Genomic DNA, 54612 nt, shown 5'->3' with positions numbered 1-54612 from the left:
GGTTCGGGCACGGGGACAAGACTGCCTTATCGGGACGGGCCCGTGCGTCGCCGGGTCGGGGACGAGGTCTACGGTGGTGCCCGTGATCGACGTACGGCGCGCCGCCGAGCGCTACCGCGGAGGGGACCCCGGGGCCGGGATCGACACCCGGCACGCCTTCTCCTTCGGCCCGCACTACGACCCGGACAACCTCCGCTTCGGCGCGATGATCGCCTGCAACGAGGAGCGGCTCGCCCCCGGTGCAGGTTTCGGCGAACACCCGCACAGCCACACGGAGATCGTGACCTGGGTCGTGGAGGGCGAGCTGACCCACCGCGACTCGGCCGGCCACGAGACGCGGGTCCGCCCCGGGGACGTCCAGCACCTCAGCGCGGCGGCGGGCGTCCGGCACGTGGAACGCAACGACGGGGACGTGCCGCTGACCTTCCTCCAGATGTGGCTGACGCCACGCGAGCCCGGCGGCGACCCCGCCTACGCCCTGGTCCCGGGCGCCGCCGGCGCGACGCCGTACGCGGTGCCGGCGGCGGGGGCGGTACTGCACGTACGGCGCCTCGGAGCCGGGGAGCGCGGTGTGGTCCCGGACGCCGCGTACCTGTACGTCCACGTGGTGCGCGGCGAGGTCCGGCTGGCCGCGGAGCGCCTCGGCCCCGGGGACGCGGCGCGGATCACCGGGGCCGAGGGGCTGGAAGCGGTGGCGGTGACCCGGGCGGAGCTGCTGCTGTGGGAGATGGCGCCGTAGTCCCGGAGTTCCAGCCGTAGCACCGGCCGCCGTGCGGCCGCGGGCCGGCCGCGCCGTTTCCCGCGGGCCGCCGCGGGGCGTTCCGCCTCAGCCCCGGACCTCCGCCAGCACCGCGTCCGTGAGGGCCGGCCACGCCTCGACCGCCCACGGGCCGAACGCGCGGTCGGTCAGGGCGATCCCGGAGACCCCCGCGTCGGGGTCGATCCACAGGAACGTACCGGACTGCCCGAAGTGCCCGAACGTGCGGGGCGAGGAGGAACTCCCCGTCCAGTGCGGGGTCTTCCCGTCGCGGATCTCGAAGCCCAGCCCCCAGTCGTTCGGGTTCTGGTGGCCGTACCCCGGCAGGACGCCCTTCCTCCCCGGGTACTGCACGGTCATCGCCGCCGCCACCGTCCGCGGGTCCAGCAGCCGCGGCGCCTGCACCTCCGCCGCGAACCGCAGCAGGTCCTCGACCGTCGACACCCCGTCCTTCGCCGGCGACCCCTCGAGCGACGTCGACGTCATGCCCAGCGGCTCCAGCACGGCCTGCCGCAGGTACTCGGCGAACGGAATGTCCGTCGCCTTGGCGATGTGGTCCCCGAGCTGCTCGAACCCGGCGTTGGAGTACAGCCGCCGCTCCCCGGGCGCGGCCGTCGCCCGGTGCTCGTCGAAGGCCAGCCCGGAGGTGTGCGCGAGCAGGTGCCGGACCGTCGACCCGGGCGGACCGGCCGGCTCGTCCAGCTCGACCGCCCCCTCCTCGTACGCCACGAGCGCCGCGTAGGCCGCCAGCGGCTTGGTGACGGAGGCGAGGGGGAAGCGGTGCCCGACGGGACCGTGCGTCCCCAGGACGGTTCCGTCGGCTCGTACGACACCCGCCGCGGCGGTGGGGACGGGCCAGTTCTCGATCAGCGCCAGGCTCTGCAACGACATGGGGCCGAGCCTATGCGGCTCACAGCAGCAGCCGCATCGACGGGTCGGGATCCCGCGTGAAGCCGAGCGAGGCGTACAGCGGCTCGGCCTCCGGCGAGGCGTTGAGCAGCACGTGTCCAACCCCCCGGGCCCGGAACCAGTCCAGCAGCTCCTCCATGCACGCGCGCGCGTACCCACGCCTGCGGGCGTCCGGGTCGGTCGCCACGCTGAAGACGTGCCCGACCCGGCCCCGCGGATTCCCGGCCTTGCCGATGCGGTACTCCACCGTCCCCGCGACCAGCGCGGCCAGTGCCCCTGGCCGCCCGGGGTGCTCCACGACGAACGCGGCGAAGTCCCCGTCCTCCTCCGCGAGCCGCTCCCGCAGCGTCGGCAGCGACTGCGCGTGCCACTCGGCCGCCTGGGAACCTTCCGCGCTCCACAGGGAGTCGATCATCACCTGGCGCAGACGCAGCACTTCCGCGCCGTCCTCGGGCCGGGCCCGGCGTACAAGACTCATGAGCCGCACGCTAACCAGCCGCCCCGGGCGCCGTCCTGCCGATTTCTTACCGGACCGGCTTGCCTGGAGTGCACTCCAAGGTCATAGCGTGGGGGCCATGACGGTGATGCAGACCCCGCCAGCGGCCACCGAGCGCGCCACCCCCGCCGACATCTGCTCCGCCCCGCCCCGGCGCCATCCGCGCCCCGACGGCCAGGACCGGTACACGATCAGCGAGGTCGTCGCGGTCACGGGTCTCACCGCGCACACCCTGCGCTGGTACGAGCGGATCGGCCTGATGCCGCACGTCGACCGCTCGCACACCGGCCAGCGCCGCTACAGCAACCGCGACCTGGACTGGCTGGACTTCGTGACCAAGCTGCGGCTGACCGGGATGCCGGTCGCGGACATGGTCCGGTACGCGGAACTGGTCAGGCAGGGCGACCAGACCTTCGCCGAACGCCGGCAACTGCTGGAGTCGACCCGCAGGGACGTGCTGAACCGCATCGCGGAACTCCACGACACCCTCGGCGTCCTCGACCGCAAGATCAGCTTCTACGCGGCCGAGGCGTGAGCACGCCGCGGGGACACGGGGAACCGCTCTAGAGCTCCGCCAGCAGTTCGGCCTTCTTCGAGGAGAACTCCTCGTCGGTGACCAGCCCCGCCTGGTGCAGCTCCCCGAGATGACGGATCCGCTCGGCGATGTCGGCCGGATCGCGGCGGGACACGGCCGGGGCCACCGGCACCGGCCCCCGCGACCGCACCGCGGCCAGCACCGCCGCGGCGAAGGGCAGCGACTCGTGCACCGGCCCGTACCCCAGCCCGAACACCACCGACGCCGGATCCTGGTCCGGCTGCGGGGAACGGGCGGAACCCTGATCGCGCGGCAGCAGCCGCAGATGCCCCTCGAAGAGCTCCGGCGACCGCCACTCCACCCCGCTCAGCCGCGCCACCGGGAAGCTCTGGTCACCGGCCTTCCACTTCGCCGAGGACGCCCCCGTCCAGGACCAGCGGAACTGCACGGACGTGCCGTCGAAGGACGCCTTCCCGTCGTACGCCTTGAACTGCAGCGGAGCGTCGGGCGCCGCCACCAGGTGCCGCTCGGCCGGACCGGACTCGGTCAGCAGCCCCTTCAGCTCGTCGGCGTAGTACTCGGCGAGGGTCTCCCGCTCGGCCGGCAGCACCAGCCGGTACGGGTCCGCGCCCTCCTTCAGCTGGCCGTCGGCCGCCTCCATCAGCGGATCCGCGCCGGGACGCGGCTCCAGGCGCAGGACGACCGTGCCGCGCCTGCCCGGGGCGAGGCTCACCCCCTCGACGGCGGACAGCGGAATCCGGCGCTCGCCGAGCGCCTGGAACAGCTTCGGTGTCCGAATCCCCCGTTCGTAACGGATGAGCACGGAGTCGGACTCGAACTCCCAGACGGCATGAAAACCCGCCAGTACGTCACCCATGCGGCTCATCGTATGCGGCACGTGCTCCTCCGTCGCCACCCGCGCAGACCGCACTTCCTGCTGTCTCTACGCGCGTCCGGCCGTCGTCGTGCCGGACAGACCGGACCGGCACGCATCGTTCTCCCGTGCGCACGTCACCTCGTCGTACGCGCCCACGCCGATGTCGGCGAGGTTGCGCAGGCTGTCCGTGCCGGGCTGGAAGTAACCGCTGTGGCCCTGGGCGTCCCGGGCCGACAGCACCCGCGCCCCGAACGCCGGGGACACCGGGTCGGCACCGTGGCCGAGACCGCCCAGCTCCAGGTACGGAACGTCCCGCACCCAGTCGCTGGCGTCCCGCATGGCCCACACCCGGGCCGTGGTGCCCAGACGGGAGGCGCCGGCGGCGCGCATCCCGGGACTCGCGGCCACCGCTATGTCGGCGACCCGGCGCGGCATCCCGCGCGCGGCCACACCGCAGACCACCGAGCCGTAGCTGTGACAGAACATCGACACCGGGGACCGGCCGGGCAGGGCGCGCAGCAGCGCGTTCAGCCGCACGGCGCCCTCCGCGGCGCGCAGGCCGGTGGCCGCGTCCACCCCGAGACCGTCCGGTGAGGTGTAGTCGGCCCAGGCGATCACCGCGGTACGGGTCGCGGGGCTCGCCGTGCGCTCGGCCGCGTACAGCGCCTTGGCCATGCCGACCGGGGCGCTGTACTTGCGGTACGTCCGCTGGAAGGTGAGCAGATCGGTGTCGACCCCGGGGACGACGACCGAGATCCGCTCGGCCCGGTCGAGGTCGCCGAACACCTCGGCGACCCGGCCCGAGCCCTCGGGGTCGAAGGCCAGGATGTGCCGGCCGGGGTCCCGCAGGGACGCGTAGCGCTCCATCCGGCGGGCCGCGTCCTGCTGGCCCGCGGTGCTGAGCCGGCTGTCGTGCAGGCGGGTGCGCTCGACCTTGCGGGCCTGGTCCAGCGCGATGCGGTTGGCCCGGTAGCGCAGCGAGGCGGGCGCGCCGTTCATGTTGCCGACCGCGAGCGGGTAGCGGTGGGCGAGACGGTCGCGCTCGCGCGGGGTCAGCGAGGCGAAGAAGCGGGCGAGGCGCGCCGGGGCGGCGTGGGGGTCCGGCAGGGGGAGGCCGTGGACGCGGCCGTGCTCCCACCGGGTGAGCGAGGCCTGCAGCGCCGTCGACTCCCGGTGGGTGCGCAGGGCGGTCCAGCCGGTCGTCGCGAGCATCACGAACACCACGGACAGCGCCAGCAGTGCGCGCCAGACGTTCAATGGCGGGGAGGTGTCGAAGGAAGTCACTGGGAGGACACACTAGGAGAACGGGACGGTCTCGCGGTAACCGAGTGACAGGGATCACGTTTCGTCGGTTACCGAACACGTTGCCGGTGATCTCCCCGACGATCTCAGCCGGCCCGCCAGTTTCCCGTGAGCGCCGAACCCACCTGGTCGAGGTACTCCGCGGTGAGCGTGCGGATCGATTCCAGGCCGAAGTCCTCGCTCGTGCACCACCGCCGCTCCGAGACGCGGATCACACCGCCGAAGACGGCCACCGCCAGCCGGGGCCGCGGATCGGCGTCCACGTCGACGCCCTCCCGCTCCGCCAGCACGCGCGCGAGGGTCTCCTCCGTCGCCGCCGACCGGCGCAGGTGGGCGGCGAGCAGCGCGGGCGTGGACTCGATGGTCCGGTACATGCGCAGGTACAGCTCGACCGGGACGACCGACTCGACGGTCTCGCGGATCGTGTCCCAGCCCTCCAGGAACGCCTGGCGCAGGGCCTTCATCGGCGCCTCGTGCGGCGGACGCGCGCGGACGGCCGCGACGAAGGCCGCCTCCGTCATCTTCTGCACCGCGAGGGCCACGTCCTCCTTGCCCGCGAAGTAGCGGAAGAAGGTGCGCTGGGACACGTCGACGGCCTCGGCGATCTCGTCGACGGTGGTCCGCTCGTACCCCTGGCTGGTGAACAGTTCGAGAGCGGCCCGCAGCAGCGACTCCCGCGTACGCCGCTTCTTGCGCTCCCGCAGCGTCTCCATGGCCTCCCTCTCCCGTGGCGATCTCGTGTCAGTAACCGACGAGTGAACTGGTTTGTCAACTGTCAGTCGCTGTCACTAGCCTGAGTGTATGACTAGTCAGACCACCATCGACGCGACAGGGCCGGGGGACAAAGCACCCGGCGCCCCGTCGGGGCCGCGGCCGTCCGCCGGCCTGCGCGGCCATCCGTGGCTCACCCTCATCACCGTCGCCGTAGGGGTCATGATGGTGGCCCTCGACGGCACCATCGTGGCCATCGCCAACCCGGCCATCCGCGACGACCTGGACGCGTCCTTCGCCGACGTGCAGTGGGTCTCCAACGCCTACTTCCTCGCCCTCGCGGTCACCCTGATCACCGCGGGCAAGCTCGGTGACCGCTTCGGCCACCGGCAGACCTTCCTCATCGGCGTGACCGGCTTCGCCGCCGCCTCCGGCGCCATCGGCCTGTCGGGCAGCATCGCCGCGGTCGTCACCTTCCGGGTGTTCCAGGGCCTGTTCGGCGCGCTGCTGATGCCGGCCGCGCTCGGCGTGCTGCGGGCCACCTTCCCGGCCGAGAAGCTCAACATGGCCATCGGCGTGTGGGGCATGGTGATCGGCGCGTCCACCGCGGGCGGCCCGATCCTCGGCGGTGTCCTCGTCGAGCACGTCAACTGGCAGTCGGTGTTCTTCATCAACGTGCCGGTCGGTGCCCTCGCGCTGCTCCTCGGCACGCTGATCCTCCTCGACCACCGGGCCGAGAACGCCCCGCGCTCCTTCGACCTGCTCGGCATCGCCCTGCTGTCCGGCGCGATGTTCTGCCTGGTCTGGGCGCTCATCAAGGCCCCGGCCTGGGGCTGGGGCGACGGTAAGACGTGGCTGTTCATAGCCGCGTCCGTGGTGCTCTTCGCCGTCTTCTCCTTCTGGGAGACGAAGGTCGCCGAACCGCTGATCCCGCTGAACCTGTTCCGCTCGGTCGCGCTGTCGGCGGGTGTCGTCCTGATGGTGCTGATGGCCATCGCCTTCATGGGCGGCCTGTTCTTCGTGACGTTCTACCTGCAGAACGTCCACGGGATGAGCCCGGTCAAGGCCGGTGCCCACCTGCTGCCGCTCACCGGCATGATGATCATCGGTTCGCCGCTCGCCGGCACCGCGATCACCAAGCTCGGCCCGCGCATCCCGCTCGCCTTCGGCATGGCGGTGACCGCGGTCGCGCTGTACGGCATGTCGACGCTGGAGGCCGACACCGGAAGCGGTGTGATGTCCCTCTGGTTCGCCCTGCTCGGCCTCGGCCTCGCGCCGGTCATGGTCGGCGCCACCGAGGTCATCGTCGGCAACGCCCCCATGGAGCTGTCCGGCGTGGCGGGCGGTCTCCAGCAGGCGGCCATGCAGATCGGCAGCAGCCTCGGCACGGCGGTGCTGGGCGCCGTGATGGCCTCCAAGGTCGACAGTGTCCTGCCGGGCAAGTGGGCGGACGCGGGGCTGCCGAAGCTGACCCCCGGCCAGCTGGACAAGGCCTCGGAGGCGGTCCAGGTCGGTGTGGCGCCCGTGACGAAGAGCATGCCGGAGCCGGTCGCCGCGAAGATCACCACCGTCGCGCACGACACGTTCCTCTCCGGCATGAGCCTCGCCTCCCTGGTCGCGGCCGGGGTCGCGCTGGTCGCCGTCCTCGTCGCGCTGTTCACCAAGCGGGGCGCGAACGCGGAGGCGGGCGCGGGCGTCGGCCACATCTGAGCGGCGGAGTTCCCCTATCAGGGTGACTCCGCTCAAGATCCCTCGCCCTCGGCGCGCGCCGCAGGTCACAGTGGGTCAAGTCCTCCGCAGGGCATGGGGGACGGACGGCCGCGGCGCGCGCTGCCGGAGGGGGGCGGCGCGCGCACGTCTGTCCCGGCGGAACCGGGGTACCCGCAGTCCGAAGCCGAACTGTCCGCAGACATCAGGGAGTTGATGATGGCAGGCTTCGGGCACGGAACGCGCGGGTACCCCCGGTCACGTGGCCGGACGTGGCAACGGACAGGGCCGGACCGTGCGACGCTCGGGATCATCGGCACGATCTGCGCGGTGGCCGGCTTCTTCGCGCTGGGCATCGTGCTGGGCCCGGTGGCGATGTTCTGCGGTTGGCAGGCGATGGGCCGCTCGTGGTCGAACGACCGCGACGTCCCCGCCCTGGTGGCCCTGATCCTGGGCGCGATCGACACCCTGCTGGCCGTCATCGCCCTGGCGGGCGCGGCGGCCTGGGGCCACGGTCTCCTGTAGCCGACAGCCCGTCCCGCCCCAGCGGCAGGTGCTCACGCGGCGACGGCCGCGTGGTGGCCGGCCGCGCGGCCGCGCGCCCCTCCTCGGGGCGCTCGGCGAGACGGGCCACCTCGGCCCGCAGCAGCCGTACCTCCTCGGTCAGCGCGCTGATCGCCTCCGTCTGACGGCGCTCCTCCACGTCGTCCTTCTCGAAGCGCGAGATGAACCACGCGGCGATGTTCGCGGTGACCACACCCAGCAGGGCGATTCCCGAGAGCATCAGCCCGACCGCGATCACCCGCCCGAGCCCGGTGGTCGGCGCGTGATCGCCGTACCCGACGGTCGTCATCGTCGTGAACGACCACCACACCGCGTCACCCAGCGTCCGGATGTTCCCGTGCGGTGACTCCCGCTCCACGGACAGCACGGCGAGCGACCCGAACATCAGCAAGCCGATCACGGCCCCGACGACGTACGTGGTCAGCCGGATCTGCGGTGCCATCCGCGCCCGCCGGCCCACCAGCAGCAGCGTCGACACCAGCCGCAGCAGCCGGAGCGGTTGCAGCAGCGGCAGGACCACCGCGCACAGGTCGAGCCAGTGCCGGCGTACGAACTCCTTGCGGTGCGGGGCGAGGGCCAGCCGGACCAGGTAGTCGAGGGCGAAGGCCCCCCACACCACCCACTCCACCGCCGTGCACGCGACCGTCAAAGAGCGGCCGGCGGAGGCGTCGACGATCGGCGCCGCGTACGCCACGGCGAAGGCCACCGCGAGCGCCAGCAACGGCCGCTGCGCATACCGCTCCCACCGCACCTGCGCCGAGCTCTGCTCCATGGGCGCAATGGTAAAGAAAGCTTAAGGGCAGCGCTCCGCGAGGGGCGCGGGGAACCGCGCGATCGGGCCCACCGACCCGCAGCTCCCCACGACCTCTGGTGGCCGAAGCCGAGAGCGGGGGAGGTTACGCGTCGCCGCCCGCCGCCCCCGGATCCGCCGCCGAGACGTCCAGCAGCCGGTACCGGTCGACGGCCTGCTTCAGCGCGGACCGGTCGACCTTGCCCTCGCGCGCCAGCTCCGTCAGCACCGCCACCACGATCGACTGCGCGTCGATGTGGAAGAAGCGGCGCGCGGCGCCCCGGGTGTCGGCGAAGCCGAAGCCGTCGGCGCCGAGGGACTGGTACGTGCCGGGCACCCAGCGCGCGATCTGGTCCGGAACCGACCGCATCCAGTCGGACACGGCCACGAACGGACCCTCCGCGCCGCCGAGCTTCCGTGTCACGTACGGCACCCGCTGCTCCTCCTCCGGATGCAGCAGGTTGTGCTCCTCGCACTCCACGGCCTCGCGGCGCAGCTCGTTCCACGAGGTCGCGGACCACACGTCCGCCTTGACGTTCCACTCCTCGGCGAGGATCCGCTGCGCCTCCAGGGCCCAGGGGACGGCCACGCCCGAGGCCAGGATCTGCGCCGGGACCGAGCCGCCGGTGCCCTCGCTGATGCGGTGGACACCCTTGACGATGCCCTCGACGTCCACGCCCGCCGGCTCCGCCGGGTGCTGGATGGGCTCGTTGTAGACGGTGAGGTAGTAGAAGACGTCCTCGCCGTGCGGGTGCTCGGGGGAGCCGCCGTACATCCGGCGCAGACCGTCCTGCACGATGTGCGCGATCTCGTAGGCGTACGCCGGGTCGTACGCCACGCACGCCGGGTTGGTGGACGCCAGCAGCTGGGAGTGGCCGTCCGCGTGCTGGAGGCCCTCGCCGGTCAGGGTCGTACGGCCGGCGGTCGCGCCGAGGACGAACCCGCGCGCCAGCTGGTCGGCCATCTGCCAGAACTGGTCACCCGTGCGCTGGAAACCGAACATCGAGTAGAAGACGTAGACGGGGATGAGCGGCTCGCCGTGGGTGGCGTACGCCGACCCCGCCGCGATCAGCGAGGCCGTGCAGCCCGCCTCGGAGATCCCGTCGTGCAGCATCTGACCGGTCGGCGACTCCTTGTAGGCGAGCAGCAGCTCGCGGTCGACCGACTCGTACTGCTGGCCCAGCGGATTGTAGATCTTCGCACTCGGGAAGAAGGAGTCCATGCCGAACGTGCGGTACTCGTCCGGCGCGATCAACACGAACCGCTTGCCGATCTCCTTGTCCCGCATGAGGTCCTTGAGCAGGCGCACAAAGGCCATGGTCGTCGCGATGGACTGCTGGCCCGTGCCCTTCTTCACGGTCGCGTACGTCTTGTCGTCCGGCAGGGCGAGGGGCTCGGAGCGGACGACACGGGTCGGGACGTAACCGCCGAGGCCCTTGCGGCGGTCGTGCATGTACTGGATCTCCTCCGAGTCCCGGCCCGGGTGGTAGTACGGCGGCGCGCCGGACTCCAGCTCCTTGTCGGAGATCGGCAGGTGCAGGCGGTCCCGGAAGCGCTTGAGGTCGTCGACCGTCAGCTTCTTCATCTGGTGCGTGGCGTTGCGGCCCTCGAAGTTCGGGCCCAGCGTCCAGCCCTTGACCGTCTTGGCCAGGATGACCGTCGGCTGGCCCTTGTGCTCCTTGGCCGCCTTGAACGCCGCGAAGATCTTGCGGTGGTCGTGGCCGCCGCGGCCCAGGTGCAGGATCTGGTCGTCGGTCATGTTCTCGACCATCGCGCGCAGCCGGTGGTCGTCGCCGAAGAAGTGCTCGCGGATGTACGCGCCGGTCTCGGTGGCGTACGTCTGGAACTGGCCGTCCGGCGTGATGTTCATCTTGTTGACCAGGATCCCGTCCCGGTCCTGGGCGAGCAGCGGGTCCCAGGTGCGGTCCCAGATCAGCTTGATCACGTTCCAGCCGGCGCCCCGGAAGACCGACTCCAGCTCCTGGATGATCTTGCCGTTGCCGCGCACCGGCCCGTCGAGGCGCTGGAGGTTGCAGTTGACCACGAAGGTCAGGTTGTCCAGACCCTCCCGGGCCGCGATGGACAGCTGGCCGAGCGACTCCGGCTCGTCCATCTCGCCGTCGCCGAGGAAGGCCCACACGTGCGACTTGGAGGTGTCCGCGATGCCCCGCGCCTGCATGTAGCGGTTCATCCGCGCCTGGTAGATCGCGCCGAGCGGGCCGAGGCCCATGGAGACCGTCGGGAACTCCCAGAAGTCGGGCATCGAGCGCGGGTGCGGATAGCTGGACAGGCCGTTCGGGTACGCCGACTTCTCCTGGCGGAAGCCGTCGAGCTGCTGCTCGGTGAGCCGGTCGAGCAGGTAGGCGCGCGCGTAGATGCCGGGGGAGGCGTGGCCCTGGAAGAAGACCTGGTCGCCGCCGTCGCCCTCGTCCTTGCCGCGGAAGAAGTGGTTGAAGCCGACGTCGTAGAGCGAGGCGGAGGAGGCGAAGGTGGCGATGTGGCCGCCGACGCCGATGCCCGGGCGCTGGGCGCGGGAGACCATCACGGCCGCGTTCCAGCGGGTCGCGTTCAGGATCCGGCGCTCGATCTCCTCGTTGCCCGGGAAGAACGGCTCGCTCTTGGTGGGGATCGTGTTGACGTAGTCCGTACTGCGCATCTCGGGCACGGCCACGCGCTTCTCACGGGCCCGCTCGATGAGGCGCAGCATGAGATAGCGGGCCCGCTCCCGGCCGCGCTCGTCTACGGCGGCGTCCAGGGAGTCGAGCCACTCCTGGGTTTCCTCGGGGTCGAAGTCAGGAACCTGACTCGGAAGGCCGCCAATGATGATCGGATTGCGATCGGATCCGGAAGCCACGCTGTTCCTTACCTGTCAGAGGCCAGTCACTGCACCTGCCTACACCGTTCCCCATCGTGTACCTCGAAACGGCGTACGTCATCTGTACCGGTCAAAACGCAACGATACGCCCGGGGTGTGACGTGCTTGGCAAATTTGTTCGAGCGACGTAAGCCCGGATGATTCCGAACCGTGCAAACCGGGCACAACGGTGTGATGTGGCGGGCGTGGAACCGGGATACGCTGCCAGGAGTTGCGGCGACACGGCCGGGATCGTCACCGTTTCGACGGTCCCGACGGCCGGGTACTTGCGCGATCCGTCCCGCCCGTGTGGACTACGGCCAATGCTTCGCGCACGCGCGTGGCTGAGATACTTACCAAGACATGATCAGGAGGCAACCCGTGAGCGCGACCGCGGACCACGCGGAGGAGCGGACGAACCCTGCCGCCAGGCTGGGGTTCCAGCCCGGGCAGGTGGTCCAGGAGATCGGCTACGACGACGACGTCGATCAGGAGCTCCGCGAGGCCATCGAGGAAGCCGTCGAAGGCGACCTGATGGATGAGGACTACGACGACGTGGCCGACGCCGTTGTGCTGTGGTTCCGTGACGACGACGGCGACCTGACGGATGCGCTGGTCGATGCCACCACGTACATCGAGGAGGGCGGCTCCATCCTGCTGCTCACGCCGAAGACCGGACGTTCCGGGTACGTGGAGCCGAGCGACATCCAGGACGCCGCCAAGACGGCCGGACTGACGGCCGCCAAGAGCGTCAGTGTGGGCAAGGACTGGAGCGGCTCGCGCCTGGCGACGCCGAAGGCGAACAAGCCCAAGAAGTGACCTGAGTCCGCCCCCGGACGGGCCGGCCCGGCTCGGCCCGTCCGCGGCGTCCCGGTGACCTCTGCGTAGGGTGGGGACCAGCGTTTGCTGTGCTCTCACCCGATCAGCCCACCGAAGGGATGCACGACGATGGCGATCCAGGTCGGCGACAAGGCGCCCGACTTCGAACTGAAGGACAACCACGGCCGGAGCGTGAGGCTCGCGGACTTCCGCGGCGAGAAGAACGTGGTCCTGCTCTTCTACCCCTTCGCCTTCACCGGCGTGTGCACCGGCGAGCTGTGCGAGCTGCGCGACAACCTGCCGAAGTTCGCGGACCGCGACACCCAGCTGCTCGCCGTCTCCAACGACTCCATCCACACCCTGCGCGTCTTCGCCGAGCAGGAGGGTCTCGAATACCCCCTGCTGAGCGACTTCTGGCCGCATGGCAACGTCTCGCGCGCGTACGGCGTCTTCGACGAGGACAAGGGCTGCGCCGTCCGGGGCACCTTCATCATCGACAAGGAGGGTGTCGTGCGGTGGACCGTGGTCAACGGCCTGCCGGACGCCCGTGACCTCGGCGACTACGTGAAGGCGCTCGACACTCTGTGAGCCGTCCGGGCCGACACCTGTGACGGTTCGGCTCCAGGGTCTGCGGGGGCCGGGAACCCGTCACTAGGATCGGCACGTTGATCCCATATCCGAAGCACGACGGGGCTCCCCGCCCCTGGACACCACATGGAGGACCCGTGGGAGTCAGCCTCAGCAAGGGCGGCAACGTATCGCTGACGAAGGAGGCCCCGGGCCTGACCGCCGTCATCGTCGGCCTGGGGTGGGACGTGCGCACCACGACCGGCACGGACTTCGACCTCGACGCCAGCGCGCTGCTGCTGAACAACTCCGGCAAGGTCGCGAGCGACCAGCACTTCGTCTTCTTCAACAACCTCAAGAGCCCCGACGGCTCGGTCGAGCACACCGGTGACAACCTCACCGGTGAGGGCGAGGGTGACGACGAGCAGATCAAGGTCGACCTGGCCGGTGTCCCCGCCGACATCGAGAAGATCGTCTTCCCGGTGTCGATCTACGACGCCGAGAACCGCCAGCAGTCCTTCGGCCAGGTCCGCAACGCCTTCATCCGCGTCGTGAACCAGGCCGGCGGCCAGGAGATCGCCCGCTACGACCTGAGCGAGGACGCCTCCACCGAGACCGCCATGGTCTTCGGTGAGCTGTACCGGCACGGCACGGAGTGGAAGTTCCGCGCCATCGGCCAGGGCTACGCCTCGGGTCTTCGCGGCATCGCACAGGACTTCGGCGTCAACGTCTGACAGCAGGCGTGTGAGGACCGAGAGCCCGTGAGACCGGCGCCGCCCCGTTTGGGGGCGGCGCCGGACGCGCAGGAACAACCAGGGAAGCACCACCAGGGGAGGACCAGCATCATGGGCGTCACACTCGCCAAGGGGGGCAACGTCTCCCTCTCCAAGGCCGCACCGAACCTCACCAACGTCATGATCGGGCTCGGCTGGGACGCGCGGTCCACCACCGGCGCCCCCTTCGACCTGGACGCCAGCGCGCTGCTGTGCGGGGCCGGCAACCGGGTGCTGGGCGACGAGTGGTTCGTCTTCTACAACCAGCTCAAGAGCCCCGACGGCTCCGTGGAGCACACCGGTGACAACCTCACCGGCGAGGGAGAGGGCGACGACGAGTCCGTCCTGGTGGACCTCGCCAAGGTGCCGCCCCAGTGCGAGAAGATCATCTTCCCGGTCTCCATCCACATGGCGGACGAGCGCGGCCAGACCTTCGGCCAGGTCTCCAACGCCTTCATCCGCGTGGTCAACCAGGCCGACGGCCAGGAACTGGCCCGCTACGACCTCAGCGAGGACGCCTCCACCGAGACCGCGATGATTTTCGGCGAGCTCTACCGGTACCAGGGCGAGTGGAAGTTCCGCGCGGTCGGTCAGGGGTACGCGTCGGGTCTACGAGGCATCGCTCTAGACTTCGGAGTCAACGTTTCGTAAAACTCGGTACGACTCGGGGGAGACCCTCCCCCAGACTTCGTCTGGGAGATGCCCCCACCACACGATGGGGTAGCCAGTGCTTTTGAAAACCTTCGGCTGGTCGTTCGCGGTCACCGCGCTCGGTCTGGTCGCGGCGGTGTTCTACGGAGGGTGGACCGCCTTCGGTCTCGTGGCGATCCTGGCCATCCTGGAGATCTCGCTGTCCTTCGACAACGCGGTGGTCAACGCCGGGATCCTGAAGAAGATGAACGCCTTCTGGCAGAAGATCTTCCTCACGGTGGGCGTCCTGATCGCCGTCTTCGGCATGCGGCTGGTCTTCCCCGTCGTCATCGTCGCGATCAGCGCCAAGATGGGCCCGATCGAGGCGGTCGACCTCGCGCTCAACAACAAGGACCGCTACCAGCAGCTGGTCACCGACGCCCACCCGGCGATCGCCGCGTTCGGTGGCATGTTCCTGCTGATGATCTTCCTCGACTTCATCTTCGAGGACCGGGACATCCAGTGGCTGCGCTGGATCGAGCGGCCCCTGGCCAAGCTCGGCAAGGTCGACATGCTGTCGGTCTGCATCGCCCTGATCGTCCTGCTGGTCACGTCCTTCACCTTCGCCACCCACGCCCACCAGCACGGCGGCATCCACGTCGACAAGGCGCAGACCGTCCTGATCTCCGGGATCGCCGGCCTGATCACCTACATGGTCGTCGGCGGCCTCTCCGGCTACTTCGAGGACAAGCTGGAGGAAGAGGAGGAGCGCGAGCACGAGGAGGAGGAAGAGGCCGCCCGCAGCGGCAAGCAGAAGCCCGCGATCGTCCTGGCCGGCCAGGCCGCGTTCTTCATGTTCCTCTACCTGGAGGTCCTGGACGCCTCCTTCTCCTTCGACGGCGTGATCGGCGCCTTCGCGGTCACCAACGACATCGTCCTGATGGCCCTCGGCCTCGGCATCGGTGCGATGTACGTCCGGTCGCTCACGGTCTACCTGGTCCGGCAGGGCACCCTCGACGACTACGTCTACCTGGAGCACGGCGCCCACTACGCCATCGGCGCCCTCGCCGTGATCCTCATGATCACCATCCAGTACGAGATCCACGAGGTCATCACCGGCCTGGTCGGTGTCGTCCTGATCGCCTGGTCCTTCTTCTCCTCCGTCCGACGCAACCGCGCCCTGGCCGCGGCCGGCGAGGGCAGCGACGAGAAGGCCGAGGTCTCCTCCGGGGTGTGACACCCCGGCGGGTGAGGAACGCTCTGAGCGGGGCGGCCGGCACGGCCGGCCGCCCCGTCGGCGTCACAACGGGTACCTGGGGGCGGGAATGGGTTTCTTCGACGGACTGCTGGGCGGGCGCGCCGCCGACTTCGACTCGGGCAACGCCTCGACCAACGCCATCGAACTGACCAGGCGGCACCAGACGGTGTCCCTCACCAAGCAGGAGGCGGCCACCGGCAACCTGCGCGTCAACCTCTCCTGGCGGATGCGCTCCTCCGACTTCGACGGGATCCAGCGGCCCAGCCTGTTCCGGCACCCCTTCAAGGCACTGAAGCCGCCGGAGGTCCTGGGGCACGGACAGAGCATGGTCGACGTCGACCTCGACCTCGGCTGCCTCTACGAGCTGGCCGACGGCACCAAGGGGGTCGTACAGCCCCTCGGCGGTTACCTCGGCGACGTCAACGCACCGCCGTACATCAAACTCAGCGGCGACGACCGCTTCGGCTCGGGGTCCGGCGAGACCATGTACGTCAACCTCGACCACCGCGACGCCATCAAACGTCTGCTGGTCTTCGTGTACATCTACGACCAGACGCCCGCCTTCGACCGTACCCACGCCGTCGTCACCCTCTACCCGAGCAACGGCCCCCGCATCGAGATAGGCCTCGACGAACGCCACCCCCAGGCCCGCTCCTGCGCCGTGGTCATGATCGAGAACACCAAGGGCGAACTGACGGTCCGCCGCGAGGTCAAGTTCGTCTACGGCTTCCAGGGCGAGCTGGACCGCCTGTACGGGTGGGGCCTGCAGTGGGGCAGGGGGTACAAGACGAAGGTGGACAGGTAGGGGCGGCTCGGGCGCCCTACCGCCCGATGAACTGCGGCCCCTGCGGGGGCAGCCGGAAGGAACCGTCCCCCGCCACGGCCGCCGGCGCCGTCATCGGCTGCGGGTAGCCGTACGCGGGCGGCTGCGCCGGAACCGCGGAGGTCGGCTGCTCCGGGGGCAACGGCGGGGACGGCGGCGACGCGATCGGCTCCTCCTCCATCTCCGACTCGTCCACCGAGATGCCGAAGTCCGTCGCGAGCCCCTTCAGCCCGTTCGAGTAGCCCTCGCCCAGCGCCCGGAACTTCCAGCCCTCCCCGCGGCGGTACAGCTCACCGCAGATCAGCGCCGTCTCCGCGCCGGTCTCCGGCTTGATCTCGAACCGGGCCAGCGGCTCCCCCTCGGCGGCCGAGGCGTCGTACAGCAGGATGCACAGCGCCGGCACCCGGTCGAAGGCGACCCCGTCCGCGGAGGCCACCAGCAGGATCCGGCCGACTCCCGGCTCCACACCGGAGAGGTCTGTCTGGATCGTGTCGGTGAGCCCCTCGGTGATCCGCTTCTTGCCGAGCCGCCACACCTTTCCGGAGGGATGCCGGGGCTGGTTGTAGAAGACGAAGTCCTCGTCGGAGCGCACACGGCCGTCGGGGCCCAGCAGCAGCGCCGAGACGTCCACGTCCGGTACGCCCTGCCCGGGCGTCCAGCGCAGCACGGCGCGCACCGTGGTGGCCTCCAGCGGGACGTTCGACCCCTTCAGCATCGCGTGCGTCATGCGGTCATCCTGCCCTCTCGGTCCTGGTCACGACAATGCGGGGGCGGCGGTGCCGGCAGGGGCGGTCACCGGAAATTCACGCCGGCGGGGAACTCCCGACACGGATCCCTACGTACTATTACCGGCCACCCTTTACCGAACCCAGAGACATGACGCGCACCCCGAGGGAGTCCTATGCGTCATTTCGGGCACATCGCCCCCGAGGTGCGACAGCGCCTCTTCCACCAGGAGCCGTGCGCGTTCACCGCCGACTCCCCGGCCCGGCTGCTCTCCGCGGCCCTGGGCGCCACGCTGTACAGCCCGGCCACCCGGCCCCGGCTCGCCGACGACATCGTCAAACAGGCCGGCAACGGCGTGGTCTCGATGGTGCTGTGCCTGGAGGACTCGATCGACGACGCGGACGTCGGGCCGGGCGAGGAGAACCTGGTCCGGCAGTTCGCCGAGCTGGCCGCCCGGCCCGGCGTGGAGCCGCCCCTGCTGTTCATCCGGGTCCGCGCCCCCGAGCAGATACCGGACCTGGTCCGCCGCCTCGGCCCGGACGTGCGCCTGCTGTCCGGGTTCGTGCTGCCCAAGTTCACCGAGGGACGCGGCCTCCCCTTCCTGGAGGCCCTCACCACGGCCGAGCGGGCCTGCGGCCGGCGCCTCTTCGCCATGCCCGTCCTGGAGTCCCCGGAGCTGCTCTACCGCGAGTCCCGTGTGGAGACCCTGGAGGGGATCTTCCGCGCGGTCGACAAGTACCGCGACCGGGTGCTGGCCCTCCGCCTCGGCGTGACCGATTTCTGCTCCTCCTACGGCCTGCGCCGCGCCCCCGACATGACCGCCTACGACGTCCAGGTCGTCGCCTCGGTGATCGCCGACGTCGTGAACATGCTCGGCCGTGCCGACGGCACCGGCTTCACCGTCACCGGACCGGTCTGGGAGTACTTCCGCGCCTCCGAACGCATGTTCAAGCCGCAGCTGAGACAGAGTCCCTTCCTGGAGGTGCAGGCCGCGGAGCTGCGCGCGAAGCTGATCGAACACGCCATGGACGGACTGCTCCGGGAGATCTCCCTCGACCAGGCCAACGGCCTGCTCGGCAAGACCTGCATCCACCCCTCGCACGTCCTGCCCGTCCACGCGCTCTCCGTGGTCAGTCACGAGGAGTTCAGTGACGCCCAGGACATCCTGCGGCCGGAACGCGGCGGCGGGGGTGTACTCCGGTCGGCCTACACGAACAAGATGAACGAAGTGAAACCGCACCGCGCCTGGGCCGAGCGGACCCTGCTGCGCGCGGAGGCGTTCGGCGTCGCCGGCGAGGACGTCGGCTTCGTGGAACTGCTCGCCGCCGGCATACCCGGCTGAACCCTTCCCCACCTCTCCAAGGAACGCATGAACAACGCAGTGAACGACGGGGTCTGGTCCGGCAGCTGGGTCGCCGAGCGGCTCGGGGTCGAGCTCGTGGGCGACGACGCGCTCCCGGCGCTGCTGGGGCTCGCGCTGCGGCGCAACCCCAAGCGGGCCCACCTGCTGGTCTCCCACGTCCTCGGCAAACACGTGCCGCAGTCGCCGGCCGTGGTGTACGAGCACGGGTTCCGGCTGGGCCGGCGGGTGGCCGCGCTGCTCGGCGAGGAGGAGGGGGCCGGTGCCGTCGTCCTCGGTTATGCGGAGACCGCGACCGGGCTGGGGCACGCCGTCGCCGACGGGCTCGGTTCCGCGCCGTATCTGCACTCCACGCGGCGGGCGGTGCCCGGCGTGCCCCTGGCGGGCGGGTTCGAGGAGTCGCACTCGCACGCCACGTCGCACCTGCTGCTGCCGGAGGACCCCGGCCTGCTGGCCGGGGAGGGGCCGCTGGTGCTGGTGGACGACGAGTTCTCCACCGGCAACACCGTGCTCAACACCATCCGTGATCTGCACGCGCGGTATCCGCGGCGGCGGTACGTGGTGGTCGCCCTGGTCGACATGCGGTCCGCCGAGGACTCCGGCCGGCTGGAACGGTTCGCCGCCGAGATCGGGGCGCGGGTGGATCTCGTCGCCGCCGCGTCGGGGACCGTACGGCTGCCGGAGGGGGTGCTGGAGAAGGGACAGCGGCTGGTCGCGGAGTGCGAGGCCGCCGAGCGCGGGACCGAGGTGACCGCCCGCGCCCGCGCGGCGGAGCCGGGCCGGGTCACCGAGGTCGACCTGCACTGGCCTGCCGGGCTCCCCGACGGCGGGCGGCACGGCTTCACCCCCGCCCACCGGGCCCGTCTCGAAGCCGCCCTGCCCGCCATGGCCGCCCGCGTACGCGACGCCCTGCCCGCCGGCGCCCGCCGGATCCTCGTCCTCGGCTTCGAGGAGCTGATGTACGCCCCGCTGCGGCTCGCCCGGGAGCTGGAGCGGGGGACGGACGCCGAGGTGCGGTTCTCCACCACCACCCGCTCGCCCGTCCTCGCGGTGGACGACCCGGGGTACGCCATCCGTACCCGGCTGGTCTTCCCGGCCCACGACGACCCGGCCGACGGGCCCGGCGAACGGTACGCCTACAACGTGGCCGGTGCCGGCTTCGACGCCGTCGTCGCGGTGGTCGACTCCGTCGCCGACACCCCCGCCCTGCGCGCGCCCGACGGCCTGCCGGCCGCCCTCGCCGCGCACGTCCCGCACGTCCTGCTCGCGGTCGTACCCTCGTACGTCCCGCACCCTCCCGAAAGGCCGTTCATGCTGCCCGAGCCCCTCCGCGGCCCCGCGTTCTCCTCGTACGCGCCGGAGGAGGTCGGCTGGCTGCTCCAGGACCTGTCCGACGTGCCCCTGGAGGCGCCCACGGAGGAGCGGGAGGAGGCGGTCCAGAGCGGCGGTGCGCACTACGCGGAGTCGCTGCCGGTGGAGTACCAGCCCAGCGCGCGGTACCAGGAGCTGTTCCACGCGGCGCTCGAGGCGTCGGCCGCCCGGATCGCGCAGGCCGCCGGGGTGGTGACCGAGACGGTCCTCGCCGAGCGGTCGCCCCGTCCGGTGCTGGTCTCCCTGGCCCGCGCGGGCACCCCGGTCGGGATCCTGATGCGCCGCTGGGCGCAGTTCCGGCACGGCCTGGAGCTTCCGCACTACGCCGTGTCGATCGTGCGCGGCCGCGGCATCGACGCCAACGCGCTGCGCTGGCTCGCCGACCGCCACGACCCCCGGGACGTCGTCTTCGTCGACGGCTGGACCGGAAAGGGCGCGATCACCCGGGAACTCGCCCGGGCCGTCGAGGAGTTCGAGGCCGCCGAGGGCGTCACCGGGTTCGACCCGGAGATCGCCGTCCTCGCCGACCCCGGCTCCTGCGTGCGCACCTACGGCACCCGCGAGGACTTCCTCATCCCCTCCGCCTGCCTCAACTCGACCGTCTCCGGCCTGGTCTCCCGTACGGTGCTGCGCGCCGACCTGGTCGGCCCGCACGACTTCCACGGCGCCAAGTTCTACCGCGAACTGGCCGGCGCGGACGTCTCCGTGGCCTTCCTCGACGCCGTCTCCGCCCGCTTCCCGGAGGTCGCCGACACCGTCGACGGCGCGGTGAAGGAGCTGCTGGCCGCCGACCGCACCCCGACCTGGGCGGGCTGGCGGGCGGTCGAGCGGATCAGCGAGGAGTACGGCATCCACGACGTCAACCTGGTCAAGCCGGGCGTCGGCGAGACCACCCGGGTGCTGCTGCGCCGGGTGCCGTGGAAGATCCTCGCGCGGGCGGGGGCGGGCGCCGACCTGGACCACGTGCGGCTGCTCGCCGGGCAGCGCGGGGTACCGGTCGAGGAGGTCGGCGACCTGCCGTACACCTGCGTCGGCCTGATCCACCCCCGGTACACGCGGGGCGCGACGGGCGCCGACGGCAAGGCGGTGAACGTCTGATGCCGGTGCTGGTGGCCAGCGATCTCGACCGTACGCTCATCTACTCCTCCGCGGCCCTCGCGCTGACCATGCCGGACGCACGGGCGCCCCGGCTGCTGTGCGTGGAGGTCCACGAATCGAGGCCCCTCTCCTTCATGACGGAGACGGCGGCCGGTCTGCTCACCGACCTCGGGGACGCGGCCGTGTTCGTGCCGACGACGACCCGGACGCGCAAGCAGTACCAGCGCATCAACCTTCCGGGTCCGCCGCCCGCGTACGCGATCTGCGCCAACGGCGGTCATCTGCTGGTGGACGGGGTCACGGACGCCGACTGGCACGCGAGCGTGCTGGCGCGGCTCGCGGACGAGTGCGCGCCGCTGGACGAGGTCCGCGAGCACCTGCTGCGCTCCGCCGACCCGGTGTGGGTGCGCAAGCACCGGGTCGCGGAGGACCTGTTCGCCTATCTGGTGGTGGAGCGCGAGCTGCTGCCCGAGGACTGGGTGAAGGAGCTGGCGGTGTGGGCCGAGAACCGCGGCTGGACGGTCTCCCTCCAGGGGCGCAAGATCTACGCCGTCCCGAAGCCGCTCACCAAGAGCGCGGCCGTCCGCGAGGTCGCCCGGCGCACCGGCGCGGAGCCGACCCTGGCGGCCGGCGACTCCCTGCTCGACGCCGACCTGCTCCTGGCCGCCGACAGGGGCTGGCGCCCCGGCCACGGCGAACTGGCGGACACGCAGTGGACGGCCCCGGCGGTCAGCGCCCTGCCGGAGCGGGGCGTACTGGCGGGGGAACGGATCCTGCGGGAGTTCCTGCGCGCGGCCGGGCGGCCCGCGTAGGGGGCGCCCCGTGGGCGGCTACCCGCAGCACCCGCCGCCGCAGCACCCGCCCCCGCCGGCCCTCGGCGCGGGCGCGGGTGTGGCGGACGACACGCCGCCCACGGAAACAGTCGACAAAAGCTTCACCGTGTCGTCGTGCCCGGCGGGGCACGGCGCGGGAGCGGCCGACTCGGCCATCGGTCGGCTCAGTTCGAACGTGTCGCCGCAGGTCCGGCAGCGGTACTCGTAGCGAGGCATACGCTCAGGTTAGCCGTCAAGGCCCAGCCGGGGGCGTCTCAATGTTTCCTGAGTGTTGCTTTCCATCCGGCATATGTGCAGGGCATTCGAAAACGTTACTGATAATTTGTGAACGCCGTTGCGAGGATGCTCAGCTCACCCGCGCGAGCAAGACCGAGTGCGGAGGGAGACGCAGGCGTGACCGATGCGTCGCAGGGGGAGGGCGGCCCCATGGGGGGCGGCCGTGGCGAGGAGCCGTTGGGCGCCGACGAGACCCTGCATCTGAGAGTCGACGCCCTCAGGGCGGACGAGACCATGCAGTTGCGCGTCCCCCCGCCGCCGGAGCCACCCGCTCCGGGCGGCGGCCGGGCGGAGCGCCGCCGTGGTGCGCGCTCCGCCGGACGGGAGCGCACCGCGACGACGGGCGGCGCCGTCACGGCCGCGCCCGGGCCGCTCGGCCGCCTGCCGGGCCCGCTGGGCCGCGCGCTGGCGCCCCTCGGCCGCCTGTTCGCGCCCCTGGCCCCGTATACCCGCCGCATGGCCCCGTACGCGCGCCGGTTCAAGCCGGTCTATCCGCGCCCGGGCCGCGCCGGCTGGCGGCGCTGGATACCCTCCTGGCGCCAGTGGCTCGGCGCCACCCTGGCCTCGTTCGGCCTGCTCGGCGCGTTCCTCGTCACCGCGTACGCGATGACCGACATACCGGACAATCTCAACTCGTACGCCACACAACAGGACAACGTCTACTTCTGGTCCGACGGCACGCCCATGGCCCGCACGGGCTGGGTGCAGCGGCAGGCGATGCCGCTGAAGGACATCCCCCCGGACGTCCGCTGGGCGGTGCTCGCGGCGGAGAACGAGAGTTTCTACTCGGACCCGGGCATATCCGCCAAAGGCATCACCCGCGCGGTGTTCCGCACCCTGGGACAGGGGGACACCGAGGGCGGATCGACCATCACCCAGCAGTACGTCAAAAACGTCTATCTCACGCAGAACCAGACGGTCAGCCGTAAATTCACCGAGGCGATGATCGCCCTCAAGCTCGACAACAAGATGAGCAAGGACGAGATCCTCGAGGGCTATCTGAACACCAGCTGGTTCGGCCGCGGCAGCTACGGCATCCAGCGCGCCGCCCAGGCCTACTACGGCAAGGACGTCGGCAAGCTCAACGCCTCCGAGGCGGCCATGCTCGCCTCCCTGCTCAAGGGCGCCGGCCTCTACGACCCCACCCTCAACAAGGCCAACCACGCGCGGGCCGTCGAACGCTGGTCCTGGATCCTCGACCGCATGGTCAAGATCGGCAAGCTGTCGCCGCAGGAGCGGGCCACGTACACGAAGTACCCCGAGCCGCTGAAGAGCAACCCGCTGTACAACACCGGTGCGCAGAGCGACTACCTGGTGGAGCTGGCCTCGCAGTACGCCAAGAAGGCCGCCCGCCTCACGGACAAGCAGTTCGACCTCGGCGGCTACCAGATCTACACGACCTTCGACCGCAAGCGGGAGAAGGCCCTCACCGACGCCGTCACCCAGGCCCGCAAGAAGGCCCGGCAGGACGACCCCGCGACGGCGAAGAACGGCCACTACGGCGCCGCCTCGGTGACCGCGGACGGCCGGATCCTCGCCGTCTACGGCGGCCCGGACCACCGCAAACAGGGCTACAACGAGTCCAACGCGACCACCGTGCCGGCCGGCACCGCCTTCACCCCGTTCGTCTACGCCGCCGGACTCGAACACGGGGTGCACACCACCCGCGACGGACCCGCCACCCCGGTCACCCCGGACAGCGTCTACGACGGCGACGACGGCGTCCCCGTCACCACCCCCGAGGGGCCGTACTGGGACCGCAGCGGCAAGAAGGTCGTCGCGCACAACGACGGCGGAAGGTCCTACGGGAAGATCACCCTGCGCGAGGCGATGGCGAAGTCGGTGAACACCCCGTTCATGCAGCTCGGCATGGACGCCGGTCTCGACACCGTCCGCCGGACCGCCGTCGACTCCGGACTGCTGTCCTCCAGCATGGGACCCCAGGTGCCCGCCCTGTCGCTGGGCAACTCCACGCCCAGCGCGATCCGGATGGCCAGCGGCTACGCCACCTTCGCCGCAGGCGGCACCCACACCGAGCCGTACTCGGTGCGCCGGATCACCCGCAACGGCTCCCCGGTCCCGCTCGCCACCCCGCACCCCAGGCGCGCGGTCGGCGCCAAGGTGGCCGAGGAGGTCACCGAGGCGCTCGGCGACTCCTTCCGCACCGCCCACCCCGGGGCGGCGGCCGGCCGCGCCGGGGTGTCCGGGAAGGCCGGCACCACCGAGAAGGACACCGCCGCCTGGTACGTCGGCACGGCCGACTCCGTGTCCACCGCGATCGTCGTCTACCGGATCGACCTGGCCAGGTCCCTGGAGCCACTGCCGCTCAAGGGCCTGGCCGGAACGTCCGCCAACAGCGTCCCGTATGCCCTCTGGTCGGCAGCGACGGGCCTCGGCTGAGCCGGGGTCCCGTGCACCCTCCCCTTCCGCAGAATGAGCCGCGCATGCCCCGCAAGATGTCGTCGTCAGGCCGCCGTCGAGCCCCCCGCCGCCGCAGTGCGCCCCGCGCCACCCGACCACAGGTCCTGACACTGGCCGCCCTCCTCGTCGTCGCCTCGCTGGTCGCCGGGTTCCTGGCGCTGTCCGGTACGCACAGCAGCAGCACGCCCGCCGCCGCGGCCGGCAAGAAGCCGACGTCCGCGCCGAAGGCCTCCCCGACCCCGGAGTGGGACGGCAGGACGAAGATCCTCGGTGACGGCTCCACCTCCTACACCGGACCGCAGAAGGGGCAGTTGAAGCCGGTGCCGCTCAAGCCCGGTGAGAAGCCCCCGCAGTTCGTGGTCTTCTCCTGGGACGGAGCCCTGGAGGGCAGCGACCACCTGTTCTCGCACTACCGGGAGCTGGCCAAGGAGTACAACGCCCACATGACCTTCTTCCTCACCGGCATCTACCTGCTGCCCAAGAGCAAGAAGGCCCAGTACCACGGCCCCATGCACTCCCCGGGTGACGCCGCGATCGACTACGCCACCGACGACCACATCCGCACCACGCTGGAGCAGCTGGGCAAGGCCTACCAGGACGGCAACGAGATCGGCACCCACTTCAACGGCCACTTCTGCGGCGCCAAGGGCGGCGGCGACTGGAGCGTGCAGGAGTGGAAGAGCGAGATCGACCAGTTCTACTCCTTCGTGGAGCACTGGAAGACCAACACCGGCTGGAAGGACGTCCCCCCGCTCCCCTTCGACTTCAAGAAGGAGGTCGCCGGCGGCCGCGCGCCCTGCCTGGAGGGACAGCCCAACCTGCTGAAGGCCATCAAGAGCTACGGCTGGCGCTACGACGCCAGCTCCCCGGGCGACTTCCAGATATGGCCCAGCAAGAAGAACGGCATATGGGACTTCCCGCTCCAGCTGCTGCCGTACACGAACGACGTCCAGGCCCTGTCCATGGACTTCAACTTCCTCTACAACCAGTCCGACGGCGAGACCCAGGGCGACCCGGCCAGGTTCTCCGAGTGGGAGCAGATGACCGTCGACTCGTACATGAAGGGCTTCAACCGCGTCTACTACGGCAGCCGGGCCCCGCTGTTCATCGGCAACCACTTCGAGGACTGGAACGGCGGCATCTACATGAAGTCCATCGACCAGGTGGTCAAGGACGTCTGCACCAAGAAGGGCGTCAAGTGCGTGTCCTTCAAGGAACTGTCCGACTGGCTGGACGTCCAGAAGCCGCAGACGCTGGCCGCGCTGCGCAGCCTGGACCCCGCCCAGTCGCCCGACTGGTCGGCGGTCGTCAAGTGACAAGTACGCGCAAGGGATTCCACTTGTGCAACCCCCTTCACAACCGCCGCACCCGGCGTGGCAAGATGCCCCTCGCCCGGTAGGTGTACCGGCGTAGAGGGGAACATCATTGAAATCTAGAAGACTGAGCCGTGGGCGGCGCCGTACGGCCATAGTGACCGCCGCGGCCGCCTCGGTGGTCGCGGGCGTGGCCCTGGTGCCCAACTGGAGCGCGGGCGCGGCCGTCACCGACGACCCGACGGTGGACGCGGCCACCAAGGCGACCTTCCAGAAACTGGCCGACGCGGTCTTCACCGACCGCACCCAGGCCCTCGTGGACGGCGCCGGCAAGCAGCAGACCCGGCACACGTCCGGCTTCTCCGGCTCCGTGCGCCTGTCCGGCGGACAGACCCGCCAGGAGAAGTCCGCACTCGACGCCCTGCGCGACCGCCGCAGCCGCCTCGCCCGTCTGGGCGAGACCTACCGCGCCGGCAGCACCAAGGTCACGCTGGACGCCACCCAGGTGAAGGGCCGCCACGCCAAGGTCGCCGTCACGGAGACCACGACGCTGACCTACCAGAAGGTCACCGGCAAGAGCCCCAAGAGCACCGGGTTCCAGGCCCACCACGAGCTGACCTTCCGGGCCGACCAGCACGGCACCTGGCAGCTCACCGGCATCCGCGACACCGACGACGGCTACCTCGCCGTCAACCAGGTCGCCAAGCCCACCGTCGCCAAGGTCAGGGCCACCGGCGAGGACGACGGCCCGCCCTCCGCGGCCCGCTCCGCCACCACCTGGCCCGCGCCCGCCAACGCGAAGAACTTCTCCGCGACCGGCTACGACTACAAGGCGATGGTGGCGTACGCGCAGAAGTACTGGAACAACTACAACCCCGCCTACCCCGACTTCAACGGGCAGGGCGCCGGCGGCGACTGCACCAACTTCGTCAGCCAGGCCCTGAAGGCCGGCGGCTGGAAGCACGTGCCCGGCTACACGAACGACTTCCACAAGTGGTTCGGGAACTCCGACATCCAGTCCGACTCGTTCGTCGGCGTCAACGAGTTCTCCTGGTTCGCCCTGTCCTCCAAGCGGGCCACCAGCCTCGCCAACATCTACCAGCTGGACCTCGGCGACGTGCTGCAGATGGACTTCAACCGCGACGGGTCCAAGGACCACTCGATGATCGTCACCTACCGGGACCGCCGGGGCGTGCCGTACGTGAGCTACCACTCCACCAACACCTACAACAGGTCGGTGGCCAGCCTCGTCGCCTCGTACCCGAACGCGGCGTTCTACGCCTACAGGACCTGACCCCGTCCCGGCTGCCGCGGGCCCTGCCGCCCCTGGACCTCCCGCCGCTCCGGCTGCTGCTCCGGCCGCATCCGCTGCTCCTGCGGGGAGGTCTCCGGGTGGCGGGCCCGCCAGTACGGGTTGTCGTGCGGCAGATTGTGGCCGACCCGGCCGTACATGCCGAACGTCATCAGCAACAGGCCCACGATGAAGCTGAAGAAGACGTTCTGGATCCTGAACGCCAGGAAATTGGAGTTCGTGTCCAGCAGGCCGAGGAACAAAAAGCCGTTCAGCAGGAACAGCACCCCCAGGACCATGTTCAGCGTCGACGCGAAGTTCCCGCCGATCACCATGCCGGCCAGCAGGACCGCGCCGATGCAGACCGACAGCACACTCAGCGCGCCGTTGGTGTTCAGCCCGGCGACCGCGTTCCCGCCGGTGTTGAAGAAACCGATGTGGTCCACCAGGCCGAGGATGCCGAAGACGACCAGGAACACCCCGATCAGCCCCGCGCCCATGCGGTAGACGGTGTTCAGCCGGTGGTCGACGGGCAGGTGGTCGTCCAGCCGCGGACGCTGCCGTTCCTCGGCCTTCCTCGAATGCACTGCGTGTGTGGCCATGTCCGCCTCCCTCGGGCGCTAGCGGAGGCCATCCGTACCCTTCAATATCCGCTCGCCCCGCACCCCCGGCAACACGTCACGGCTCAGTGCCCCGCGCCCCGCTCCTCACGGATTCCCGCCACCACCCGCGCCACCGACTGCCGCACCCCCTCCGTCTCGGACAGGAAGTGCCAGTAGTCCGGATGCCGCCCCTCCAGCGTGCCGACCGCCCGCTCCAGCCGCGCCACCGCCTCGTCCAGCGGCCCGGCGTGCCGCGGATCAGGAGTGGTACGCCCCGTCATCGCCAGCCGCTGGGCGTCCCGGATCGCGAACCGGGTCCGTTCGATCTCCGCCTGCGGATCCTTCTGCACCGCGTTCAGCCGGTTCAGCCGGTCACCGGCCGCCGACACCGCGTCGTCCGTCGCGTTCAGCAGCGCCCGCACCGTCGACAGCAGCGAGGTGGCGTCCGGCCAGCGCTGCTCGTCCCGTGCCGCCTGCGCCTCCCGCAGCTTCCGCTCCGCCTGCCGGATGTTCTCCGCCGCCAGCGCGGGCACCTGCTGCAGGTCCTGCCAGCAGGCCGCCGCGAACCGGCGCCGCAGCTCGCTCAGCACCGGCTCCACCTGACCCGCCCGCGTGGTCAGCGCCTGCGCCCGGGTCCGCAGACTGACCAGCCGGTGGTCGGTCTCCGCCGCCCGCTCCGGCAGCCGCTCGGCCTCCGCCCGGATCGCCCCGGCCTCCCGCTGCACCCGCTCGGCCCGCTCCAGCGTCGCCTGCACCCCGTGCTGCCCCGCACCCTGGTTCAGCCTGGTCAGCTCCGGCGCCAGGGCCGCCAGCCGCGCCGCGAGCTCCTCCGCCCGCAGCCCCCTGTCGCGTACGGCGTCCAGCGCGTTGCTCGCCGCCAGCAGCGACTGCCGGGCCCGTTCCACGGCCGGCGCCAGCCGCGCCAGCCGCGTCTCCGCCTTGCCGAGCAGGGGCCCGAGCGAGCCGCCGAACCGGTCCAGCTCCTGCCGGGCCCGCACCAGCTCGTCCTTGGCCGCCGTCAGCTCCGCCCGCGCCCGGGCCGCCACACCGGCCTCCAGGTCGTGCCGGTCCAGGTCGTGTGCGTCGACCGCCTCGATGTACCGCCGGCTGACCTCGTCGATCCGCTGCCCGAGCGCCGCGAAGTCCGCGACGGCACGCCGGGCCGCGGGGGAGTCGTCCACCGCCGAGATCGTCTCGATGGAGATCCGCAGGTCCCGCTGCGCGGTGTCGAGTTCGTAGAACGCCGTCGCCGCCGCGTCCTTCGCCGCCTGCGCGTCGGCCCGCTGGCTCTCCGCCCGCCCGCCGAACCACCGCCGGGTCCCCCCGCCAGCGAAGGCGGCCGGCACCGCGAGCACGGCCACCGCGGGCAGGGCCGCCAGCACCACGAGGTCCCACAGCGTCCGGGCCCCACGCCGGGCCGGTGCGGCGGACGACGGCGGGTACGGCTCTCTCACTGGTGTGCCCGGTGTCGCCGTCACATCCCTCTCCCGTGCCGTGCTTCGCGCTGGGTGGTGTCATTGTCCCACCTGGGTAGGACGACGTCGGGGGGCGGTCAGTTCACCAGCGGGCGGGCGGATCGGCGAGGGTACGGGCCCCCGGCTCCGGATTGCGGTGCAGCCGCTGCGGCGATGTAGGCTGTCGACCTGTCCCGGGTGCGTAGCTCAGGGGTAGAGCGCCTGCCTTACAAGCAGGATGTCGGCGGTTCGAAACCGTCCGCGCCCACCGGTCCGGCCCCTCGGAGAGTCCTCCGAGGGGCCGTTTCCGTTCCTACTCCTCCTCGGCCGCCCGCTCGTGGGCGTGCTTCAGCCGGGAGCGGGCCTCCACGCGGTCCGCTGCCGCCACCTCGGCCCAGAAGCGGTGGGTGCTGACGAACACCGCGAGTTCGTGCTCGCGCCGCCGCAGCTTCTCCACCTCGGCCTGCTCGTCCTCCGTCCAGCCCGGGGACGCGGGCCGCTCCACCTTGCGCCAGCCGGTGTCGTCGCTGAAGCCGTCCATCGGCTCGACCGACCAGGGCAGCCGCTTGAGCAGGGCCGACAGCTCGGCCCGGACCTGATGCAGCTCCTCCTGGCCGGCGAGGAGGTCACTGGGGAATTCATAGGTCGTAGCCACGGCGCAATGCTACGCCTGTTCGATTTTCCGGTGCGAGGCCGAAGAGGGGATACGGGCGAGGTTCAGCCGAACGGGTGGCCGGGGCTCAGTGGCCGGCGGCCCGCAGCTCCCGCACCAGCCGTTCCGTCACCGGCACCGGAACGGCGTGCCGCTCGGCCGCGCGCAGCAACGCCCCGCCGATGGCGTCGAGTTCGAGCAGGCGGCCCGCCTCGGCGTCCCGCTGCATGGACGACTTGGCCGTGGCCGGGAAGGCGTCGTACCGGGCCAGGGCCTGGGCCGGGTCGGCGGGGGCGCCTGAGGCGCGGCTGACGGCGGCCGTCTCGGCGACCAGGGCCTCCAGCTCGTCCCGGTGCCGGGTGCGGACCGTGCCGAGTGGCACGCCGTAGCGGGTGGTGAGCAGGGCGAACGGGGCGAGGAACGCCATCTTCGCCCACAGGACCGCCGTCTCGTCCCCGGCCACCCGGGTGGTCGCACCCGAGGCCGAGAGGTGGCCGGCCAGCGCGTCGAGGCGCGCGCGGGGCACGGCGTCCCCGGCGAGGTCCACCTCCGTGAACGGGCTGCCGTGTTCGATCACGCCCGGGGCGACCCGCGTCGACTCCACCCGGATCACGGCCGGGGCGACCAGCTCGGGGCGGTAGCGGGCACGGAGGGCGGCGGGGTGTTCGACGCCGTTCAGCAGCGGCACGAGCAGGGCGTCGCCGAGGGCGGCGGGCGGCACCCGGGTCAGGGCGGCGTCGAGCGCGGTGTGCTTCACGGTGACCAGACAGGCGTCCACCGGTCCGCGCAGCTCGGTGTCCGCGTCGACGGCGGCCGTGAAGTCGCCGAACTGCCGGCTGCGGACCGTGATGCCGGTACGGCGCAGGGTGCCGGCCGTGGCCTCCCCGGCCAGGCAGACCACGCGGTGGCCGGAGCGCGACAGCAGGGCGGCGAGCAGGCCGCCGGTGCCGCCGGGGCCGAGGACGGCCACGGTGAGCGGATGCGTCATGGAGTTGTCCTTTCGACGGTCGGCCCCGGGAGTCGGTGGCCGCCTTCGCGACGATCATGGCAGCGCGCCGCCCTCCCGCGCCAGACTTGTCTCATGTGCCGGAGTATCAAGACCCTGCGTCCGCCCGTGCTGCCCGGTGAGGCCACGGAGGAGGACATCCGCGCGGCCGCGCTGCAGTACGTCCGCAAGATCTCGGGCTTCCGCGCGCCCGCCGCCCACAACCGCGAGGCCTTCGACCGGGCGGTGGCCGCGGTGGCGGAGGCGACGGCGGAACTGCTCGGGGACCTGGAGGTGCGGGGGCGCTCGGTGAGGCCTGCCGGCTAGCGCCCGACGCACCGCCTGCCTCGTCCGTCGCGCAGCCGCCGACCCCCACGGCGAGAACCCGTCACGTCCGGCGTGCCCCAGCGCGGGTGCGCCGGACGTCCCAGTCGTGCGCCGGGCGTCGGATGTTGAACTTGCAAGTACTGATTAGGTTCGCCTAACCTGGGGCTCCATTCGGTACCGCCGCCCCCACGACCGGCCTGCTCAGTCCCCGGCCGGCCCGACCGACACCGAAGAGGAGAAATCCCCTCATGTCCGCACGCCTCAACTCCGCTCAGCCCTATGCCATCGGGCTCTTCCGCGCCGTCCTCGGCCTGCTCTTCGCGGTGCACGGCGCCGCGTCCCTGTTCGGCGTCCTCGGCGGCGCCGCCGGTACCGACGGCGGCACGGTCGCGGCCGGCACCTGGCCCGGCTGGTACGCGGCCGTGATCCAGCTGGCCGCCGGCGGCCTGGTGCTGCTCGGCCTCGGCACCCGCGGCGCCGCGCTGGTCGCCTCCGGCTCGATGGCGTACGCCTACTTCGACGTCCACCAGCAGGCCGCCCTGTGGCCCATACAGAACGGCGGTGAGCTGTCGGTCCTGTTCTGCTGGGGCTTCTTCCTGCTGGTCTTCACCGGTTCCGGCGCCCTCGGCCTGGACCGGCTCTTCGCCCGGCGCGCCGCGGCGCAGGGCGAGCCCGCGACGGAGCGGCGGCCGCTGGCGGCCTGACCGGACCCGACCCGGGCGACCGGACCCTCTCGGCCCGTCCGGCCCGCGCAACCCCGGCGAACCTCCTGTCACACCCCCGGCGTACGCTGTATGGCTGTCAACGGGGGAGTGGCGGGAGTCATCGTGTTGGAGAGCGTGGGGTCGCTGGCGGCCGGACCCTGGATCTATGCCGTGGTGGCCCTGTCGGTGCTGCTCGACGTGTTCCTGCCGGTCCTGCCGAGCGGGGTGCTCGTCATCACCGCCGGCACCGCGGCCGCGGCCGGCACCGGTGCGGCGGCGGGCGGAGTGCCGCACGACGTGCCGGACACCCTGGCACTGATCCTGTCCGCCGCGACCGCCTCCGTCCTCGGTGACCTCGTGGCCTACCGCCTGGCCTGGCGGGGCGGGGAGCGGCTGGACCGGGCGATAGCCCGCTCCCGGCGGCTGACCGTCGCGCAGGAACGTCTCGGCGAGGCCCTCGCCCGGGGCGGCGGCGCGCTGGTCGTCCTGGCCCGCTTCGCCCCGGCCGGCCGCTCGGTCGTCTCCTTCTGCGCGGGCGCGGCCCACCGCCGCGCCCGCGACTTCCTGCCCTGGTCCGCCCTGGCCGGCCTGTCCTGGGCCGCCTACAGCGTGGCCCTCGGCTACTACGGCGCCCAGTGGCTGGGCGCGACCTGGCTGGCGACCGGGGTCTCGGTGGCCGCGCTGTTCGGCGCGGGCGCGGCGGCGGGGTTCCTGGTGCGCCGCCGCCCGGCCTCCTGACCGGCCGTCCGCAGGGCTCAGCAGCCGGCCAGGTCGTTCGTCAGCGCGCTCTTCTCCGCCGAGTCGACCGACAGGTTGTAGTAGTACTTCACCTGCACCCACGCCCGCACGTAGGTGCACAGGTACGCCGACCGCGACGGCACCCAGGTCGCCGGGTCCTGGTCGCCCTTGGCCTGGTTGACGTTGTCGGTCACGGCGATCAGCTGCGGCCGGGTCAGGTCGTTGGCGAAGGCCTGCCGCTGCGCGGTGGTCCACTTGCTCGCGCCGGAGTCCCAGGCCTCGGCCAGCGGGACGAGGTGGTCGATGTCGAGGTCGGACGCGGCGGTCCAGGTGGCGCCGTCGTACGGGGAGTACCAGCTGCCGCTGGTGGCGGCGCAGGAGGAGTCGGTGACGACGTTCGTGCCGTCCCGCTTGAGGACCGTCTCCCGGGTGTTGCAGGCGCCGCTGATGGTGATCCAGTGCGGGAAGAGATCGCGGCTGTAGCCGGTGCGGTTCTCGGTGGCCACGGTGAGCTGGGACAGGTAGGTGCGGGCGGTGCCGGCGCTGACCGGGGTGGGGAGGGCGGCGGAGGCGCTGGGGGAGTTGAACAGGGCGACGGAGGCGATCAGGCCGGTGAGCGCCGCGAGTATGCTCGTCCGTCGACGCGCGTAGAACCTGGGCATGCGTGAACTCCCTTGTGGGGTCGGGGTGTTGGTGAGCGAGCGAGGGAATGCTCGCGGTGCGGTGTGGCCGGGGAGTGAGCGCTCGGTAAGAAGTTAGTGACGCGTACATGTCACGACAAGGTTTACGACGGAACCTTCACATCCCGTACGATGGGGAGCGCAGAAGGGGAGTAGCTCTTCGCCGGACCGTCGACATACTGCTCAGCGAGCCTGAGCCGGCGCCCGGAGGCGGGCCACCGAGTTCCATCGGGGTCCGCCAGCGAGACCTTCGGCAAGCAGTGCACGCCCGTGCCCCCCGGCGCGGGCGCCGAGTGTGCTGCCGTGCCGAGGTGTCATCGCGTGACGTACCGCACTCTCGGTGGGGCAGCCCGACCGATTGAGGGACCTTGATCAGCATCACCGTGACGGCGCTCGTCTTCGGCGTCATCTTCCTCGCCGAACTGCCGGACAAGACCGCGCTCGCCGGCCTCGTCCTCGGCACCCGCTACCGCGCCTCGTACGTCTTCGCGGGCGTCGCCGCCGCCTTCCTGCTGCACGTCGTGCTCGCCGTGGCGGCCGGCAGCGTGCTCACCCTGCTCCCGCAGCAGATCGTGCACGCCCTCACCGGCGTCCTCTTCCTCGGCGGCGCCGCGATGCTGCTGCTGCAGAAGGGCGAGGACGAGGAGGAGATCAGGAAGCCCGCCGACCAGTCCTTCTGGAAGGTCGCCGGGACCGGCTTCATGCTCATCCTGGTCGCCGAGTTCGGCGATCTCACCCAGATCATGACCGCCAACCTGGCCGCCCGCTACGACGACCCGCTCTCCGTCGGCCTGGGCGCGGTGCTCGGCCTGTGGGCCGTCGCCGGACTCGGCATCGTGGGCGGAAAGGCCCTGATGAGGCGCGTGCCGCTGCGGCTGATCACGCAGATCGCGGCGCTGCTCATGCTGGGCCTCGGCGTGTGGAGCCTGTGGGAGGCCGTGAGCGGCTGAGCGAACGGCGGGTGAACGCTCGCCGGGGGTGGTGGCGGGATCACGGCCAGGTTTTGTACCGTAGAGAAACAAAGTGGCTCCCGCCCGTTTTCCCTGACCGGCGGGCGGGGCCGCCTTGTCCCTCCCGACGTCCCACCCGACACGGGACCTTTTCCTTCCTGGAGCTGCCGATGCCGGCCACCGCCACGCCCACCGTCCTCACCGCCCGCGCCCTCCTGCTCGACATGGACGGCACCCTCGTCAACTCCGACGCCGTGGTCGAGCGCATCTGGCGGCACTGGGCCGAGCGGCACGGGCTGGACGGCGACGAGGTGATGAAGGTCGTGCACGGCAGGCAGGGCCACGCCTCCATGGCCGTGCTGCTGCCCGACCGGCCCGTCGAACAGAACCTCGCCGACAACGCCCGCATGCTCGCGGAGGAGACCGCCGACACCGACGGAGTCGTGGAGATCCCCGGTGCGCGCGCGTTCCTCGCCGCGCTGGCCGGCCTCCCGCACGCCCTGGTGACCTCCGCCGACGTCGCCCTGTCCACCGCCCGCATGAACGCCGCCGGGCTGCCCCTGCCGGCCGTCCGCGTGACCGCCGAGTCGGTTGGCGCGAGCAAGCCGGACCCCGAGGGGTTCCTCAAGGGCGCCGCCGAGCTGGGCGTCGACCCGGCCGACTGCGTGGTCTTCGAGGACTCCGGGGCGGGAATCGCGGCGGGGCGCTCCGCCGGGACGACCGTGGTGGGCGTCGGCCCGCGCGCCGTCGCCCACGGTCCGGACGTGGCGGTGCGGGACCTCACCCAGGTCCGGGTGGAGGCGGGGGCCGACGGCACGATCCGGCTGCACATCGGCTGACGCGCGGGTGGGGCCCGCCGGTTCTCCGGTCCCGGTGCCGGCGTCTCACGGCTCCGTCGTCTCCGCCTCCAGGGCGCTCCGCGTCGCCGGGCCGTATGCGCCCAGGGTGTCGCCCGTGATGCCCCGTGCCAGCTGGTAGTTGCGTACCGCGTCCTCGACCGGGCGGGTGAAGACGCCGTCGATCCGGTCGCCGTAGAGGTTCAGCCGGCGCAGCCGCCGCTGGAGTTCGGTGACCTCCGGGCCGGTGTCGCCGCGTCGCAGCACCGGGGCCATGGCGGGGGTCGCGCCCGCTGTGGCGGTGGCCGTCGCGGAGGGGCTCGGGGAGGCGCTGGGGGAGGGGCCGGGGGAGCCGGTGGCGGTCGGGCCCGGGGACCGTGACGCGGAGGGCGAGGCCGGGACGGCCGGCGCCGAGGGGGCCGGCGGGCGGGGGGTGACCGGGGGCACCGGCGCCCTCGGTGAGGCGGGGGCCCGGGTCGACGCTTCCGGGACGCCCTGCCTGATCTCCCGGGCCGCGTGGTCCCGGGCCGGTGCCTCGTACGAGAACAGGGCGGCACCCGTCACCGCCGCGACGGCCAGCGCCGTGCCTCCCACGGCCAGCAGCGCGGTACGGCCGGAGCGCCGCCGGGGCCGACCGGGCTCGGCGGCGGGCCCGGGGCCAGGGACGGCCGTGAGCGGGGTGGCCCCGCCCGCCGGGGCGGGGGGTACGGGGGTCCGTGCGGCCGGCAGCGGCCGGGACGCCTCGGGCTCCGGCGCCCCGCCCGTGCCGGAGACCTCCACATACGGCCGTATCCGCAGCGGATCGAAGTCCTCCGCCGCTGCCGCCTCGGCCGTGCGCGCCTCCCGCAGCGCCGCCGAGGCCCGCTCGGTGCAGTCGCAGGACGGGGTGTTGTCCGGCCCCCTCGGCGCACCGCACTCCGGGCACGTGGTGCCCCGTTCCTCCGTCACGCCTGCTCCCCCTCCCCTTGGGAACTTCAGAGATTATGCGGATCCCCTTCACATCCGCAGGACTCGACAGGCCATAAGTGGTGACACCCACCACGATGGAAGAGGTGCACCCGAGCCCCGGGAGGTCTCCATGGTCCTGGACACGCACGGCACGGCGAAGGACGTGAGCAGCGGCGAACACGTTCCGGGCAGTGTGCTGGTGCCGATCGGCGCGCTGCTGCTCGGACTCCTGCTCGCCGCCCTCGACCAGACCATCGTCGCGACCGCGCTGCCGACGATCGTCAGCGACCTGGGGGGCCTGGAACACCTCTCCTGGGTCGTCACGGCCTATCTGCTGGCCTCGACCGCCGCGACCCCGCTGTGGGGCAAACTCGGCGACCAGTACGGCCGCAAGCGGCTGTTCCAGGCCGCCATCGTGATCTTCCTGATCGGCTCGGCGCTGTGCGGCATGGCGCAGGACATGCCGCAGCTCATCGCCTTCCGGGCCCTGCAGGGGCTGGGCGGCGGCGGGCTGATGGTGCTGTCCATGGCGATCGTCGGCGACCTCGTGCCGCCGCGCGAACGCGGGCGCTACCAGGGCCTGTTCGGGGCCGTGTTCGGCGCGACCAGCGTGCTCGGACCGCTGCTCGGCGGGCTGTTCACCGAACACCTCAGCTGGCGCTGGGTGTTCTACGTCAACCTGCCCGTCGGCGTCGTCGCGCTCGCCGTGATCGCCGCGGCCCTGCGCATCCCGCGCCGCACCGCCCACCACGTCATCGACTACCCCGGCACGTTCCTGATCGCCGCCGTCGCCACCTGCCTGGTACTGGTCGCCTCGCTCGGCGGTACGACCTGGGCGTGGGACTCGGCACAGCTCATCGGGCTGGCCGTGCTGGGCGTGCTGCTGGCCGTGGCCTTCGTCGCCGTCGAGCGGCGCGCCGCCGAACCCGTGCTGCCCCTGAAACTCTTCGGCATCCGCACCTTCAGCCTCGCCGCCGTCATCGGCTTCATCGTCGGCTTCGCCATGTTCGGCGCGATGACCTACCTGCCGACCTTCCTCCAGGTCGTGCACGGCATCTCCCCGACCCTGTCCGGCGTGCACATGCTGCCCATGGTGGCCGGACTGCTGCTGTCCTCCACCCTCTCCGGGCAGATCGTCAGCCGCACCGGCCGCTGGAAGGTCTTCCCCGTCGCCGGGACCGCCGTCACCACCCTCGGCCTGCTGCTCCTGCACCGGCTCGACGAACACAGCCCGACCGCCGAGATGAGCGTCTGCTTCTTCGTCTTCGGCCTCGGCCTCGGCCTGGTCATGCAGGTCCTGGTGCTCATCGTGCAGAACGCCGTCTCCTACGAGGACCTGGGCGTCGCCACCTCCGGCGCCACCTTCTTCCGCTCCATCGGAGCCTCCTTCGGCGTGGCCGTCTTCGGCACGGTCTTCGCGAGCCGCCTCGGCGACGAGCTCACCGACGCCTTCCGGGGCGTACGCCTGCCGCCCGGCACGAGCGCCGGCGCGCTGAAGGCCGACCCCCGGGGCATCGCCGCGCTGCCGCCCGCCCTGCGCCCGGCCGCCCTGCACGCCTACGCGTCCGCCATCACCGACGTCTTCCTCTACGCCGCCCCCGTCGCGCTCCTCGGCTTCCTGCTGGCCTGGTTCCTGAAGGAGGACCGGCTGCGCGGCTCGGTCACCGCACCGGACATCTCCGAGACCATCCCGCCCAACCCCGTCGAGCGCTCCTCCTACGACGAGGTGTGCCGCGCCCTGTCCGTCCTCGGCACCCGCGAGGGGCGCCGCGAGATCTACCGGGAGATCACCGAACGGGCCGGCTACGACCTGCTGCCCGCCGCCGGCTGGATGCTGCTGCGCATACGCCGCTACGGCTCCGTCGAACCGGCGGTGCTGGCCGAGCGCAGCCCCGTCCCGCTCCAGGCGGTCATGGCCGCCGCCCGCCAGGTCGAGGAGCGGCGGCTCGCCGAACGCCGGGGCCTGGACCTCGTCCTGACCGACGCGGGCCGCGAGGTCGCCGAACGGCTCGCCACGGCCCGCGAGGAGTCCCTGGCCGGACTGCTCGGCGACTGGTGGCAGCCCGGCCGCTCCACCGACCTCGCCCGCCTGGTCCGGGAACTCACCGGCGAACTCTGCGGCGCCGAACGCGAACGCCCGCACAACGGCACGGTCGCCCGGGTCAGTTGACGGCCTGCGCCGGCGACAGCGCCTTGCGGAACCAGTGTTCGGCGTACGGGTCGCTGTTGTGCGGTCCGGTCTCCGTGTAGCCGAGGCGGGTGTACAGGGCGCGGGCCTCGACCAGGTCGCTCCGGGTGTCGAGGACGACGCGCCGGGCACCCAGCGCCCGCGCGGCCTCCTCGGCGGCGGCCACGAGCAGCGCGGCCCCACCCCGGCCGCGCATCCCCGGCAGCACGAACACCCGGGTCAGCTCGGCGGTGTCCGCCGTCAGCAGCCGTACGCCGGCCGAACCGGCCGGTGTGCCGTCGTACCGGCCGATCAGCAGCCGGCCGCCCGGCGGGGCGAGGTCGGCGCCCGGGTGCGCGGCGATCTCCCGCTCCAGCTCCTGCGGGTCGGTGGGGTGCCCCTCGTGCAGCAGGTACCAGCGGTCGCTGACCTCCGTGTAGTACGCCCGCCACAGGGCGGCGGCGGCCGGGGAGTCGTAGCGTTCCGCAGCGATCGTCCATGTCATGCCGGCCATTGTCGGGAGCCGCCCGGCACCCTCCGCAACCGCGTTTCGCGGGCCCGCCGCCCGGCGGGGCACCGTTTGTGGGCGGGCTTCCGGGTCACCCGGACGGTGAACCGGCCAGCGGGGCCGGTCGGACCGGAGGGGAAGCATGTCCACAGGCCTGATCATCTTGATCGTGCTCGCGGCGGTCGTGGTCCTCGGCGCAGCCGCTCTCCTCGTACGCGGGCGCGGCGGACGGGGCGGGGCCGGCCTGAAGAAGCGCTTCGGGCCCGAGTACGAGCGGACCGTGGCCCTGCACGACGGGGACACCAAGGCCGCCGAACGGGAACTTACCGAGCGCCTCGAACGCCACGGTGACCTGCGGGAGCGGCCGCTGGACGCCACCGAGCGGCAGCGGTACGCGGACCGTTGGACGGCCGTGCAGGAACACTTCGTCGAATCGCCCCGGGAGGCGGTGGCCGAGGCCGACCGGCTGCTCGCGGAACTCGCCGCCGTGCGGGGCTACCCGGACGGCGAGCGGTACGAGGAGCAGCTCGCCGCGCTGTCCGTGCACCACCCCCACCACGTCGAGGGATACCGGCACGTGCACCGGATGGCCCGCGCGGGCGCCGGCGGCACGAGCGAGACCGGTGCGGGGACCGAGGAGCTGCGGGCGGCGCTGCTCGACGCCCGCGCCTTCTTCGACGACCTGACCGGCACCGGGGCCGGCCGGCACCGGGCCACCGCCGGCGCGGAGCGCACGGCACCGGCCACCACCGGCCACTCCCACGCCCGCACCCATGCGCCGTGGGCCCCGCACCGCAGCCGGCCGAAGGAGAGCTGACCACCATGACGGACAGGACCAACGGCCCCGGCGGTGACCGCCACCACCCGGAACGCCTTTCCCCGGGTGACGAGTGGACGCCGGAGCAGGACTCGGTGGAGAGAGACGAATGGGCCCCGGGCGACGCGGCCGCGGGCCGCCGGGTGCCGAGGAAGCCCCGGCCGGAGGAACGCCTGCCGGGTGAACCGGGAGCACGCGGCAGCGGAGCCGGCCGGGAACCGGGCGCGGTCCCGGGCGGAGGCGGCCTGCTGCCGGGTGAGGGAGCGGGCGGCCGGGTCCGGGACGCGGACACGGCCGGCCGGGCCGAGGACGAGAGGGGGAGCGGCCGGCTCCCCGGCGCGGCCGGTCCCGGCCGGGACGGGCTGACCGGCGACGACCGCACCCCGCAGGACACCCCGCAGCCGCCTCCGGGCCCGGCGGGCGCATCCCCGTCCGGGACCTCCGGGGACACCGTGCCCGCCTCCGACGTGTCCGGGGACGCCGGATCACGCCGCGGCCCGGCCGGGAGCCCCGCCCCCGCCCACGGCTCCGAGGGGCTGCGGCCCGACACGGAGGAACCGGGACCCGGAACACCCGGCGCGCAGGCGCCGGACGCGCAGACGCACGACGGGCGGGACGCCCGCACCGCCGGCAGCAACGCCGATGGCCCCGCGCGGGCCGGGGAGGAGGAAGGCACGATGCCGGACGACGGACTCGGCGCCCCGGCCGTCGGCGGGGTCAGCGGGCGCGAGGCCCGTACGACCGAGGGAGGGGCGGCGGACGCCTGGCCGGCCGCGCCGGGCGGCGCGGCCGGCACCGCCGGGGAGACCACCACCGCCCCCTCCGGCGCCGGCGCCCCGCTGCTGCCGCACGAGGAGACGGACCGGTGGGAACAGCGGCTGCGTGAGGTGACCGTCGGGTTCGTGGAGCACCCGAGGAACGCCGTCGAGCAGGCCGACCGGACCCTGGAGGAGATCGCCAGGCGGTTCACCGAGGCCGTCACGCGCCGCCGCCGCACGCTGCGGATGTCCTGGGAGGGCACCGAGGCGAGCGGTACCGCGGCCGGGGCCGACACCGAACAGCTGCGGCTCGCCCTGCGGGACTACCGGGAGCTGGCCGGGCGCCTGCTACACGGCTGACCCCGCCGCGCCCCCGTCACCCCTGGCGGCAGCCCTGCGCTGCCGCCATTCCCGTACGACCTGCTCGACGTCGTACGGCTTCCTGCCCAGCGGCGGGCCGGGCGGCGGCTTGAACATCATGTCCTTGATCCGGACGTTGACGTCCTCGATGATCTTCCGGGCGATCCGCTCCGAGGGCGCCGCGTACGCCGCCTCCAGCGCGTCCTCCGCCTCCTTGCGCAGCGCCAGCGCGGGCGGCAGCACGGTCAGCCCCTCGCGCGCCAACTTCCGCTTGACCCACCACAGTTCGTCGTACGCCGACTCCACGTCCGCCGGCAGCGGCGCGCCCGCCCCCGGCAGCCGGTCGAACTCCCCGCGCCCCTGCGCGTCGCGGATCTGCTTGTCCACCCAGGACTCGAACGGCACACCCGGTGGCTTTCGCTCGGTCATGAACCCATTGTGCCGGACGCGGCCCCGCCGGGCGTTTTATCATGCGGCGTCGGTACGGCACCCCGCCCGCCGCAACCCACCCGCCGCACCAGGACGTTTCAGGGGGAACGCTCGTGCTCGAACTCACCATGGCCACCGTCTCCGGGGCCGACACGGGCGCCACCGCCGGCATGACCATGGCCGAGGCGCCCAGCGAGCCCGGCGCCGTCCTGCGGGTCGGCCGCGACGGGGGACTGTGCCGGCTGGTCACCCCCGACGACTGGCTGTTCGTGTCCCGCGTCCATCTGGAGTTCGTGTGCGGCCCGGACGGCACCTGGCGGCTGACCTGGCTGCGCGGCTCCCAGCCCGACCCGGCGTCCGAGGTCCGGCTCGCCGTCGGACCGCACGTGCGGCCCGTCGACTACGGCGCCACCGTCGCGCTGCCGCACGGCGGGTCCGGCGAGATCGTCATCCAGGACCGCACCGCGCCGCGCAGCGTCAACGTCGGCTTCTACCACGACCTCTGAGCCGTCCCCCCGCCGGCGGGGCTCAGCCCAGCACCCGGGCCAGCGCGAACCCGTCGTAGCCCTTGCTGCCGACCGTCTGGAGCGCCGTACCCGTCAACCGCGGGTGGGTGGCGATCAGTTCCAGCGCGGCACGGGTGCCGACCACGTCCGGCTCGGTGCTGCCCGCATCGGCCACCCGGCCGCCGCGCACCACGTTGTCCAGGACGATCACGCTGCCCGCCCGGGTGAGCCGGAGCGCCCACTCCACGTAGTGCGGGTTGTTGACCTTGTCCGCGTCGATGAAGACCAGGTCGAAGGGGGCCGGGTTCTCGTCGGCGAGCTTGGGCAGCGACTCCAGGGCCGGTCCCACCCGCACCTCCGCGATCCGGTCCAGGCCCGCGCGGGCGATGTTCCGCACGGCCACCTCGGCGTGCTTGGCGCTGTACTCCAGCGAGATCAGCCTGCCGTCCTCGGGCAGGGCACGGGCCAGCCAGATCGTGCTGTACCCGGCGAGCGTGCCGATCTCCAGGATGTTCCGGGCACCCTGCAACTGGGCGAGCAGCTGGAGGAACTTGCCCTGCGCCGCGGTGACGGCGATGGCGGGCAGCCCGGCGGCATCGCTGTCCCGCAGGGCCGCGCGCAGCGCGTCGTCGTCCGGTGAGAGGGTGCGGATGAAGTAGTCGTCGACGTCGTCCCAGTGCTGCTGCCCGCTCATAGCGTCTGCCGCCTTTCCCGAGTGTCCTGTCTCGATGATCTCAGCCGAGCGGCGCGGGCGGGGAGACCGGCGGCGGCGGAGTCACCGGCCGGCGTGAGCGGCGTACGACGATCAGGGCGGCCCCCGCGACGAGTACCGCCGGCGTGCCGCCGACCGCCAGCGACCAGGCGGGGATCCCGGCGACCCGGCGCAGCTCGTCCTCGTAGACCACCGGCTGGACCGGTGTGTCCGCGGCGGCCCGGCGCAGCTCGTGGTCGCCGGAGATGCGGGCGGGCTCCGGGAAGACCTGGGTGAGCGCGGTGAGGTACGGGGTGCCGGCGGCGAGCTCGCCCAGGGCGCCCTGCCGGGTGCCGACCCGTCCGGCGAACAGCACGTGGGGCGGAGTGCCGCCGATCGCCGACCGCGTCTCCATGCGGTGCGCGGCGAGGACGTACAGGGCGAGCCACTGCGGGGTGCCCGCCAGCCGGGACAGGCGCATCGGATAGACCGGGCGGTCGGCGGCGAAGGTGAGGTGGAGCGGGTCGAGGGCGCCGTGCAGCCGGGTGCCGCGGGTGTCCGGGACGAGGCGGACGGCGACGTACTCCCAGTGCCGGTCGACGTACGGCTGGAGGGCGGTGCGCAGCCGGCCCGGCAGGGCGAAGCCGTGGTCGCGGAGCCAGTCCTGCAGGGCGGCCGGGTCGCCGGCGGTCAGCCGGGCCACGTCGAAGGGGCCGAGCCGCTGGCGGCCGACGACACCGACGCGGGTGCCGCCCGCGGCCGGGGGCGGGGCGCCGTCGCCGGCCGTGGGGCGGTCGTCGAAGGGCCAGTCGCCGGTGCGGGGCCAGAAGTGGTACCGGGTGCGGTGGACCGGGGCGACGGCCCCGGCCAGCTGGTCGAAGAGGGCCGGGTCGCCGAGGCGGACGGTCGCCCGGTGCGGGACCGGCATGATCCACGCGACGTGCTCGGCGTCGCCGTTCACCGTCAGCCGCATCACGATCTGCTCGTGCCGGCCGTCCCAGCGCAGCACCGACTGCTCGTCGGAGACGGCGACACGGGTTGCCGGACCGGGGACCATGGCACCGCAGCCGCAGGCGTAGGCCGGGGCCATCAGCCAGCCGAGCTGTATGCCGAGCAGTGCGAGGACGACGGCGAGTATCCGGGCGCGTTTCACGGGGCTACAGACGGTGCCGCTGTGCACATGGTTCCGGCAGGAAGATGCGTGGGGACGGGGCACGGGCACCGGGGGCGGGCCGTGTGCGAGCCTCCCGGGCACACCACGGCCGGGCGCCCCCCTCCCCGCATCGAATGATCGTGCGACACTTTCGGTCATGTTCATGCGCTGCGGGCGCATGAACATGTACTTCCGCATCACATTACTCGCCAGAACCGCAATGATCAGCGGCGTACGGCGCCTCTTTCTCTTGAAATGCATTTCCGGACGGGGTCTGTAAAAGGGCCTGTCTCGTTCCGCCGGTCGTGCATATCGTTACTGCTGTTAGTCGAAGGGGGAGCGATGAAGGGCGCCGCGGGCCGTGCGCTGACGGCCGTGATCGTGGCGGGGGCGGCGCTGGCGGGCTGTTCGGCAGACGACCGGGACGAGAGCGAGATGACCCCGGCCGAAGTCGTTGCCTGTGCGACTGCCGTCGCCGACGGCACAGTGCACGAGGTGCACGCCTCGGTTCGCCCCGATCGACTCGTCGTGGCTGTCGACGTCGATGCCTGGAAGAAGCCGGGGCGCCGGTACGAAGGGCAGCGGCGCATCTGGGCGGAGACGGCCGACACGCTCTATGGAGAGGCGGGTTCCGGCGGGCCGACCACCGCCCCAGCGCACCCGTCACAAGGAGTGACCCGTCTGAGGGCCGGCCTTCCGGTCCTGGTGCTGGTCGGCAGCGGTGCGGAGCGCGCGGAGACGACGGTGCTGGCCGGCGACCTGAGAGCCCCTTACACGCCCAAGGTGTTCGAGGCGGCCAAGGTCACTGAGTGCCCCGACACCTGACGCCGTTCCGACCCGTGGGTTGAGGCGACAACGGGGCGCGGCACGCTCCCCACGCGGCGGCCGTAAGGATCGCGCCGAGATCCGGCCTGCTCGTATGTGCTTCCCCGGCTGCGTGCCGTGGTGCTGCCCGCCACCCGGGCGTGGTCCTGCCCTCGTGTTCTTGGCGGGGTGACGGCTTCCCCAGTAATCCGTGAGGAGTGAGGAGACCGATATGCACACACCCATGTCTGTTGCTGGATCCGGCGAACGCACTGGGCGTCGAAGGAGTGTGGCTGTTGCCGTTGCCGCGGCGGTTGTCGGGTTCGTGGCCCCACAGGCATTCGCCGTCGCTACCGACAACATGGTGCCGATCGGCAGCTTCGACGCCCATGAGGCGTGTCGCAAGGGGGGTGCGGGGGCGGAGAACAAGTCGCGTGTGTGCCAGACCGACAACAGAGACGTGACCATGTTCCGGCAGGGCAGCGTCGGCAGCGGTGACAGCGGGCGCATCAAGCAGACCATCGAGCGCCAGTACCAGCCCACTGACCTCAGTCTGAAGTGGGAGTCCAGAGCCGTGTACACCGGCGGAGCGGAAACGGACTTCATCTACCAGTCCGGGACGGTTGATTCACGCGACGACGACAAGGTGGGAAAGGCGTGGTGCGACGACCCCATCGAGAACACCGTGAAGTGTGACCAGACCTACATACGTGTGGAGGCGGGGTTCGGGACGAACCGCCGTTGGTGCCATGAGACAGGGCACGCCGTCGGTCTGCTTCACGGGCACGACGCGGTTCCTCGCCTCTCCAACACCGACCAGCGGCTGGGCTGCATGGTAACGCCTTCGGACAGTGGTCCTGACGACCTCGGGTCGAACAACCGCGAGCAGATCAACAAGACTTACTAGGGGGCCGTGGTGAAAAGAACGCGAACCGTACTCGTCGCCATAACGGCCTTCGCTGCCGCGTTCGGTGTCTCCTCGGCGATTAGCTCGCCGGAGCCCGCTGTGGATGGGGCCCAGGAAACGGCTGCCGGTGATGACCGTTATGCCTCGCAGTCAGCGGCCGACTGGGTCGCCAAGAGCGATTACGTCATCGCCTACACCGTCCTTTCGGAGAAGGCGCTGCCGATGAGCGAGGAAGAGCAGGCGGTGGGCGAGGGGTTTATGCCCCGCGAACTGACCGTCCGTGTGGACAAGATCATCTGGTCGCGTCCCGCCGCTTCGAGTAAGCCTCCCGAGGTCGGCAGGACGATGTTGCGGCACTCAGGGGGATGGACCATCCACGAGGGCGAGCGCACTGCCTGGGTCGACCCGGACAGTCCCATGCTCCAACCCGGCCACTCCTACGTGGAAGCGATCCTGTGGGAGACCGAAGGCCCGGATGGCACCGAGCTGCCGGCGCAGTGGGTCGGCCTCGGCGAAGGATCGAAGATGCCCTACGAAGACGGCGTTCTGGGCAAGGGGGAGACGGAGGGGCGCATCGTGTCCCCGTCCGGCTACCGGTCAATGGAGGACGAACCCGGTCCTGCGTCCCTCGAAGAAGAGATGGCCGGCAAGACGGCCGACGACCTCGCTGCCGCCCTGGATGCCGCCGTCCAGCCACAGGGCTGAGGCCGAGTTGGGCCTTGCCAGGGCCGGAGTTGTCGTGCCCTGACGAAACTTCCTCCGATTTCACTGACGCAGCGCGAGCCCCGAGCTGGTGTGGCCGACGACGCCTCTGCAGATTTCATTCCGTTCTTGCGTGAGCTCCGTGCCATGTCCTGATCGAGGCTGTGACTGCTGTGCAGTTCGTGTTTGGAGTAGCGCCCCCGCAAAGGGGTTGTGAATGCCTCACCGGGCGCGTCGCGTGACCGTCGGAATGAAACGAAGTGAAGGAGATGGAAGCCCGTGAGAATGCGACGTGGTGGAATTCCGGCGGACAGCTGCGCCAGCTCGGCGTCGCGGCCACGCTCGTGCACGATGCCCAGGTGCTGCTGCTGGACGAGCCGACGGCCGGTCTGGATCCGCAGCAGCGCCGTGCATTTCGCGATGTGCTCGCCTCTCTCGCCGACGAGGTGAGGATTTTGATGTCCACGCATGACACCCAGGACCTCGCCGAGGAAGCCGACCATGTCATGGTCCTCCACGGGGGTGAGATCCTCCACTCGGGAACCGCGAGTGAGTTTCTGAGTCACAGCCCGCCCGACACCGCCCCCGGCCGTGCCGCCGAAGGCGCGTACACGGCACTTCTCGGCCATCTCGACGGCGCGAACCTCTGACCGCATCACGAGGCCCCCCGGTGGAGGGCCTAGCTGCCCTCCACCGCCGGCGCGGAACCCGGCAGGGGCCGGCCCGCCGACTCCGACATCCGCCAGGCCGCGAAACCGCCCACGACGGCCGCGGCCATCATGTAGTAGGCGGGCATCATCATGTTCCCGGTCGCCCCGATCAGCGCGGTGACGACCAGCGGGGTCGTTCCGCCGAACAGCGACACGGACACGTTGAACCCGACGGACAGGGAGCCGTAGCGCACCCGGGTCGGGAAGAGCGCGGGCAGCGCGGCCGGCATGGCCGCCGTGAAGCACACCAGGAGCATGCCCAGCGCGCCCATGCCCAGGCCGACGGCCAGCAGGCTGCCCTGGCGGATCAGCAGCAGGGCCGGGACGGACAGGAGCAGGAAGCCCGCGCAGCCCGCCGCGATCACCGGTCGCCGCCCGACCCGGTCGGTCAGCGCGCCGGCGAACGGCTGGACGACCATCATCAGGACCATCACCGCGAGCACGACCATCAGCCCGTGCGTCTCGTCGTACTTCAGCTCACTGGTGAAGTAGCTCGGCATGTACGACAGCAGCATGTAGTCGGTGACGTTGTAGACCAGGACCAGGGCCATGCACAGCAGCAGGGGCTTCCACTGGCCGGTGATCATCTCGCGCAGCGGCACCTTCGGCCGGGCGGCCTCGGCCTTCTCGACCTCCGCCGCGAACGCGGGGGTCTCCTCCAGCCGCATCCGCAGGTACAGGCCGATGATGCCCATCGGGCCCGCGATCAGGAACGGGATGCGCCAGCCCCAGGCCGTCAGGTCGTCGGACGACAACAGGGCCGTCAGCAGCGTGACCAGTCCGGCGCCGCCGACGTAGCCGGCGAGGGTGCCGAACTCCAGCCAGCTGCCGAGGAAGCCGCGCTTCTTGTCGGGCGCGTACTCGGCGATGAACGTCGTCGCACCCGCGTACTCGCCACCGGTGGAGAAGCCCTGCACCAGCCGGGCGGCGAGCAGCAGCAGCGGCGCGCCGACGCCGATGGTGGCGTAGGACGGGATCAGACCGATCGCGAACGTGCCCGCCGCCATCATGATCATGGTGACGGCGAGGACCTTCTGCCGGCCCACGCGGTCGCCCAGCGGACCGAAGACGAGGCCGCCGATCGGACGGACCAGGAAGGCCGCCGCGAAGGCGCCGAACGTCGACAGCAGCTGCGCGGTCGGGCTGCCGGAGGGGAAGAAGACCTTGCCCAGGGTGACCGCGATGTAGCTGTAGACGCCGAAGTCGAACCATTCCATGGCATTGCCGAGCGCGGCCGCCTTCACGGCACGCCTGACGAGCGCGGGGTCGGTGACGGTGACGTCGCGGGCCTTGGAGGCCCGGCGGGTCTTCTGGTGCGGGAGAGCGGCTGCGGCGGTCGCCAAAACGGGGCTCGCCTACCTTTCGACGGGGACAGGTACGGACCGGGACGGCGGCGGTGACGTGCGACGGGCCGAAAAACGACCATAGGGGGAGTTCGACCCCTTACGTGCCGTATGCACTTAGATGCAGAGTGCAGCTAAAGCGCGGATATGCAGGTACGTCTGCCCACTCGCGCCGGGCCATGCCCCTTGATCGCTGTGATGCTTGGCACAAAAGCGGGGCGCCCCGCAAGGCGCCCCGCTGCCGTGCCCGGAACTCTCCCGAGTCAGTGGATCCTGATCGAGATGATCTCGTGGACGTGGCCCGGGTTCCACGAACTCCACTTCTGGAGTGTGACGGTTTCGAGTCGCGGGTCGCTCAGATTCCGCTGGAACTGAAGGGTCACGACGTTGTTGCCGGACTCGACCCAGTTGACGCCGTAGATGGCGACGGGAATCGAGCCGGCATTGGCGAAGCACAGCGTGTCGCGGCCTTCGTTGTTGTGGATTTCGAGGTAGCCGTTCTCGTTGCAGTCCGTACGGTTGATCGCCGGTCCGACGGTGGAAGCCGTGGTGGGCGACGCGGTGGCCGCCGCGGCGGGCGTGATCGTGGCGGCCAGCGCGGCGGCGACGACCGAGGCAATGCCGAGGGAATGGCGCACGGAGAGCTTCATTCGCTCCTCTTTCGGGCGGGATTGGTGTCATTACCGTTTCACGCGTCCCTGCCCCCCGGAAAGCGCTTACCGGCCAGATCGATATGTTTGTTCACGCTTGCATGAATAAGGTGATCGATGCCACGTTTGCGGGGGCGGGAGGTGTGATCACCAGTTCGGGAGGGTGCCGGGGCGATCACGTCCGCCGGGGCGGGAGGCCGCACCACCGGCGGGCGCCGCGGCGGGCGCCGTGGGTGACACGTGCGTGATCAGGGGCGATGTGAAGGTGCCCCGTGACAGGGGTCAGCCGAAAATCACGGAATAAGATCGTGTCCCCGTGGCGGCGCGGAGGGGTCGCTCCTCGCGGGCGAGTCCTGGAATGCGCACTCGAACCAGACCGTCTTACCGCCGCCTCCGGCCCCCGGCGACACCCCCCACTTGTCCACCACGGCGTCGAGCAGTGCCAGGCCCCGGCCGCCCTCCGCCTCCCGGCCCGCGTCCGGCTCCAGGCGGGGCCGCCCGGCGAAGCCGTCGGTCACCTCCACGCGGACGCCCGCGGTCTGCCGGGCCACCACGAGGGTGCAGCGCCGGTCGGGCACGTGGCGTACGACGTTGGTCACCAGCTCGCTCACGCCCAGCTCGACGGCGGACGTCAGCTCCTGCAACCGCCACTCGTCCAGCAGGGAGCGGACGATGCGGCGGATGTGGCGTACCGAGTGCTCGCCCACGGTGAGCCGCATGCGGTACTGGGGGGTGTGGGGAAAGTTCAGGTTCACGGGACGAGGCTGACGTGGTGTCACTACGCTGGGCTACTGCCTGAACACAACGCGTCCTGGAGGGGACTTGCCGTGGTGAACATCAACACCCTCGACCCCGGCGCCTCGCCGCTCGACTACTACGGCTTCGAGTTGCGCAGGTGCCGGGAGGCGGCCGACCTGACGCAGCGGCAGCTCGGCGACATCGTGAACTACACCGGATCGCTGATCGGCCAGATCGAAACGGCCAGGAAGGTGCCGACGCTGGAGTTCAGCGAACGGGTGGATGCGGCGCTGGGGACAGGGGGGTTGCTTTCGCGGCTCGTTGAGCTGGTGCTTCGAAGTCAACTTCCGGCTTGGTTCAGGGAGACGGCGGAGCTGGAGGCGCGGGCGCTGGAGATCTGCACTTTCCAGATGGGCATGGTTCACGGTCTCGTGCAGACCGAGGCCTACGCGCGCTCGATCCTCGGAGTTCTGGACGAGTCCAAGCTGGACGACAGAACCGCCGCGCGAATGGGCCGTCAGCGGATCTTCGAGAGGGCGAAGCCTCCGATCTTCTGGATGGTCCTCAGTGAGGCTGCGCTGTACCAGGAGATCGGTGGCCCCGATGTCATGCGCGAACAGCTGACTCGCTTGTTGTCGCTCGCAGCCGAGCCTCGGGCGAACGTTCAGATCCTGCCGTTTGCGGCTGGGGCACACGCAGGATCACAAGGCTCGTTCAACGTCTACCGCTTCTCCAGCGACCCAACCATCGTCTACACCGAGGGGTACGGCAGTGGGCATCCGACCGCGAACCCGGACACGGTCCAGGACTGCTCGCTCCGTTACGATCATCTTCAGGCCGCCGCACTCTCCATCAGGGACTCGGCGGAGTTGATCCGACGGGTGACGGAGGACCGCTATGGAGAACAAGTGGCGTAAGTCGAGCTACAGCGGCGACCAGGGCGGCGATTGCGTAGAAGTCGCCGAAACCCCCGTCGCCACCCTCGCCATCCGGGACTCCAAGGCGCCGGCGGGGCCGATCCTCACCGTCGGCCCCGCCGCCTTCACCCGCTTCATCACCTGGACGTCGGCTACAGCCGCTGAATGATCGTTCCGGTGGCCAGGCCGCCGCCCGCGCACATCGTGATGAGGGCGAACTCCTTGTCCGCACGCTCCAGTTCGTGCAGGGCGGTGGTGATCAGGCGCGCGCCCGTCGCGCCGACCGGGTGGCCGAGGGCGATGGCGCCGCCGTTGATGTTGACCTTCTCCAGGTCCTGCCCGAAGACCCGGGCCCAGCTCAGCACGACGGAGGCGAACGCCTCGTTGATCTCCACCAGGTCGATGTCCTTCAGGGACATGCCCGCCTTGCCCAGGACCGCGCGGGTCGCGTCGATCGGACCGTCCAGGTGGAAGTGCGGGTCGGCGCCCACCAGCGCCTGGGCGACGATCCGCGCCCTCGGCTTCAGCTTCAGGGCGCGGGCCATCCGCTTCGAGGCCCACATCAGGGCGGCCGCGCCGTCGGAGATCTGGGAGGAGTTGCCGGCCGTGTGGACCGCCGTCGGCATGACCGGCTTCAGGCCGGCCAGCGCCTCCAGGGAGGTGTCCCGCAGCCCCTCGTCCCTGTCGACCAGGCGCCACATGCCCTGTCCGGCGTACTGCTCCTCCTCCGTCGTCGGCACCTGCACGGCGAAGGTCTCCCGCTTGAAACGTTCCTCCGCCCAGGCGTGGGCCGCCCGCTCCTGCGACAGCAGCCCGAGCGCGTCGACGTCCTCGCGGGTCAGGCCGCGGTGGCGCGCTATGCGCTCGGCCGCCTCGAACTGGTTGGGGAGGTCGACGTTCCACTCGTCGGGGAACGGCTTCCCGGGGCCGTGCTTGGAGCCGGAGCCCAGCGGTACGCGGGACATCGCCTCGACGCCGCAGCTGATGCCGACGTCGATCACGCCCGCCGCGACCATGTTGGCCACCATGTGCGAGGCCTGCTGGGAAGAGCCGCACTGGCAGTCGACCGTCGTCGCCGCCGTCTCGTACGGCAGCCCCATGGCCAGCCAGGCCGTGCGCGCGGGGTTCATCGACTGCTCGCCGGCGTGGGTCACCGTGCCGCCGACGATCTGCTCGACGGCGTCGGCGGGGATGCCGGTGCGGCCGAGGAGTTCACGGTAGGTCTCGCCCAGGAGGTAGGCGGGGTGCAGGTTGGCGAGCGCGCCGCCGCGCTTGCCGATCGGGGTGCGTACGGCTTCGACGATCACGGGTTCGGCGGCCATGGGTGCGGGTCCTCTCCGAGAGGGCTCTCCTCCAGAACTAGTACGCGTTCTAGTTCTGCCCAGCAGTCTGCTGACGTGACGTCCGTCACCGCAAGGGTCTTGCAGGTGCCGGCGGAGCGATCCGCGGCGTTCCGCACGGATTGGCGGAGCCGTGCCTCTTGCGCCTTGTAGAACCCGTTACTACCTTCACCGCACCCGCTGATGGACCGTCAGATGGCTGGAGTCGCCGATGTCCTGTCCAGCGCTGCCCGACGGGTTCGACCTCACCGACCCCGACCTGCTGCACCACCGTGTGCCCCTCCCGGAGTTCGCCGAGCTGCGCCGTACCGAGCCGGTCCGCTGGATCCCGCAGCCGCACGGCGTCGCGGGCTTCGCCGACACCGGGTACTGGGCCGTGACCAGGCACGCCGACGTCCGGTACGTCTCCACGCACCCGGAACTGTTCTCCTCCTCCCTCAACACCGCGGTCATCCGCTTCAACGAGCACATCCGGCGGGAGGCGATCGACGCCCAGCGGCTGATCCTGCTCAACATGGATCCCCCGGAACATACGCGGGTGCGCCAGATAGTGCAGCGCGGGTTCACGCCACGCTCCATCCGCGCGCTGGAGGACCGGCTGCGGGCCCGCGCCGAGGCCATCGTCGCCGCCGCCCGCGTCCGCTCCGGACCGTTCGACTTCGTCACCGAGGTCGCCTGCGAGCTGCCGCTCCAGGCCATCGCCGAGCTGATCGGCGTGCCGCAGGACGACCGGTCCAGGATCTTCGACTGGTCCAACAAGATGATCGCCTACGACGACCCCGAGTACGCGATCACCGAGGAGGTCGGCGCCCGGTCGGCCGCCGAGATCATCGCGTACGCCATGAACATGGCCGCCGAGCGCAAGCGGTGCCCGGCCCGGGACATCGTGACGACCCTCGTGGCGGCGGAGGACGAGGGCAACCTGAACTCCGACGAGTTCGGCTTCTTCGTGCTGATGCTCGCGGTCGCCGGCAACGAGACGACGCGCAACGCCATCACCCACGGCATGCACGCCTTCCTCACCCACCCCGGACAGTGGGACCTCTTCCGCCGCGAGCGCCCGTCCACCACGGCCGAGGAGATCGTCCGCTGGGCGACCCCGGTCAACGCCTTCCAGCGGACGGCGACCCAGGACACCGAACTCGGCGGCGTACTCGTGAGGAAGGGCGACCGGATCGGGCTCTTCTACGCCTCCGCCAACCACGACCCGGAGGTCTTCACCGACCCCGACACCTTCGACATCACCCGCGATCCCAACCCCCACCTGGGCTTCGGCGGAGGCGGTCCCCACTACTGCCTCGGCAAGTCCCTCGCGGTCCTGGAGATCGACCTGATCTTCAACGCCCTCGCCGACACGATGCCCGGCCTGCGCCTGACCGGCGACGCCCCCCGCCGGCTGCGCTCGGCGTGGATCAACGGGGTGAAGGAACTCCGGGTGACGGCCGGCTGAGTCCTTCGGGGCGACGGTGACAGGACGGCCTCCGCGTGCCCGCTGCTCACCGTGGGCCTCCGCGTGCCCGCTGCTCCGGCCGGCCTCCGCCGGGCCGGGGTCGCGGGCGCCGGACCGGCGGCCGGTCCGGGGGTGCCGCTCCGGCCGGCGGGTCACTCCTGTCCGGACGCCAGCACCGCCAGGACCCCCGACACGAGTGCCGCGAGCAGGAGGGGGACGCCGGGTCCGTGGTGGAGGACCAGCCACGCGCCCAGGCAGGCGCCGCCGGCCATGGAGAGGACGGAGGCCGAGCGGCGGGGGGAACGGTGGCCCGTGGCGTCACCGAGGCGGAACTCCGCGGCCAGGGCGGTCACGGTCATCGTCAGGACGGTGGTGGGCAGGTCGGCCACGCGCAGCGTGCGGACCGCGGCGTTGCGCAGGCCCAGCGCGTAGGCCGTGAGGGCGATCAGGGCGTACCGGGTGCCGCCCGTGTCCGGCCGGGCGAGGGCCACGGCCGCCGCGGCGCCGATCAGTACCGCCTCCACCGTCAGGGCGAGCCGGACCCGGCGGCGGCGGGACCCGTCGCCGAGGCGGGGGACCGCCCGCCCGGCCGTCGCCGCACCGAGCAGGAAGCAGCCCAGGGACGTGGCCGTGTGCGCGACGGAGAAGCCGGGGGCGCCGGCCGCGGCGAAACCGAGGATCACCACGTTGCCGGTCATGTTGGCCGTGAAGACGCGGCTCAGGCCCAGGTAGGAGACGGCGTCGATCAGGCCGCTGACCATGGTGAGCCCCAGCAGCACGGCCACCAGCCGCAGCCCGCGCGTCTCCGGGTCCTGCTCCACCGGTGGCGTCGGCGTCGTCATCGTTCCTCCCCGGGGCGTGTTCCGGCGCAGCCTGCGTCGGTCACGCCCGGGGCACGGGGGAGGACACGCGCGCCCGCGGGAAAGAGAGGGGAAAGCAGCCCGCTCGGCGTACAGACGCGCGCACCCTCGCCGGGCGGAGGCGAGGGTGCGGACGCGGACGCGGGGAGGCTTCGGCGCGGGGCGGCTCAGTACCAGCCGTTGGCCTGCCAGAAGCTCCAGGCCTTCACGGGGCTGCCGTAGCGGGAGTTCATGTAGTCCAGGCCCCACTTGATCTGGGTGGCCGGGTTGGTCTTCCAGTCGGAACCGGCCGAGGACATCTTCGAGCCCGGCAGCGCCTGGACCAGGCCGTAGGCGCCGGAGGAGCCGTTGGTGGCGGTCGGGTTCCAGCCGCTCTCGTGCTCGACGATCTTGCTGAAGGCGTTGAACTGCGCGGCGTCCGGGATCATCTGGTGCGCGATCGCCTGGGCGGAGGAGGCCGAGGTGGTGGCGGCCTGGGCGGGCGCCGCGGTCAGAGCCATGCCGGCGGTGGCGGCGGCCACGGCGGCGGCGGTGAGGGCCTTCTTCGGGGAAGCGATGCGGCGGATGAAGGAGACGGACACGGAGAACCTCTTGCGTCGGGGACAGGGGGTCGCCCGCAGGGAAGGACCACACGTCGTGGCCGTATGCGTCGGCGCCGCGGCCCGGGTGGGCTCGTGGCGCCTGGCGACGTCCTCAAGACAAGCAGGCCCGGAAGCCGTCCGCAATGACCCCTTTTACTAGTTGTGGCCGGATAGGCGGGAAACGTCTTCTCTGTGACCCACGCCGCAATCCACAGGTCGGAGGGGGTGCATGGATGGATGTAACGGACAAATGAGACTACGGTCGGTCCTCGTAGGTGACCTGC

Annotated in this window: 58 protein-coding genes and 1 tRNA gene (1 of these 59 running past the window's edge); 33 read left to right on the top strand and 26 right to left on the bottom strand. The window is 71.5% G+C overall.

Annotation, left to right across the window (positions count from 1 at the left end):
* Positions 1–11, bottom strand: partial view of a PucR family transcriptional regulator gene (locus ACZ4VF_RS11300; RefSeq protein WP_467925010.1) — the 5' portion only. Its footprint begins 1195 nt before the window's first position; the window shows 11 of its 1206 coding nt (coding positions 1–11); the start codon lies at positions 9–11; the stop codon falls past the left edge of the window.
* 74 nt (positions 12–85) lie between these two features.
* Here ACZ4VF_RS11300 and ACZ4VF_RS11295 point away from each other — a divergent pair, with 74 nt between their 5' ends.
* The gene (locus tag ACZ4VF_RS11295) at positions 86–739 is read left to right on the top strand and encodes a pirin family protein (RefSeq protein WP_467925619.1); all 654 of its coding nucleotides are present in this window, start codon (positions 86–88) and stop codon (positions 737–739) included.
* 87 nt (positions 740–826) lie between these two features.
* On the opposite strand, the gene ACZ4VF_RS11290 is transcribed toward ACZ4VF_RS11295, so the two are convergent.
* Together ACZ4VF_RS11290 and ACZ4VF_RS11285 are read right to left on the bottom strand one after the other, a co-directional pair.
* Positions 827–1648 carry a serine hydrolase domain-containing protein gene (locus tag ACZ4VF_RS11290; protein ID WP_467925008.1) on the bottom strand — a complete coding sequence of 274 codons (822 nt, stop codon included), beginning with the start codon at positions 1646–1648 and terminating at the stop codon, positions 827–829.
* Between the two features lie 19 nt (positions 1649–1667).
* Positions 1668–2144, bottom strand: coding sequence for a GNAT family N-acetyltransferase (locus tag ACZ4VF_RS11285; RefSeq protein WP_467925006.1), 477 nt, complete (start codon positions 2142–2144; stop codon positions 1668–1670).
* A gap of 97 nt (positions 2145–2241) precedes the next feature.
* Between ACZ4VF_RS11285 and ACZ4VF_RS11280 the strand changes: the two genes are divergently transcribed.
* Positions 2242–2697 (top strand): MerR family transcriptional regulator, encoded by a 456-nt coding sequence (locus tag ACZ4VF_RS11280; protein ID WP_467925004.1) that lies wholly within the window; start codon positions 2242–2244, stop codon positions 2695–2697.
* Between the two features lie 28 nt (positions 2698–2725).
* Here ACZ4VF_RS11280 and ACZ4VF_RS11275 read toward each other — a convergent pair whose 3' ends face one another.
* The 3 genes from ACZ4VF_RS11275 to ACZ4VF_RS11265 form a co-directional block, all read right to left on the bottom strand.
* A complete protein-coding gene (locus tag ACZ4VF_RS11275) occupies positions 2726–3574 on the bottom strand; it encodes a DUF4429 domain-containing protein (protein WP_467925002.1) in 849 nt (282 codons plus the stop codon).
* A gap of 66 nt (positions 3575–3640) precedes the next feature.
* Positions 3641–4858, bottom strand: a complete 1218-nt coding sequence (locus ACZ4VF_RS11270) for an alpha/beta hydrolase (RefSeq protein WP_467925001.1) — start codon at positions 4856–4858, stop codon at positions 3641–3643.
* A gap of 104 nt (positions 4859–4962) precedes the next feature.
* Complete coding sequence (locus tag ACZ4VF_RS11265) at positions 4963–5589, bottom strand: TetR family transcriptional regulator (RefSeq protein ID WP_467925000.1); 627 nt, start codon at positions 5587–5589, stop codon at positions 4963–4965.
* Positions 5590–5677: 88 nt separating this feature from the next.
* Here ACZ4VF_RS11265 and ACZ4VF_RS11260 point away from each other — a divergent pair, with 88 nt between their 5' ends.
* Together ACZ4VF_RS11260 and ACZ4VF_RS11255 are read left to right on the top strand one after the other, a co-directional pair.
* Positions 5678–7297: an MFS transporter gene (locus ACZ4VF_RS11260; RefSeq protein WP_467924998.1), complete on the top strand. Its 1620-nt coding sequence runs from the start codon at positions 5678–5680 to the stop codon at positions 7295–7297.
* A 213-nt stretch (positions 7298–7510) separates the two neighbouring features.
* Positions 7511–7819 carry a small hydrophobic protein gene (locus ACZ4VF_RS11255; RefSeq protein ID WP_467924996.1) on the top strand — a complete coding sequence of 103 codons (309 nt, stop codon included), beginning with the start codon at positions 7511–7513 and terminating at the stop codon, positions 7817–7819.
* On the opposite strand, the gene ACZ4VF_RS11250 is transcribed toward ACZ4VF_RS11255, so the two are convergent.
* Both ACZ4VF_RS11250 and aceE read right to left on the bottom strand, forming a co-directional pair.
* Positions 7773–8630: a potassium channel family protein gene (locus tag ACZ4VF_RS11250; RefSeq protein WP_467924994.1), complete on the bottom strand. Its 858-nt coding sequence runs from the start codon at positions 8628–8630 to the stop codon at positions 7773–7775. The genes ACZ4VF_RS11255 and ACZ4VF_RS11250 overlap by 47 nt on opposite strands.
* Before the next feature lie 124 nt (positions 8631–8754).
* Positions 8755–11502 (bottom strand): pyruvate dehydrogenase (acetyl-transferring), homodimeric type, encoded by a 2748-nt coding sequence (gene aceE / locus ACZ4VF_RS11245; RefSeq protein WP_467924992.1) that lies wholly within the window; start codon positions 11500–11502, stop codon positions 8755–8757.
* A 381-nt stretch (positions 11503–11883) separates the two neighbouring features.
* Between aceE and ACZ4VF_RS11240 the strand changes: the two genes are divergently transcribed.
* From ACZ4VF_RS11240 to ACZ4VF_RS11215, 6 genes are all read left to right on the top strand, one after another.
* A complete protein-coding gene (locus ACZ4VF_RS11240; RefSeq protein ID WP_467924990.1) occupies positions 11884–12321 on the top strand; it encodes a DUF3052 domain-containing protein in 438 nt (145 codons plus the stop codon).
* Positions 12322–12450: 129 nt separating this feature from the next.
* Positions 12451–12909: a peroxiredoxin gene (locus ACZ4VF_RS11235; RefSeq protein WP_467924988.1), complete on the top strand. Its 459-nt coding sequence runs from the start codon at positions 12451–12453 to the stop codon at positions 12907–12909.
* Between the two features lie 137 nt (positions 12910–13046).
* Positions 13047–13622: a TerD family protein gene (locus tag ACZ4VF_RS11230; protein ID WP_467924986.1), complete on the top strand. Its 576-nt coding sequence runs from the start codon at positions 13047–13049 to the stop codon at positions 13620–13622.
* Positions 13623–13733: 111 nt separating this feature from the next.
* Positions 13734–14312 carry a TerD family protein gene (locus ACZ4VF_RS11225; protein ID WP_189294074.1) on the top strand — a complete coding sequence of 193 codons (579 nt, stop codon included), beginning with the start codon at positions 13734–13736 and terminating at the stop codon, positions 14310–14312.
* A gap of 76 nt (positions 14313–14388) precedes the next feature.
* Positions 14389–15528, top strand: coding sequence for a DUF475 domain-containing protein (locus ACZ4VF_RS11220; protein ID WP_467924984.1), 1140 nt, complete (start codon positions 14389–14391; stop codon positions 15526–15528).
* Positions 15529–15616: 88 nt separating this feature from the next.
* Positions 15617–16354, top strand: coding sequence for a TerD family protein (locus tag ACZ4VF_RS11215; protein ID WP_467924982.1), 738 nt, complete (start codon positions 15617–15619; stop codon positions 16352–16354).
* Positions 16355–16370: 16 nt separating this feature from the next.
* Here ACZ4VF_RS11215 and ACZ4VF_RS11210 read toward each other — a convergent pair whose 3' ends face one another.
* Positions 16371–17099, bottom strand: a complete 729-nt coding sequence (locus tag ACZ4VF_RS11210) for a TerD family protein (RefSeq protein WP_467924980.1) — start codon at positions 17097–17099, stop codon at positions 16371–16373.
* 174 nt (positions 17100–17273) lie between these two features.
* Between ACZ4VF_RS11210 and ACZ4VF_RS11205 the strand changes: the two genes are divergently transcribed.
* From ACZ4VF_RS11205 to ACZ4VF_RS11195, 3 genes are read left to right on the top strand one after another with little or no spacing between them, the layout of a single operon-like run.
* Positions 17274–18440 (top strand): HpcH/HpaI aldolase/citrate lyase family protein, encoded by a 1167-nt coding sequence (locus tag ACZ4VF_RS11205; protein WP_467924978.1) that lies wholly within the window; start codon positions 17274–17276, stop codon positions 18438–18440.
* A gap of 27 nt (positions 18441–18467) precedes the next feature.
* Positions 18468–20927 (top strand): phosphoribosyltransferase, encoded by a 2460-nt coding sequence (locus ACZ4VF_RS11200; protein WP_467924976.1) that lies wholly within the window; start codon positions 18468–18470, stop codon positions 20925–20927.
* Entirely contained in the window at positions 20927–21739 is an 813-nt protein-coding gene (locus ACZ4VF_RS11195) for an HAD family hydrolase (RefSeq protein ID WP_467924974.1), read from the top strand. Before ACZ4VF_RS11200 ends, ACZ4VF_RS11195 begins: the two co-directional genes overlap by 1 nt.
* Positions 21740–21757: 18 nt before the next feature.
* Here ACZ4VF_RS11195 and ACZ4VF_RS11190 read toward each other — a convergent pair whose 3' ends face one another.
* On the bottom strand, positions 21758–21976 hold the full coding sequence (locus tag ACZ4VF_RS11190; RefSeq protein WP_467924972.1) for an FmdB family zinc ribbon protein: 219 nt from the start codon (positions 21974–21976) through the stop codon (positions 21758–21760).
* A gap of 210 nt (positions 21977–22186) precedes the next feature.
* On the opposite strand from ACZ4VF_RS11190, the gene ACZ4VF_RS11185 reads away from it, so the two are divergent.
* The 3 genes from ACZ4VF_RS11185 (at position 22187) to ACZ4VF_RS11175 (ending at position 27064) form a co-directional block, all read left to right on the top strand.
* Positions 22187–24436, top strand: a complete 2250-nt coding sequence (locus ACZ4VF_RS11185) for a transglycosylase domain-containing protein (RefSeq protein WP_467925617.1) — start codon at positions 22187–22189, stop codon at positions 24434–24436.
* A 44-nt stretch (positions 24437–24480) separates the two neighbouring features.
* Positions 24481–25773, top strand: coding sequence for a polysaccharide deacetylase family protein (locus ACZ4VF_RS11180; protein WP_467924970.1), 1293 nt, complete (start codon positions 24481–24483; stop codon positions 25771–25773).
* 187 nt (positions 25774–25960) lie between these two features.
* On the top strand, positions 25961–27064 hold the full coding sequence (locus ACZ4VF_RS11175; RefSeq protein ID WP_467925615.1) for an amidase domain-containing protein: 1104 nt from the start codon (positions 25961–25963) through the stop codon (positions 27062–27064).
* Here ACZ4VF_RS11175 and ACZ4VF_RS11170 read toward each other — a convergent pair.
* Both ACZ4VF_RS11170 and ACZ4VF_RS11165 read right to left on the bottom strand, forming a co-directional pair.
* Positions 27052–27663, bottom strand: a complete 612-nt coding sequence (locus tag ACZ4VF_RS11170; protein WP_467924968.1) for a DUF4383 domain-containing protein — start codon at positions 27661–27663, stop codon at positions 27052–27054. The genes ACZ4VF_RS11175 and ACZ4VF_RS11170 overlap by 13 nt on opposite strands.
* 83 nt (positions 27664–27746) lie before the next feature.
* Positions 27747–29141 (bottom strand): hypothetical protein, encoded by a 1395-nt coding sequence (locus tag ACZ4VF_RS11165; protein WP_467924966.1) that lies wholly within the window; start codon positions 29139–29141, stop codon positions 27747–27749.
* A gap of 172 nt (positions 29142–29313) precedes the next feature.
* Here ACZ4VF_RS11165 and ACZ4VF_RS11160 point away from each other — a divergent pair.
* Positions 29314–29385, top strand: a tRNA-Val gene (locus ACZ4VF_RS11160).
* 45 nt (positions 29386–29430) lie between these two features.
* Here the strand turns inward: ACZ4VF_RS11160 and ACZ4VF_RS11155 are convergent.
* Complete coding sequence (locus ACZ4VF_RS11155) at positions 29431–29772, bottom strand: hypothetical protein (protein ID WP_467924964.1); 342 nt, start codon at positions 29770–29772, stop codon at positions 29431–29433.
* Positions 29773–29857: 85 nt separating this feature from the next.
* A complete protein-coding gene (locus ACZ4VF_RS11150) occupies positions 29858–30757 on the bottom strand; it encodes a ketopantoate reductase family protein (protein WP_467924962.1) in 900 nt (299 codons plus the stop codon).
* 93 nt (positions 30758–30850) lie between these two features.
* Here ACZ4VF_RS11150 and ACZ4VF_RS11145 point away from each other — a divergent pair, with 93 nt between their 5' ends.
* The 3 genes from ACZ4VF_RS11145 to ACZ4VF_RS11135 all read left to right on the top strand — a co-directional run bounded on the left by ACZ4VF_RS11145 (position 30851) and on the right by ACZ4VF_RS11135 (position 32523).
* Positions 30851–31081, top strand: a complete 231-nt coding sequence (locus tag ACZ4VF_RS11145; protein WP_467924960.1) for a DUF2277 domain-containing protein — start codon at positions 30851–30853, stop codon at positions 31079–31081.
* 248 nt (positions 31082–31329) lie between these two features.
* Entirely contained in the window at positions 31330–31785 is a 456-nt protein-coding gene (locus ACZ4VF_RS11140; RefSeq protein WP_467924959.1) for a DoxX family protein, read from the top strand.
* A 123-nt stretch (positions 31786–31908) separates the two neighbouring features.
* Entirely contained in the window at positions 31909–32523 is a 615-nt protein-coding gene (locus ACZ4VF_RS11135) for a DedA family protein (protein ID WP_467924957.1), read from the top strand.
* A gap of 17 nt (positions 32524–32540) precedes the next feature.
* Here the strand turns inward: ACZ4VF_RS11135 and ACZ4VF_RS11130 are convergent, their stop codons facing one another.
* Positions 32541–33185, bottom strand: a complete 645-nt coding sequence (locus ACZ4VF_RS11130; RefSeq protein WP_467924954.1) for an HNH endonuclease family protein — start codon at positions 33183–33185, stop codon at positions 32541–32543.
* 386 nt (positions 33186–33571) lie between these two features.
* Between ACZ4VF_RS11130 and ACZ4VF_RS11125 the strand changes: the two genes are divergently transcribed.
* Positions 33572–34153 carry a TMEM165/GDT1 family protein gene (locus tag ACZ4VF_RS11125; RefSeq protein WP_467924952.1) on the top strand — a complete coding sequence of 194 codons (582 nt, stop codon included), beginning with the start codon at positions 33572–33574 and terminating at the stop codon, positions 34151–34153.
* A 170-nt stretch (positions 34154–34323) separates the two neighbouring features.
* Positions 34324–34992, top strand: a complete 669-nt coding sequence (locus ACZ4VF_RS11120) for an HAD family hydrolase (protein ID WP_467924950.1) — start codon at positions 34324–34326, stop codon at positions 34990–34992.
* Between the two features lie 45 nt (positions 34993–35037).
* Here the strand turns inward: ACZ4VF_RS11120 and ACZ4VF_RS11115 are convergent, their stop codons facing one another.
* Positions 35038–35937, bottom strand: coding sequence for a peptidoglycan-binding domain-containing protein (locus ACZ4VF_RS11115; protein WP_467924948.1), 900 nt, complete (start codon positions 35935–35937; stop codon positions 35038–35040).
* A gap of 130 nt (positions 35938–36067) precedes the next feature.
* Between ACZ4VF_RS11115 and ACZ4VF_RS11110 the strand changes: the two genes are divergently transcribed.
* Entirely contained in the window at positions 36068–38107 is a 2040-nt protein-coding gene (locus tag ACZ4VF_RS11110) for a DHA2 family efflux MFS transporter permease subunit (RefSeq protein WP_467924946.1), read from the top strand.
* Here the strand turns inward: ACZ4VF_RS11110 and ACZ4VF_RS11105 are convergent.
* Positions 38100–38609, bottom strand: coding sequence for a GNAT family N-acetyltransferase (locus ACZ4VF_RS11105; protein WP_467924944.1), 510 nt, complete (start codon positions 38607–38609; stop codon positions 38100–38102). The two genes, ACZ4VF_RS11110 and ACZ4VF_RS11105, sit on opposite strands and share 8 nt — an antisense overlap.
* Before the next feature lie 145 nt (positions 38610–38754).
* Between ACZ4VF_RS11105 and ACZ4VF_RS11100 the strand changes: the two genes are divergently transcribed.
* Together ACZ4VF_RS11100 and ACZ4VF_RS11095 are read left to right on the top strand one after the other, a co-directional pair.
* Positions 38755–39429, top strand: a complete 675-nt coding sequence (locus ACZ4VF_RS11100) for a hypothetical protein (protein WP_467924942.1) — start codon at positions 38755–38757, stop codon at positions 39427–39429.
* A gap of 5 nt (positions 39430–39434) precedes the next feature.
* Positions 39435–40547 carry a hypothetical protein gene (locus ACZ4VF_RS11095; protein WP_467924940.1) on the top strand — a complete coding sequence of 371 codons (1113 nt, stop codon included), beginning with the start codon at positions 39435–39437 and terminating at the stop codon, positions 40545–40547.
* Here ACZ4VF_RS11095 and ACZ4VF_RS11090 read toward each other — a convergent pair.
* On the bottom strand, positions 40536–40976 hold the full coding sequence (locus tag ACZ4VF_RS11090) for a DnaJ family domain-containing protein (protein ID WP_467924938.1): 441 nt from the start codon (positions 40974–40976) through the stop codon (positions 40536–40538). The genes ACZ4VF_RS11095 and ACZ4VF_RS11090 overlap by 12 nt on opposite strands.
* A 113-nt stretch (positions 40977–41089) precedes the next feature.
* Between ACZ4VF_RS11090 and ACZ4VF_RS11085 the strand changes: the two genes are divergently transcribed.
* On the top strand, positions 41090–41482 hold the full coding sequence (locus ACZ4VF_RS11085; RefSeq protein ID WP_467924936.1) for a hypothetical protein: 393 nt from the start codon (positions 41090–41092) through the stop codon (positions 41480–41482).
* 22 nt (positions 41483–41504) lie between these two features.
* Here the strand turns inward: ACZ4VF_RS11085 and ACZ4VF_RS11080 are convergent, their stop codons facing one another.
* Together ACZ4VF_RS11080 and ACZ4VF_RS11075 are read right to left on the bottom strand one after the other, a co-directional pair.
* Positions 41505–42176 (bottom strand): O-methyltransferase, encoded by a 672-nt coding sequence (locus ACZ4VF_RS11080; protein ID WP_467924934.1) that lies wholly within the window; start codon positions 42174–42176, stop codon positions 41505–41507.
* A gap of 40 nt (positions 42177–42216) precedes the next feature.
* Positions 42217–43326: a DUF2330 domain-containing protein gene (locus ACZ4VF_RS11075; protein WP_467924932.1), complete on the bottom strand. Its 1110-nt coding sequence runs from the start codon at positions 43324–43326 to the stop codon at positions 42217–42219.
* A 342-nt stretch (positions 43327–43668) separates the two neighbouring features.
* Between ACZ4VF_RS11075 and ACZ4VF_RS11070 the strand changes: the two genes are divergently transcribed.
* From ACZ4VF_RS11070 to ACZ4VF_RS11055, 4 genes are all read left to right on the top strand, one after another.
* Positions 43669–44151, top strand: coding sequence for a hypothetical protein (locus ACZ4VF_RS11070; RefSeq protein ID WP_467924930.1), 483 nt, complete (start codon positions 43669–43671; stop codon positions 44149–44151).
* Positions 44152–44419: 268 nt separating this feature from the next.
* On the top strand, positions 44420–45037 hold the full coding sequence (locus ACZ4VF_RS11065; RefSeq protein ID WP_467924928.1) for a hypothetical protein: 618 nt from the start codon (positions 44420–44422) through the stop codon (positions 45035–45037).
* Between the two features lie 6 nt (positions 45038–45043).
* Entirely contained in the window at positions 45044–45742 is a 699-nt protein-coding gene (locus ACZ4VF_RS11060; RefSeq protein WP_467924926.1) for a hypothetical protein, read from the top strand.
* A gap of 266 nt (positions 45743–46008) precedes the next feature.
* Positions 46009–46389, top strand: coding sequence for an AAA family ATPase (locus ACZ4VF_RS11055; RefSeq protein WP_467925613.1), 381 nt, complete (start codon positions 46009–46011; stop codon positions 46387–46389).
* A 29-nt stretch (positions 46390–46418) separates the two neighbouring features.
* Here ACZ4VF_RS11055 and proP read toward each other — a convergent pair whose 3' ends face one another.
* The 3 genes from proP to ACZ4VF_RS11040 all read right to left on the bottom strand — a co-directional run bounded on the left by proP (position 46419) and on the right by ACZ4VF_RS11040 (position 49161).
* Complete coding sequence (gene proP / locus ACZ4VF_RS11050; RefSeq protein WP_467924924.1) at positions 46419–47792, bottom strand: glycine betaine/L-proline transporter ProP; 1374 nt, start codon at positions 47790–47792, stop codon at positions 46419–46421.
* A gap of 263 nt (positions 47793–48055) precedes the next feature.
* The gene (locus ACZ4VF_RS11045; protein ID WP_467924922.1) at positions 48056–48442 is read right to left on the bottom strand and encodes a beta/gamma crystallin domain-containing protein; all 387 of its coding nucleotides are present in this window, start codon (positions 48440–48442) and stop codon (positions 48056–48058) included.
* 293 nt (positions 48443–48735) lie between these two features.
* The gene (locus ACZ4VF_RS11040) at positions 48736–49161 is read right to left on the bottom strand and encodes an ATP-binding protein (RefSeq protein WP_467925611.1); all 426 of its coding nucleotides are present in this window, start codon (positions 49159–49161) and stop codon (positions 48736–48738) included.
* A gap of 108 nt (positions 49162–49269) precedes the next feature.
* Here ACZ4VF_RS11040 and ACZ4VF_RS11035 point away from each other — a divergent pair, with 108 nt between their 5' ends.
* A complete protein-coding gene (locus ACZ4VF_RS11035) occupies positions 49270–50097 on the top strand; it encodes a helix-turn-helix domain-containing protein (RefSeq protein ID WP_467924920.1) in 828 nt (275 codons plus the stop codon).
* Positions 50078–50266, top strand: coding sequence for a DUF397 domain-containing protein (locus tag ACZ4VF_RS11030; protein ID WP_467924918.1), 189 nt, complete (start codon positions 50078–50080; stop codon positions 50264–50266). The genes ACZ4VF_RS11035 and ACZ4VF_RS11030 overlap by 20 nt, the downstream gene beginning before the upstream one ends.
* On the opposite strand, the gene ACZ4VF_RS11025 is transcribed toward ACZ4VF_RS11030, so the two are convergent.
* Positions 50250–51419 (bottom strand): steroid 3-ketoacyl-CoA thiolase, encoded by a 1170-nt coding sequence (locus ACZ4VF_RS11025; RefSeq protein ID WP_467924916.1) that lies wholly within the window; start codon positions 51417–51419, stop codon positions 50250–50252. The two genes, ACZ4VF_RS11030 and ACZ4VF_RS11025, sit on opposite strands and share 17 nt — an antisense overlap.
* 229 nt (positions 51420–51648) lie before the next feature.
* On the opposite strand from ACZ4VF_RS11025, the gene ACZ4VF_RS11020 reads away from it, so the two are divergent.
* Complete coding sequence (locus ACZ4VF_RS11020; protein WP_467924914.1) at positions 51649–52887, top strand: cytochrome P450; 1239 nt, start codon at positions 51649–51651, stop codon at positions 52885–52887.
* A 152-nt stretch (positions 52888–53039) separates the two neighbouring features.
* On the opposite strand, the gene ACZ4VF_RS11015 is transcribed toward ACZ4VF_RS11020, so the two are convergent.
* A complete protein-coding gene (locus ACZ4VF_RS11015) occupies positions 53040–53729 on the bottom strand; it encodes a YoaK family protein (protein WP_467924912.1) in 690 nt (229 codons plus the stop codon).
* A gap of 185 nt (positions 53730–53914) precedes the next feature.
* Complete coding sequence (locus ACZ4VF_RS11010; protein ID WP_467924910.1) at positions 53915–54328, bottom strand: aggregation-promoting factor C-terminal-like domain-containing protein; 414 nt, start codon at positions 54326–54328, stop codon at positions 53915–53917.
* Positions 54329–54612: the final 284 nt, after the last annotated feature.

It is taken from the genome of Streptomyces sp. NPDC029151 (genome assembly GCF_055564315.1).
Note: the sequence above shows the minus strand (reverse complement) of the source record. Positions and strands in the feature narration are given on the sequence as shown.

Bases quoted from the DNA above. Each gene is read 5' to 3' on its own strand.
- ACZ4VF_RS11250 (WP_467924994.1), bottom strand. From the start codon at position 8,630: ATGGAGCAGAGCTCGGCGCAGGTGCGGTGGGAGCGGTATGCGCAGCGG.
- ACZ4VF_RS11100 (WP_467924942.1), top strand. From the start codon at position 38,755: ATGTCCACAGGCCTGATCATCTTGATCGTGCTCGCGGCGGTCGTGGTC.
- ACZ4VF_RS11030 (WP_467924918.1), top strand. From the start codon at position 50,078: ATGGAGAACAAGTGGCGTAAGTCGAGCTACAGCGGCGACCAGGGCGGC.
- ACZ4VF_RS11120 (WP_467924950.1), top strand. From the start codon at position 34,324: ATGCCGGCCACCGCCACGCCCACCGTCCTCACCGCCCGCGCCCTCCTG.
- ACZ4VF_RS11280 (WP_467925004.1), top strand. From the start codon at position 2,242: ATGACGGTGATGCAGACCCCGCCAGCGGCCACCGAGCGCGCCACCCCC.
- ACZ4VF_RS11145 (WP_467924960.1), top strand. From the start codon at position 30,851: ATGTGCCGGAGTATCAAGACCCTGCGTCCGCCCGTGCTGCCCGGTGAG.
- ACZ4VF_RS11130 (WP_467924954.1), bottom strand. From the start codon at position 33,185: ATGCCCAGGTTCTACGCGCGTCGACGGACGAGCATACTCGCGGCGCTC.
- ACZ4VF_RS11020 (WP_467924914.1), top strand. From the start codon at position 51,649: ATGTCCTGTCCAGCGCTGCCCGACGGGTTCGACCTCACCGACCCCGAC.
- ACZ4VF_RS11150 (WP_467924962.1), bottom strand. From the start codon at position 30,757: ATGACGCATCCGCTCACCGTGGCCGTCCTCGGCCCCGGCGGCACCGGC.
- ACZ4VF_RS11015 (WP_467924912.1), bottom strand. From the start codon at position 53,729: ATGACGACGCCGACGCCACCGGTGGAGCAGGACCCGGAGACGCGCGGG.
- ACZ4VF_RS11205 (WP_467924978.1), top strand. From the start codon at position 17,274: ATGCGTCATTTCGGGCACATCGCCCCCGAGGTGCGACAGCGCCTCTTC.
- ACZ4VF_RS11095 (WP_467924940.1), top strand. From the start codon at position 39,435: ATGACGGACAGGACCAACGGCCCCGGCGGTGACCGCCACCACCCGGAA.
- ACZ4VF_RS11185 (WP_467925617.1), top strand. From the start codon at position 22,187: ATGGGGGGCGGCCGTGGCGAGGAGCCGTTGGGCGCCGACGAGACCCTG.
- ACZ4VF_RS11290 (WP_467925008.1), bottom strand. From the start codon at position 1,648: ATGTCGTTGCAGAGCCTGGCGCTGATCGAGAACTGGCCCGTCCCCACC.
- ACZ4VF_RS11110 (WP_467924946.1), top strand. From the start codon at position 36,068: ATGGTCCTGGACACGCACGGCACGGCGAAGGACGTGAGCAGCGGCGAA.
- ACZ4VF_RS11235 (WP_467924988.1), top strand. From the start codon at position 12,451: ATGGCGATCCAGGTCGGCGACAAGGCGCCCGACTTCGAACTGAAGGAC.
- ACZ4VF_RS11080 (WP_467924934.1), bottom strand. From the start codon at position 42,176: ATGAGCGGGCAGCAGCACTGGGACGACGTCGACGACTACTTCATCCGC.
- ACZ4VF_RS11040 (WP_467925611.1), bottom strand. From the start codon at position 49,161: ATGCGGCTCACCGTGGGCGAGCACTCGGTACGCCACATCCGCCGCATC.
- ACZ4VF_RS11055 (WP_467925613.1), top strand. From the start codon at position 46,009: ATGGAAGCCCGTGAGAATGCGACGTGGTGGAATTCCGGCGGACAGCTG.
- ACZ4VF_RS11045 (WP_467924922.1), bottom strand. From the start codon at position 48,442: ATGAAGCTCTCCGTGCGCCATTCCCTCGGCATTGCCTCGGTCGTCGCC.
- ACZ4VF_RS11200 (WP_467924976.1), top strand. From the start codon at position 18,468: ATGAACAACGCAGTGAACGACGGGGTCTGGTCCGGCAGCTGGGTCGCC.
- ACZ4VF_RS11255 (WP_467924996.1), top strand. From the start codon at position 7,511: ATGATGGCAGGCTTCGGGCACGGAACGCGCGGGTACCCCCGGTCACGT.
- ACZ4VF_RS11215 (WP_467924982.1), top strand. From the start codon at position 15,617: ATGGGTTTCTTCGACGGACTGCTGGGCGGGCGCGCCGCCGACTTCGAC.
- ACZ4VF_RS11190 (WP_467924972.1), bottom strand. From the start codon at position 21,976: ATGCCTCGCTACGAGTACCGCTGCCGGACCTGCGGCGACACGTTCGAA.
- ACZ4VF_RS11140 (WP_467924959.1), top strand. From the start codon at position 31,330: ATGTCCGCACGCCTCAACTCCGCTCAGCCCTATGCCATCGGGCTCTTC.
- ACZ4VF_RS11265 (WP_467925000.1), bottom strand. From the start codon at position 5,589: ATGGAGACGCTGCGGGAGCGCAAGAAGCGGCGTACGCGGGAGTCGCTG.
- ACZ4VF_RS11275 (WP_467925002.1), bottom strand. From the start codon at position 3,574: ATGGGTGACGTACTGGCGGGTTTTCATGCCGTCTGGGAGTTCGAGTCC.
- ACZ4VF_RS11090 (WP_467924938.1), bottom strand. From the start codon at position 40,976: ATGACCGAGCGAAAGCCACCGGGTGTGCCGTTCGAGTCCTGGGTGGAC.
- ACZ4VF_RS11105 (WP_467924944.1), bottom strand. From the start codon at position 38,609: ATGACATGGACGATCGCTGCGGAACGCTACGACTCCCCGGCCGCCGCC.
- ACZ4VF_RS11025 (WP_467924916.1), bottom strand. From the start codon at position 51,419: ATGGCCGCCGAACCCGTGATCGTCGAAGCCGTACGCACCCCGATCGGC.
- ACZ4VF_RS11225 (WP_189294074.1), top strand. From the start codon at position 13,734: ATGGGCGTCACACTCGCCAAGGGGGGCAACGTCTCCCTCTCCAAGGCC.
- ACZ4VF_RS11260 (WP_467924998.1), top strand. From the start codon at position 5,678: ATGACTAGTCAGACCACCATCGACGCGACAGGGCCGGGGGACAAAGCA.
- ACZ4VF_RS11170 (WP_467924968.1), bottom strand. From the start codon at position 27,663: ATGGCCACACACGCAGTGCATTCGAGGAAGGCCGAGGAACGGCAGCGT.
- ACZ4VF_RS11180 (WP_467924970.1), top strand. From the start codon at position 24,481: ATGCCCCGCAAGATGTCGTCGTCAGGCCGCCGTCGAGCCCCCCGCCGC.
- ACZ4VF_RS11070 (WP_467924930.1), top strand. From the start codon at position 43,669: ATGAAGGGCGCCGCGGGCCGTGCGCTGACGGCCGTGATCGTGGCGGGG.
- ACZ4VF_RS11285 (WP_467925006.1), bottom strand. From the start codon at position 2,144: ATGAGTCTTGTACGCCGGGCCCGGCCCGAGGACGGCGCGGAAGTGCTG.
- ACZ4VF_RS11195 (WP_467924974.1), top strand. From the start codon at position 20,927: ATGCCGGTGCTGGTGGCCAGCGATCTCGACCGTACGCTCATCTACTCC.
- ACZ4VF_RS11210 (WP_467924980.1), bottom strand. From the start codon at position 17,099: ATGACGCACGCGATGCTGAAGGGGTCGAACGTCCCGCTGGAGGCCACC.